The 56,743-nt window shown below is 66.0% G+C and carries 52 protein-coding genes and 2 pseudogenes (2 of these 54 cut by a window edge); 21 read left to right on the top strand and 33 right to left on the bottom strand.

What is annotated here, in order from left to right:
- The 5 genes from ACQP1G_RS33000 to ACQP1G_RS32980 form a co-directional block, all read right to left on the bottom strand.
- Positions 1-854: the 5' portion of an alpha/beta hydrolase gene (locus ACQP1G_RS33000; protein ID WP_433193573.1), read on the bottom strand. The gene continues 25 nt to the left of window position 1, outside the view; only the first 854 of its 879 coding nucleotides appear in the window; the start codon lies at positions 852-854; its stop codon lies off the left edge, out of view.
- Positions 851-2,422: a M20/M25/M40 family metallo-hydrolase gene (locus ACQP1G_RS32995; protein ID WP_433193572.1), complete on the bottom strand. Its 1,572-nt coding sequence runs from the start codon at positions 2,420-2,422 to the stop codon at positions 851-853. The genes ACQP1G_RS33000 and ACQP1G_RS32995 overlap by 4 nt, the downstream gene beginning before the upstream one ends.
- On the bottom strand, positions 2,419-4,080 hold the full coding sequence (locus tag ACQP1G_RS32990; protein ID WP_433193571.1) for a CocE/NonD family hydrolase: 1,662 nt from the start codon (positions 4,078-4,080) through the stop codon (positions 2,419-2,421). Before ACQP1G_RS32990 ends, ACQP1G_RS32995 begins: the two co-directional genes overlap by 4 nt.
- Before the next feature lie 64 nt (positions 4,081-4,144).
- Positions 4,145-4,564: a tRNA (N6-threonylcarbamoyladenosine(37)-N6)-methyltransferase TrmO gene (gene tsaA, locus ACQP1G_RS32985; protein WP_433193570.1), complete on the bottom strand. Its 420-nt coding sequence runs from the start codon at positions 4,562-4,564 to the stop codon at positions 4,145-4,147.
- A gap of 207 nt (positions 4,565-4,771) precedes the next feature.
- Positions 4,772-5,113, bottom strand: a complete 342-nt coding sequence (locus ACQP1G_RS32980; protein WP_433193569.1) for a VOC family protein — start codon at positions 5,111-5,113, stop codon at positions 4,772-4,774.
- Between the two features lie 87 nt (positions 5,114-5,200).
- Between ACQP1G_RS32980 and ACQP1G_RS32975 the strand changes: the two genes are divergently transcribed.
- From ACQP1G_RS32975 to ACQP1G_RS32960, 4 genes are all read left to right on the top strand, one after another.
- Complete coding sequence (locus tag ACQP1G_RS32975) at positions 5,201-6,049, top strand: sigma-70 family RNA polymerase sigma factor (RefSeq protein ID WP_433193568.1); 849 nt, start codon at positions 5,201-5,203, stop codon at positions 6,047-6,049.
- A 90-nt stretch (positions 6,050-6,139) separates the two neighbouring features.
- Complete coding sequence (locus tag ACQP1G_RS32970; protein WP_433193567.1) at positions 6,140-6,613, top strand: DoxX family protein; 474 nt, start codon at positions 6,140-6,142, stop codon at positions 6,611-6,613.
- Positions 6,614-6,745: 132 nt separating this feature from the next.
- Positions 6,746-7,216 carry a TY-Chap domain-containing protein gene (locus ACQP1G_RS32965; protein WP_433193566.1) on the top strand — a complete coding sequence of 157 codons (471 nt, stop codon included), beginning with the start codon at positions 6,746-6,748 and terminating at the stop codon, positions 7,214-7,216.
- Positions 7,217-7,259: 43 nt separating this feature from the next.
- Positions 7,260-8,003, top strand: coding sequence for a DUF4191 domain-containing protein (locus ACQP1G_RS32960; RefSeq protein ID WP_433193565.1), 744 nt, complete (start codon positions 7,260-7,262; stop codon positions 8,001-8,003).
- A gap of 131 nt (positions 8,004-8,134) precedes the next feature.
- Here the strand turns inward: ACQP1G_RS32960 and ACQP1G_RS32955 are convergent, their stop codons facing one another.
- The gene (locus ACQP1G_RS32955) at positions 8,135-8,515 is read right to left on the bottom strand and encodes a YrdB family protein (RefSeq protein ID WP_433193564.1); all 381 of its coding nucleotides are present in this window, start codon (positions 8,513-8,515) and stop codon (positions 8,135-8,137) included.
- A gap of 86 nt (positions 8,516-8,601) precedes the next feature.
- Entirely contained in the window at positions 8,602-9,132 is a 531-nt protein-coding gene (locus tag ACQP1G_RS32950; RefSeq protein ID WP_433193563.1) for an RDD family protein, read from the bottom strand.
- A gap of 253 nt (positions 9,133-9,385) precedes the next feature.
- Here ACQP1G_RS32950 and glnA point away from each other — a divergent pair, with 253 nt between their 5' ends.
- Entirely contained in the window at positions 9,386-10,822 is a 1,437-nt protein-coding gene (gene glnA, locus ACQP1G_RS32945; RefSeq protein ID WP_433193562.1) for a type I glutamate--ammonia ligase, read from the top strand.
- Positions 10,823-12,032: 1,210 nt separating this feature from the next.
- On the opposite strand, the gene ACQP1G_RS32940 is transcribed toward glnA, so the two are convergent.
- Positions 12,033-12,917 carry a helix-turn-helix domain-containing protein gene (locus tag ACQP1G_RS32940; RefSeq protein ID WP_433193561.1) on the bottom strand — a complete coding sequence of 295 codons (885 nt, stop codon included), beginning with the start codon at positions 12,915-12,917 and terminating at the stop codon, positions 12,033-12,035.
- A gap of 651 nt (positions 12,918-13,568) precedes the next feature.
- Entirely contained in the window at positions 13,569-16,364 is a 2,796-nt protein-coding gene (locus tag ACQP1G_RS32935; protein ID WP_433193559.1) for a LuxR C-terminal-related transcriptional regulator, read from the bottom strand.
- Between the two features lie 163 nt (positions 16,365-16,527).
- Between ACQP1G_RS32935 and ACQP1G_RS32930 the strand changes: the two genes are divergently transcribed.
- The 4 genes from ACQP1G_RS32930 to ACQP1G_RS32915 all read left to right on the top strand — a co-directional run bounded on the left by ACQP1G_RS32930 (position 16,528) and on the right by ACQP1G_RS32915 (position 18,872).
- The gene (locus ACQP1G_RS32930) at positions 16,528-16,884 is read left to right on the top strand and encodes a VOC family protein (RefSeq protein WP_433193558.1); all 357 of its coding nucleotides are present in this window, start codon (positions 16,528-16,530) and stop codon (positions 16,882-16,884) included.
- Between the two features lie 62 nt (positions 16,885-16,946).
- Positions 16,947-17,405, top strand: a complete 459-nt coding sequence (locus ACQP1G_RS32925) for an iron chaperone (protein WP_433193557.1) — start codon at positions 16,947-16,949, stop codon at positions 17,403-17,405.
- A 187-nt stretch (positions 17,406-17,592) separates the two neighbouring features.
- On the top strand, positions 17,593-17,874 hold the full coding sequence (locus ACQP1G_RS32920) for a hypothetical protein (protein ID WP_433193555.1): 282 nt from the start codon (positions 17,593-17,595) through the stop codon (positions 17,872-17,874).
- Positions 17,875-18,056: 182 nt separating this feature from the next.
- Positions 18,057-18,872: a tyrosine-protein phosphatase gene (locus tag ACQP1G_RS32915; RefSeq protein WP_433193554.1), complete on the top strand. Its 816-nt coding sequence runs from the start codon at positions 18,057-18,059 to the stop codon at positions 18,870-18,872.
- Positions 18,873-18,960: 88 nt separating this feature from the next.
- Here the strand turns inward: ACQP1G_RS32915 and ACQP1G_RS32910 are convergent, their stop codons facing one another.
- Positions 18,961-19,503, bottom strand: a complete 543-nt coding sequence (locus tag ACQP1G_RS32910; RefSeq protein WP_433193553.1) for a hypothetical protein — start codon at positions 19,501-19,503, stop codon at positions 18,961-18,963.
- A 43-nt stretch (positions 19,504-19,546) separates the two neighbouring features.
- Entirely contained in the window at positions 19,547-21,754 is a 2,208-nt protein-coding gene (locus ACQP1G_RS32905) for an elongation factor G-like protein EF-G2 (protein WP_433193552.1), read from the bottom strand.
- A gap of 1,106 nt (positions 21,755-22,860) precedes the next feature.
- Here ACQP1G_RS32905 and ACQP1G_RS32900 point away from each other — a divergent pair.
- Complete coding sequence (locus tag ACQP1G_RS32900) at positions 22,861-23,220, top strand: hypothetical protein (protein WP_433193550.1); 360 nt, start codon at positions 22,861-22,863, stop codon at positions 23,218-23,220.
- A 374-nt stretch (positions 23,221-23,594) separates the two neighbouring features.
- Here ACQP1G_RS32900 and ACQP1G_RS32895 read toward each other — a convergent pair.
- Positions 23,595-23,787 (bottom strand): annotated as a pseudogene (locus ACQP1G_RS32895) (integrase core domain-containing protein); the annotation flags it as partial.
- 33 nt (positions 23,788-23,820) lie between these two features.
- Here ACQP1G_RS32895 and ACQP1G_RS32890 point away from each other — a divergent pair.
- From ACQP1G_RS32890 to ACQP1G_RS32880, 3 genes are all read left to right on the top strand, one after another.
- On the top strand, positions 23,821-24,501 hold the full coding sequence (locus ACQP1G_RS32890) for a hypothetical protein (protein ID WP_433193549.1): 681 nt from the start codon (positions 23,821-23,823) through the stop codon (positions 24,499-24,501).
- A gap of 344 nt (positions 24,502-24,845) precedes the next feature.
- The gene (locus tag ACQP1G_RS32885; RefSeq protein WP_433193547.1) at positions 24,846-26,042 is read left to right on the top strand and encodes a lipase family protein; all 1,197 of its coding nucleotides are present in this window, start codon (positions 24,846-24,848) and stop codon (positions 26,040-26,042) included.
- 301 nt (positions 26,043-26,343) lie between these two features.
- Positions 26,344-28,260 carry a hypothetical protein gene (locus ACQP1G_RS32880; RefSeq protein WP_433193546.1) on the top strand — a complete coding sequence of 639 codons (1,917 nt, stop codon included), beginning with the start codon at positions 26,344-26,346 and terminating at the stop codon, positions 28,258-28,260.
- Between the two features lie 129 nt (positions 28,261-28,389).
- Here the strand turns inward: ACQP1G_RS32880 and lipA are convergent, their stop codons facing one another.
- The 5 genes from lipA to sucB form a co-directional block, all read right to left on the bottom strand.
- On the bottom strand, positions 28,390-29,406 hold the full coding sequence (lipA, locus tag ACQP1G_RS32875) for a lipoyl synthase (protein WP_433193545.1): 1,017 nt from the start codon (positions 29,404-29,406) through the stop codon (positions 28,390-28,392).
- 87 nt (positions 29,407-29,493) lie between these two features.
- Positions 29,494-30,228, bottom strand: a complete 735-nt coding sequence (gene lipB / locus ACQP1G_RS32870) for a lipoyl(octanoyl) transferase LipB (RefSeq protein ID WP_433193544.1) — start codon at positions 30,226-30,228, stop codon at positions 29,494-29,496.
- Positions 30,229-30,438: 210 nt separating this feature from the next.
- Complete coding sequence (locus tag ACQP1G_RS32865) at positions 30,439-30,987, bottom strand: N-acetyltransferase family protein (protein WP_433193543.1); 549 nt, start codon at positions 30,985-30,987, stop codon at positions 30,439-30,441.
- Entirely contained in the window at positions 30,984-31,892 is a 909-nt protein-coding gene (locus tag ACQP1G_RS32860) for a TIGR01777 family oxidoreductase (RefSeq protein ID WP_433193541.1), read from the bottom strand. Before ACQP1G_RS32860 ends, ACQP1G_RS32865 begins: the two co-directional genes overlap by 4 nt.
- Positions 31,893-31,913: 21 nt before the next feature.
- Positions 31,914-33,704, bottom strand: coding sequence for a 2-oxoglutarate dehydrogenase, E2 component, dihydrolipoamide succinyltransferase (gene sucB, locus ACQP1G_RS32855; protein WP_433193540.1), 1,791 nt, complete (start codon positions 33,702-33,704; stop codon positions 31,914-31,916).
- A gap of 259 nt (positions 33,705-33,963) precedes the next feature.
- Between sucB and ACQP1G_RS32850 the strand changes: the two genes are divergently transcribed.
- The gene (locus ACQP1G_RS32850) at positions 33,964-34,326 is read left to right on the top strand and encodes an oxidoreductase (RefSeq protein WP_433193538.1); all 363 of its coding nucleotides are present in this window, start codon (positions 33,964-33,966) and stop codon (positions 34,324-34,326) included.
- A 183-nt stretch (positions 34,327-34,509) separates the two neighbouring features.
- Here the strand turns inward: ACQP1G_RS32850 and ACQP1G_RS32845 are convergent, their stop codons facing one another.
- A complete protein-coding gene (locus ACQP1G_RS32845; RefSeq protein ID WP_433193537.1) occupies positions 34,510-36,051 on the bottom strand; it encodes a leucyl aminopeptidase in 1,542 nt (513 codons plus the stop codon).
- A 142-nt stretch (positions 36,052-36,193) separates the two neighbouring features.
- Between ACQP1G_RS32845 and ACQP1G_RS32840 the strand changes: the two genes are divergently transcribed.
- From ACQP1G_RS32840 to ACQP1G_RS32830, 3 genes are read left to right on the top strand one after another with little or no spacing between them, the layout of a single operon-like run.
- Entirely contained in the window at positions 36,194-36,805 is a 612-nt protein-coding gene (locus tag ACQP1G_RS32840; protein ID WP_433193536.1) for a GNAT family N-acetyltransferase, read from the top strand.
- A gap of 47 nt (positions 36,806-36,852) precedes the next feature.
- On the top strand, positions 36,853-37,953 hold the full coding sequence (gene gcvT, locus ACQP1G_RS32835; protein WP_433193535.1) for a glycine cleavage system aminomethyltransferase GcvT: 1,101 nt from the start codon (positions 36,853-36,855) through the stop codon (positions 37,951-37,953).
- Between the two features lie 57 nt (positions 37,954-38,010).
- The gene (locus tag ACQP1G_RS32830; RefSeq protein ID WP_433193533.1) at positions 38,011-39,111 is read left to right on the top strand and encodes a branched-chain amino acid aminotransferase; all 1,101 of its coding nucleotides are present in this window, start codon (positions 38,011-38,013) and stop codon (positions 39,109-39,111) included.
- Positions 39,112-39,125: 14 nt separating this feature from the next.
- On the opposite strand, the gene ACQP1G_RS32825 is transcribed toward ACQP1G_RS32830, so the two are convergent.
- The 7 genes and pseudogenes from ACQP1G_RS32825 to ACQP1G_RS32795 all read right to left on the bottom strand — a co-directional run bounded on the left by ACQP1G_RS32825 (position 39,126) and on the right by ACQP1G_RS32795 (position 45,027).
- A complete protein-coding gene (locus ACQP1G_RS32825) occupies positions 39,126-39,839 on the bottom strand; it encodes an MBL fold metallo-hydrolase (protein WP_433193532.1) in 714 nt (237 codons plus the stop codon).
- A 363-nt stretch (positions 39,840-40,202) separates the two neighbouring features.
- Complete coding sequence (locus tag ACQP1G_RS32820) at positions 40,203-40,952, bottom strand: adenosylcobinamide-GDP ribazoletransferase (RefSeq protein ID WP_433193530.1); 750 nt, start codon at positions 40,950-40,952, stop codon at positions 40,203-40,205.
- A 237-nt stretch (positions 40,953-41,189) separates the two neighbouring features.
- Positions 41,190-42,266: pseudogene (gene cobT / locus ACQP1G_RS32815) on the bottom strand (nicotinate-nucleotide--dimethylbenzimidazole phosphoribosyltransferase); the annotation flags it as partial.
- Positions 42,267-42,434: 168 nt separating this feature from the next.
- Positions 42,435-42,989 (bottom strand): bifunctional adenosylcobinamide kinase/adenosylcobinamide-phosphate guanylyltransferase, encoded by a 555-nt coding sequence (gene cobU / locus ACQP1G_RS32810; RefSeq protein WP_433193528.1) that lies wholly within the window; start codon positions 42,987-42,989, stop codon positions 42,435-42,437.
- A 73-nt stretch (positions 42,990-43,062) separates the two neighbouring features.
- Positions 43,063-44,046: a helix-turn-helix domain-containing protein gene (locus ACQP1G_RS32805; RefSeq protein WP_433193527.1), complete on the bottom strand. Its 984-nt coding sequence runs from the start codon at positions 44,044-44,046 to the stop codon at positions 43,063-43,065.
- Between the two features lie 2 nt (positions 44,047-44,048).
- Positions 44,049-44,276, bottom strand: a complete 228-nt coding sequence (locus ACQP1G_RS32800; protein WP_433193526.1) for a hypothetical protein — start codon at positions 44,274-44,276, stop codon at positions 44,049-44,051.
- A gap of 79 nt (positions 44,277-44,355) precedes the next feature.
- Positions 44,356-45,027 carry a DUF3043 domain-containing protein gene (locus ACQP1G_RS32795; RefSeq protein ID WP_433193524.1) on the bottom strand — a complete coding sequence of 224 codons (672 nt, stop codon included), beginning with the start codon at positions 45,025-45,027 and terminating at the stop codon, positions 44,356-44,358.
- Positions 45,028-45,200: 173 nt separating this feature from the next.
- Between ACQP1G_RS32795 and ACQP1G_RS32790 the strand changes: the two genes are divergently transcribed.
- Both ACQP1G_RS32790 and ACQP1G_RS32785 read left to right on the top strand, forming a co-directional pair.
- The gene (locus ACQP1G_RS32790) at positions 45,201-45,551 is read left to right on the top strand and encodes a HesB/IscA family protein (RefSeq protein ID WP_330253730.1); all 351 of its coding nucleotides are present in this window, start codon (positions 45,201-45,203) and stop codon (positions 45,549-45,551) included.
- Positions 45,552-45,757: 206 nt separating this feature from the next.
- Positions 45,758-46,726: a carbohydrate kinase family protein gene (locus tag ACQP1G_RS32785; protein ID WP_433193523.1), complete on the top strand. Its 969-nt coding sequence runs from the start codon at positions 45,758-45,760 to the stop codon at positions 46,724-46,726.
- 93 nt (positions 46,727-46,819) lie between these two features.
- Here the strand turns inward: ACQP1G_RS32785 and asnB are convergent, their stop codons facing one another.
- Positions 46,820-48,763, bottom strand: coding sequence for an asparagine synthase (glutamine-hydrolyzing) (gene asnB / locus ACQP1G_RS32780; RefSeq protein ID WP_433193522.1), 1,944 nt, complete (start codon positions 48,761-48,763; stop codon positions 46,820-46,822).
- A 638-nt stretch (positions 48,764-49,401) separates the two neighbouring features.
- On the opposite strand from asnB, the gene ctaC reads away from it, so the two are divergent.
- Complete coding sequence (gene ctaC / locus ACQP1G_RS32775; RefSeq protein ID WP_433209036.1) at positions 49,402-50,388, top strand: aa3-type cytochrome oxidase subunit II; 987 nt, start codon at positions 49,402-49,404, stop codon at positions 50,386-50,388.
- Between the two features lie 13 nt (positions 50,389-50,401).
- Positions 50,402-50,818 carry a cytochrome c oxidase subunit 4 gene (locus tag ACQP1G_RS32770; RefSeq protein WP_433193521.1) on the top strand — a complete coding sequence of 139 codons (417 nt, stop codon included), beginning with the start codon at positions 50,402-50,404 and terminating at the stop codon, positions 50,816-50,818.
- A gap of 69 nt (positions 50,819-50,887) precedes the next feature.
- Here the strand turns inward: ACQP1G_RS32770 and ACQP1G_RS32765 are convergent, their stop codons facing one another.
- The 7 genes from ACQP1G_RS32765 to qcrB form a co-directional block, all read right to left on the bottom strand.
- Entirely contained in the window at positions 50,888-51,613 is a 726-nt protein-coding gene (locus ACQP1G_RS32765; protein WP_433193520.1) for a hypothetical protein, read from the bottom strand.
- Between the two features lie 52 nt (positions 51,614-51,665).
- On the bottom strand, positions 51,666-52,490 hold the full coding sequence (locus ACQP1G_RS32760) for an SDR family NAD(P)-dependent oxidoreductase (protein WP_433193518.1): 825 nt from the start codon (positions 52,488-52,490) through the stop codon (positions 51,666-51,668).
- 146 nt (positions 52,491-52,636) lie between these two features.
- The gene (locus ACQP1G_RS32755) at positions 52,637-53,914 is read right to left on the bottom strand and encodes an FAD-binding oxidoreductase (RefSeq protein WP_433193517.1); all 1,278 of its coding nucleotides are present in this window, start codon (positions 53,912-53,914) and stop codon (positions 52,637-52,639) included.
- 52 nt (positions 53,915-53,966) lie between these two features.
- Positions 53,967-55,526 carry an alkaline phosphatase D family protein gene (locus ACQP1G_RS32750; protein ID WP_433193515.1) on the bottom strand — a complete coding sequence of 520 codons (1,560 nt, stop codon included), beginning with the start codon at positions 55,524-55,526 and terminating at the stop codon, positions 53,967-53,969.
- An 84-nt stretch (positions 55,527-55,610) separates the two neighbouring features.
- Positions 55,611-56,075: a nitroreductase/quinone reductase family protein gene (locus ACQP1G_RS32745; protein ID WP_433193514.1), complete on the bottom strand. Its 465-nt coding sequence runs from the start codon at positions 56,073-56,075 to the stop codon at positions 55,611-55,613.
- Positions 56,076-56,211: 136 nt separating this feature from the next.
- On the bottom strand, positions 56,212-56,451 hold the full coding sequence (locus tag ACQP1G_RS32740; RefSeq protein WP_433193513.1) for a hypothetical protein: 240 nt from the start codon (positions 56,449-56,451) through the stop codon (positions 56,212-56,214).
- Positions 56,448-56,743: the 3' portion of a cytochrome bc1 complex cytochrome b subunit gene (gene qcrB, locus ACQP1G_RS32735; RefSeq protein WP_433193512.1), read on the bottom strand. 1,333 nt of this gene lie beyond the right edge of the window; the window shows 296 of its 1,629 coding nt (coding positions 1,334-1,629); the start codon falls outside the window, past its right edge — the gene reads right to left on this strand; it ends in the stop codon at positions 56,448-56,450. The genes ACQP1G_RS32740 and qcrB overlap by 4 nt, the downstream gene beginning before the upstream one ends.

Genomic DNA, 56,743 nt, shown 5'->3' with positions numbered 1-56,743 from the left:
AGCCACTCGACCACATCGGAGAGCACCTTGTCCTGTTCGGGTTCGTTGAAGACCTCGTGGTAGAGGCCCTCGTAGCGGATCACCGTGAGGTCTTTGGAGCCCGCGGATCGCTCGATCTTGTCGGTGCTCGACGGTGCGGCGATGGCGTCGGCGGTGCCGTGCAGCACCAGCAGCGGCACGGTGAGCTTGTCCAGACGGCTCTTGACGAATTCGGTGGCGTTCAGCATTTCCATGCCGGTGCGGGCCGGGAGTTTGCCGCGGAAGACGAGCGGATCGTCGTCGTAGGCGCGGACCACCTCGGGATCGCGGCTGATCATCGACGAATCCAGTTTCAGCACACCGAGATTCGGGGCGAACCGGGACAGCAGCGGGCCCACCAGGCGCTGCAGCGGGTTGCCGACGGCGATATCCAGCGGCGGCGCCGAGACCACGATGCCGTCGACGTCGATCGGTGCGCGAGTGGCCAGATACAGCGTGATCAGGCTGCCCATCGAATGCGCGACCAGGAACCGCGGCACGTCCGGATGTTCGCGGCTGGCGATCTTCAGCATATCCGCGACATTGTCGGCGGAGCCCGCCATGGACCCGATATTCGCGTTATTGCCCGCGGACTTGCCGTGGCCGAGGTGATCGAGTGCGTAGACGGCGAAACCGCTGTCGGCCAGCCGCTTTCCGACATGGGCGTAGCGGCCCGAGTGTTCGGCGACGCCGTGCACGAGCACGATCACCGCACGTGCCTCGGTTTCAGGAAGCCAGGCGCGCCACGCGATCCGGCTGCCGGCGCCGTCGAATTCGCCGGTCTCGATACCCGGTACCGGCTCGGGGGACTCGCTGGCCTTCGGATCGGTTGTCATGCATCGGCTCCTGGGGTCGGTGGCGGCGCCGCGAGCTGATCGATCAGCCGCCGGTTGAACTCGATGAGCCGAGCGTAGTTCACCAGCGAGATGCGCTCGTCGGTTCCATGGATCGTTTCCAGATCGGCCTGGGTCAGCACGATGGGAGCGAAGTTGCAGCGCGTCGCGGCGAGGTCGTCGTAATGCCGGGAGTCGGTGGCCCCGGGGACGATTCCGGTGGTCACCGCGATACCGGGGACGACGGCCGCGGCGAGGTCGGCGATCAGGTCGAACGCCGGGCCGGGCGGTTTGCCGGGGGACGGCTCCGAGGTCATGCCGATGAGTTCGATCCGCACGCCCGCGTCGCGCACCACCTTGCGGCAGTGTGCGAGCACCGCCGCGACCGAATCGCCGGGCAGGATGCGGAAATTCACCAGGGCCTCGGCTTGCTGCGGCAGCACATTGGGTTTGACGCCGCCGCGGATGACCGTCGGCGCGGTCGTCGTGCGCACCAGCGCCTCAGTCTGCGGACGGGCCGCCATCACCCGGGTGATCACAGGTGCGGCCAATCCGGCGAATGCGAGCAGGCGACGGCGATACTCCGGCATGACGCTGCGCAGTCGCGCGAGCATATCGGCCACCACCGGCGTCATCCGCAGCGGCATCGGATGATCTTGGACTCGGCCCACGGCGCGCGCGATCCGGCCGACAGCGGTCTGCGCACCGGGCATGGACGAATGCCCGCCCACCGCCGATACCGAAAGCCGAACGGTCGCATAGCCTTTCTCGCCCACCATGATCGAGGCGACCGGCCGGTCGACGCCGTCCGCGACGCCGTCGAGGATTACTCCGCCCTCATCGAGCAGCAGATCCGCGCGCACACCGGATTCCCGCAGCCGACGCGCAATCCGGACCGCACCCTCATCCCCGAACACCTCCTCGTCGTGCCCGAACGCCAGATAGATGGTGTGCCGCGGTCGAATTCCCGCCGCGAGCGCGGATTCGACCGCCTCCAAGATGGCGATCAGCCGACTCTTGTCATCGATCGCCCCACGGCCCCAAATGAATTCGTCGTCCACCACGCCCGCGAACGGTGGGTGCGTCCACCGTCGTAGATCATCAACCGGCACCACGTCCTGATGCGCGAGCAGAATCGCCGACACCTTATCCGGCTCGACACCGGACCAGCGGTACAGCCTGCTGTGCCCGAACCGCTCCAACTCCAGTTCGGCGTGCACGAGTGGGAACGAGCGCTCGAGGTGCGCGCCCAGACGGACGAACTCGGCGTCGCTGTCGTACACGTCAGCGGCGTCTGCCTTCGGGGTGGGCTCGGTACCGGCCGCGGTGGATCTCGTGGCCGTCTGGTTGGTGGACGCCTCGGCTGATCGGTCGGTGGACCCGGCCTCCGACCGGTCAGTGGCACCTGTGCCCGTCTGCTCGGTGGGTACGGCACCCCGCGGCCCGCCGGGGGCGATATCCGGCGGCTCGTGCGAAATCGTCGCGCATCGCAGGGCGTAGGCGAGGCGTTCGGCGATATGGGCGTCGACCACCACAGCAGTCGGGTGGGTCTGCGCGGCGCTACTTGTCATCGAGAGCCGGAATCGTTCGGCAAGTTCATGGGCATCACTGCATTGTTCAACACATCGGGGCCGAGGGTGCGGACCTTCTGGTCACGCCATTTCGTCCAGGTGTCACTGGTGCCGCCGGTGAGGTCGGGGGTGCGCGGGGTGGTGAGCAGCGGGAGTTCCAGGCGGGCCGCGAGCACGGTGACCTGGCTGTTGGCGGCGGCATGTGACCAGACGTCGTCGACGACGTCGGTGATCCGCACACCGAGGCGGTCCCCGGCGCGCAGCGGCCAGTCCTGGGCCAGCAGTCTGATGTCGGCGGTGTCGGCGACGGGGGCGATGCCGCGGGTGATGACGGTGGCGCGGCCCTCGGGTGCGATATCGAACAGTTCGACCGCGACCGTCGCGGCGGGCGGACCGGACAGGTGCAGCGCGGCCGTCGGGATTCCGGAGATGTGCTGATCGGTGGTCAGTGGTTCGGAGACGGACCAGATTTCTCGATCGGGCCCGGGGAGCAGGCCGCGGTCGGTGTAGACGCCGGTCCGCAGGTCGATCGGGACGCGGCGGGCATCCGCGGGCGGCCAAGCGGTTTCCGAGCGCCAGCCCCCGTCGAACTGGCCGACGGTGATGCGTGGGCCGGGCACTTCGACATCGCGGCCGGCGACGTGCTTGTCGAAGAAGGCGAGCAGTTCGGTATCGAAATCCGGTCTGCCGCATTTGACGTCGCAGTCGCTGTGGCCCCATTCACCGAACCAGGCGCGGTGATCGCCGGGACCGAGCGCGTTCCAGACGTCGAATACGCGATAGGCGCGGGTGTTGTAGTCGAGGAAGCCCTGGCTGACGAACAGTGGAATCGTATTGCCGCGCAACTGTTCCACGAGATCGCGTGCGCGCCAGAACTCGGTGCCGCCATCGTGATTCGTGGTGTTCGCCGCGAATTGCGCATAGCACTCGGGGGATATTTGGACGGCGTTGGACTGGTACTCGGGGGAGTCGTCGGGGCGACCCGGTGTGGAGGCGATCAGCAGATGCTCGATACCGGTCGTATCCGACGGCCGAATGCCCTGCTCGGTCACCGGCTTACCGGAGAACTTCCAGGAAACGCCCTGCATGTACACATACGAATACGGGTCGACGACCGGGCCGAACGATGCGACGGCAGCCAGACCCGCGGGCTTGGTCGCCAAGCCCATCATCCCGGTCCAGCCCTCGTAAGAGGTGCCGACCATGCCCACCCGGCCGGTCGACCACGGTTGCGCTGCCGCCCACTGCACCGCGGTGGCCACATCCGAACGTTCGCCCGGCCCACCGAAATCCGGGCAGCCGGACGAGCCGCCGAAGCCGCGCAGATCGACGATGACGTAGGTGTAGCCCGCATTCAGGAACATCGCCACATGCAGGTCGTCGGTGGACGGACCGCCCTCCAGCCGCGGCACGGTCAGATAGGCGGAATGCGAGCGATACGGACTGACGGTGAGCACCACCGGCGTGCGGATGTCCTCGGCGATGCCCGCCGGCCGCAGAATATCGGCGTGCAGCCGGGTGCCGTCCGCGGCGGTGAGGTAGCTCTGCGACCACTGATACGGCACGCCAACCGGCTCCGCCGCGGTCACCGGCGCCAGCACGCCGAGCATCAGCAGAACCCCGGCCAACCCACGCCACAACACTGAACCCACAATCACTCGAGAACTATCGACCGCTGCTGGTCGTTAGTCCAGCCCCCGGAACGGGGGTATCACCCGACGCTCATCGCTCCGCCGCCGGACCGAGGACCGGCTTCAGATCCAGCACCGGGGTGCCATCGATCGCTTCCAGACCGTGCACGGTGAGGATGCGCCCGTCGCTTTCGGCGATCGTGACCCGATGCAGTCCAATGGGATTCGGCCGATCGGGTGAGCGCGTCGCGAACACTCCGGTCTCCGGCCGCGCCTGGTCCCCGCGCGGATGCACCGCGAGCACCGCCCGATCCGCTTGGTGCAGCCAGGTGAGCACGATGACCTCATCGCCGGGGCGCAGATCCTTTGCCGCCGTCGCCACCTCCGAATTCAGCACGATATCCGCTGGCGGAGCGCCTTCGTCACCTTGTCGGGGCGCATCCGCCCGATTGCTCAGCGGCGAGCGCACCCAGCCGACCGGCCGCACCTGATACTGCTCGAACGAACTCATATCTGCCCCTCGGCTCTGCGCGTCGGCACATGATTTCGCGCGCCCACGCGTCGATCCTCTCCTTCCTACCCTGCTGCGGCGGGGACTTTTCGCAGTCCGTTCGGCCGAACTGTCCGGAACGGCCGATCACCATGCGCTGAGGTCCGCACTCGACGGTTGCCGCCCTGCGTGCACAGTGATCAGCGGTCCAGTTCTGGACTGGGCGGATTACGGCTGGAGCAGGCCGATGACGTTGTTGTCGGTGTCGGTGAGGGTGGCGATCAATTTGCCGCCGCCGACGTCGCGGGGCTCGTCCTGCAGCGTGGCGCCCGCCTCGACCATGGCGGCGATCTGCTCGGTGATGTCTTCGACGTGCCAGTAGCCGACCGGGCCGGTCATGCCCTTCTTCGCGCCATTCGGGTCGAGGCCGATGTCCTGGCCCGCCACCCGGTAGCCGACGTAGTACGGGGTATCGGCGGTCGGCTCCGAGCCGAACAGTGTGCCGTACACGCTCTTCGCCTTGACCAGGTCGGTCACCGGGTACACGATGGTCTGCAGTCCAGCGGTCATGATTCGCTCCTTGTTCGCAGTGCTGGTCGTTCCGGTTCTGGCTTCCGGTTCGTGTACCTGACCAGCACCATCGGGAGAATGTGACAAATGGACGAGAATTTTCTTGCCGAGCGCTTCGAGGAGCACCGCACCCATCTGCTCGCGGTCGCGTATCGCATACTCGGCTCCGGCAGCGAGGCCGATGACGCCGTCCAAGAAGCTTGGCTGCGACTCAGTCGCTCCGATAGCGATGAGATCGAGAATCTGGGTGGCTGGCTGACCACCGTCGTCGCACGCCTCTGCCTGAATATGCTGCAGTCCCGCAAGACGCGGCGCGAGGAACCGCTCGACGATGTCGAACCGCTGCCGGAGGTCGACGGTCCGGAACAGGAAGCGGTGCTCGGCGATTCGATCGGTCTCGCATTGCTCGTCGTACTCGACACCCTGGCACCGCCGGAGCGGCTGTCGTTCGTCTTGCACGATATGTTCGCCGTGCCGTTCGACGAGATCGCCCCGATCGTCGGCAAAACCCCGGCGGCCGCGCGGCAATTGGCCAGCCGGGCGCGGCGGCGGGTGCAGGGTGCCAGGGCCGCCGTCGATCGCGATCGTCAGCGTGAGGTGGTCGACGCGTTCCTCGCCGCGGCACGCGGTGGCGAATTCGCGGCATTGCTGACCCTGCTCGATCCGGATGTGGTGCTGCGCGTCGATGCCGCGGCCCTCGCCACCGGCGCCACGGCAGCCCGCGGTGCGGACGCCGTCGCGCAGACGTTCTCCGGCCGGGCAAAGGGGGCGCAACTCGCGCTCGTCGACGGGCGTGCCGGCATGGTCTGGGCCGTCGGCGGTACACCGCGTGTGGTCTTCGATTTCACGGTCTCCGAGGGACGCATCGTCGCCATCGACTTGCTCGCCGACCCGGAGACCTTGGAGCTCATGGAACTCGAGCTGCGGGCGGGCTGAGCCTTGCCTGTCACATCTCGACCGCCGCACTGGTCAGGGGTGTGACGGCGCGCGGAAGCACGCCGATGGCACGAGGGCAGGAGAGCCGCGATGAGCAAGACACGAACGATCGGATATCGGGTCACCACCGGACTATTGATTTTCGTACTCGCGACGGGCGGTGTCGCCGACCTGACCCAACGCGGCGGCACTGCGGCGGGGATGACGGAATTAGGTTATCCAACCTATGTCATGACCATCCTCGGATTCTGGAAAGTGCTCGGCGCCATGGCCATTGCGGCGCCGCGTTTTCCGCTGGTGAAGGAATGGGCCTATGCCGGTGCGTTTTTCGATCTGACCGGTGGACTCGCATCGCATATCGGACACCATTCCGCTGCGAATCATCTGATCTACACGGGCTTTTTCGCGATATGTGTGGTGGTGTCGTGGGCACTGCGGCCCGCGAGCCGCAAGCTCGGTGTTCCGGTTTTCCGCGGGCTGGGCCGCGTCCCGGAACTGGAAACGCGCCACGACCGGCCGCAGCACCGGACGATGCCTTCGGGATCGGTCCACGCCGCCGCGTGACTCGTGGCCGTGAACGGCCCGTCGTTCGAGTGAACGGCGGGCCATTTGCTTTGGCTATCACCGATGTGAAGTTCGCATTCGGCCAACAAGATTCGACTGGTGTCTCAGGCGGCGCGGCGTAAGATCGGGCCCGTGCGAGTCCCCGGGGGAAATATGAGCGAGCCGGTGACCACGGATTGGGACAAATTCGTGCGGGCGCTGGCGCAATGCCTATCCGAACTACCTTCCCGGGCAACGCTGATCATCGCCGCGCCCGGCAATCGATACGTCCAATTCGTACAATACGACATCAAGTTATCCGTCGAACTGGCGGGCAATTCCTATCTCACCCAACCCATCTCGCCGACCGGTGAGCGCATGCTGCGCGATCTCGGCTGGCGCGAGCCCGTCGCGCGGCGCCAGATCGACAATTGGACCCGCACCCTGCTGTGGCCCCTTTCCCTGGACACCCTGGTCGGACTCGCGAGGTCGGTAGCCATCGGCCTGCGCGACGCGCTCGGTGTCGGCACCCCGGTGGAACTGCGCGCCATGGGCTGGACCGAGACCTCGGGTGATCTGGATCTCACCGTGTTGGGGCCGATCGCCCGCCGCGGCGTGAACTGACGCGGTGGGGAGACCCGCGCGACGTGGCACTATTCTGTGAACCATGGCAGTAGGCAAGGGCGGCACACCGTCGAAGGAAGCGAAGGCCGCGGCTAAGGCGGCGCGCAAGCAGCAGTCGAAAGAACGTCGCCAGCAGCTCTGGCAGGCGTTCCAGATGCAGCGCAAGGAAGACAAGCTGCTGCTGCCTTTGATGATCGGCGCCGTCGTCGGCATCACCGTCGTATTCCTGGTGATCGGCCTGATCTTCGGGCTGCAGTGGTTCCTGCTGCCGCTCGGTCTGCTGCTCGGTGTGCTGGTCGCCTTCATCATCTTCGGTCGGCGGGTGCAGAGGAACGTCTATGCCAAGGCCGAGGGCCAAGCGGGCGCGGCGGCGTGGGTGCTGGAGAATCTGCAGGGCAAATGGCGGGTCAGCAATGGCATCGCCGCGACCACCCAGCTGGATGCGGTGCATCGGGTGATCGGCCTGCCGGGTGTCATCCTGATCGGCGAGGGCTCCCCGCAGCGGCTGAAATCGCTACTGGCCCAGGAGAAGAAGCGCACCGCCCGGCTCATCGGCGACACCCCGATCTACGACATCATCATCGGCAACGACGAGGGCCAGATCCCGCTCAAGGAACTGCAGAAGCACCTCACCAAGCTGCCCCGCAATATCGACGCCAAGCGCATAGACCTCATCGAGGGCCGTCTCTCCGCACTGAGCTCGAAGGGCGGTCCCGCACTGCCCAAGGGCCCGATGCCCGCGGGCGCCAAGATGCGCGGCGTCCAGCGCACCATCCGTCGCCGCTGAGCGGTTTCGAGAGATCCGCGAAGGCCCGCATCCACGAGATGGATGCGGGCCTTCGCGTATCCGTGCCAACTCACGCCCGGGCTGCGCGGCCAGGGAAATGGAGTTGCGATGCGGACTGGTTCGAGGCCGCGCTACGCGGACGGCTGCGTCGTGAGCAGCCAAGTGATCCGGTCGTAGCCGATGGCGTGGTAGATGACCAGGATCACGGTGAGCACCAACGCCCACTTGGGCAGCTCGGCAAACCACAGTGCTACGACGGCGCCGAAGAGCACGGCGAACTCCACCACCAGCCGGACCGGCCCCGACACGGCGACCGGTGCCGCGCCACTTCGGCTCGGGTCGCCGGGAACCGCGAATGTTCCCCAGAGCGTGGCCGCGGCGATCGGCAGCACCACAACCAAGATGTAGCGCCACGGCGAATCGAACGCCCGCCACCCGCAGAGCGCGAAGGCGGAGATAGCGGTGAGTTCGAGGAACAGGCGTAGGGCCAGCATTGCTGGATTCAGAGACACCGCCGGAGCCTAATGGGCAGTGCCCCACCCCGTCGTTCCGATGAAAGTCGGGTCTTTACCGCTGGAAGGTCTGTGTGGCCCGCCTGCTATCGCGAGCGAACGACGGCGGTTCCGGTAGCGCGGTCGTGCATGCCGCGGCCGTCGGCGTCGGTGAACAGCGCGGGGACCACGAAAACCAGCAGCACCTGCCGGGCCAGTGCGCGGACGAAACCGACGGCCGCCGGGGCATCGACCCGGATCACCCGCAGGCGCAGGAAGTACTGGCCGGGGGTGAAACCGAACAATGACACCGCGACGACGCCGATCACGAACCAGACCAGCAGGTTGGGGGTGGTCAGCGCGCTCACGACCACTTCGAAGTTCGAGGGGCGCGGCTTCCCGGCGGGGAGATCGAGCCCGGCGATGATTTTGTCCGGATTGGGCCGGACGATGATCGCGGTGATGCCGAGCGCGATGAACCAATCCACCACCAGTGCCGCGATGCGCCGCGACAGGCCGACGAGCGAACCCGCGCCCGAGCGCGGCAGGCCGAGGTTCTGGCCGGGGAACTCGGGGGTTGCCGGATCGCCCGGATCCGCCGAAGGTCCGGAGAGCCAGGATCCGCTGATGCGTGCCATGACCCCCAGAATAGGCGCCTACGACCGGTCGTAGGACATCGCACTAACCAGAGTTGACCTCGGCGAGTGCTGCCATGGATAGCAGGACTACCATGCAGTTCGAGCCCGGGTGGCCTTCAACACCCGGCCAGCCGCACGTGTAACACTGGCGAAACACAGCCTTGACTACTGGGAAACACCGCGTCCATACCGTCTGGACGCGACGAACCCATGCAATCGACACTGGCTGGGAACCGATCCGTAAGGAGAACAAGTGACGTTCAGCACGGCCGACGAGGTCATCAAGTTCATCAAAGAAGAGGAAGTCGAATACGTCGACATTCGCTTCAGCGATCTTCCGGGTGTCCAGCAGCACTTCTCGATCCCCGCGAAGGCTTTCACCGCTGACCTCGCTGAGGAAGGGCTAGCGTTCGACGGCTCCTCCGTCCGTGGCTTCCAGTCCATCGACGAGTCGGACATGCTGCTGCTGCCCGACTTCAGCACCGCGCGTCTGGACCCGTTCCGCGCCGCCAAGACGCTGAACCTCAACTTCTTCGTGCACGACCCGTTCACCCGCGAGGCCTACAGCCGCGACCCGCGCAACATCGCGCGCAAGGCGGAGGAGTACCTGAAGAGCACCGGCATCGCCGACACCGCCTACTTCGGTGCCGAGGCCGAGTTCTACATCTTCGACTCCATCCGCTACGACTCGGGCATGAACGGCGCCTTCTACGAGATCGAGTCGATCTCCGGCTCCTGGAACACCGGCGCGGAGTTCAACCCGGACGGCACCCGCAACCGCGGCTACAAGGTCCGCAACAAGGGCGGCTACTTCCCCGTCGCCCCGTACGACCACTACGTCGACCTGCGCGACAAGATCTCGACCAACCTGCAGAACGCGGGCTTCGAGCTGGAGCGCGGCCACCACGAGGTCGGCACCGCCGGTCAGGCCGAGATCAACTACCGCTTCAACACTCTGCTGCACGCGGCCGACGACCTGCAGCTGTTCAAGTACATCGTCAAGAACACCGCGTGGGCCGAGGGCAAGACCGTCACCTTCATGCCGAAGCCGCTCTTCGGTGACAACGGCTCGGGCATGCACGTGCACCAGTCGCTGTGGAAGGACGGCAAGCCGCTGTTCCACGACGAGGCCGGTTACGCGGGCCTGTCGGATCTGGCGCGCCACTACATCGGCGGCATCCTGCACCACGCCCCGTCGCTGCTGGCGTTCACCAACCCGACCGTGAACTCCTACCACCGCCTGGTCCCGGGCTACGAGGCCCCGATCAACCTGGTGTACTCGCAGCGCAACCGCTCCGCCGCGGTCCGCATCCCGGTCACCGGCAACAACCCGAAGGCCAAGCGCATCGAGTTCCGCGCCCCCGACTCCTCGGGTAACCCGTACCTGGCCTTCGCCGCCATGATGATGGCCGGTCTGGACGGCATCAAGAAGAAGATCGAGCCGAAGGCCCCGGTCGACAAGGACCTCTACGAGCTCCCGCCGGAGGAGGCCAAGGGTATCCCGCAGGCCCCCACCAGCCTGGCCTCGGTCATCGACCGCCTCGAGCAGGACCACGACTACCTGACCGAAGGCAACGTCTTCACCTCGGACCTCATCGAGACCTGGATCAACCTGAAGCGCGACAACGAAATCGCCCCAGTGAACCTGCGTCCGCACCCGTACGAGTTCGAGCTGTACTTCGACGTGTAATCCTGACCTGCGTATTTACGCCTGATTCGGGCGTTCGGTACGCAGTAGGTACGCAGCAGTAGAACTAGAGTCCACCCGTTGGGCGATCACTCCGGCGATCGCCTGGCGGGTGGACTCGTCTGTATCCGGCCAGCGGTGGCCGTAGGTGTCCAAGATGGTTTTGGTGGTGTCGTGCCGGATCCGGTCCGAGTCCGGACGAGCATGATGATCGCCCCTGCGGGAAGAGCAGCGATGCCTGTTGGCGCCGGAGGTCATGAACCGGTGACGAATCGCCCGCGCGACTACGTCACGACCTCATATTGGCGGGCGATCTTGTCATCAAGGCACCGCCCGCCACCGCTACCGCGAAAGGTGTCGCTCCCGTAGTTCGCGTCGTCCGTCCACAGATCAAGTAGAGATGAAGCGAACAGATCGAGATGGTGCTCAGCTCGACCGCAGTTCTACAGGGGACGTGGACGCTGCCGCTAATGAAGCCCGCTTTACGGGTTCGAATAGTCGGAGACACGATGTGGCGAGCCAGTAACCTTCTGACGCGCCGCTTGCTGTCGATCAGGAGTTCAAACTGGTTGCTGCGATTCCCTCAGCTGTATGCGGTTGCTCCGGGATGCTTCATGCCCATAAGTCGATCCCGGTATGAACAAGAGCTAGTAATTCATCGGGAACAGCTGGACGGAATTTGGCTCGAAACACACATGCTGCCCCTCCTTTGGGGCTGGTGACAGATCACCCTGTTCTAACATCACACTTTCGGTAGCAAGGTCTAGTACGAAAACCCCATCGTCGTATGTCATCGAAACCCGACCGCAGACTGTAACTTTACCGTCCGACATGAATACGCCACCCCGGCGCCTCTGGTTGGACGCGCCACCGTCCCAGCAGCCGGTTTCGTCGATGTCGAGTTAGACGTCGTATTCTGTGCCATTCTCGGCAGGTTCTCTGCCGCGCCATATAGCGAACCATTCTCCGGATTGCGAGCGTATAGTTGTTTGCTCGCCCGGAGCAGCCTCCTTTGGAACGGTAATTCTCATCACCAGATTCCTTTCAGAGGTAGAACCCGAAAGATGCGATTGTCATCATGCCATGAATTCGATGCCGAGTCGAATGTCCAAGCCTGCTGGTGGTAGTGAAATTTTGCGGCTTGCTTCTCATCTCGTGGGGTCCGAAACGAATGCTTCCAGCTGGGCGGATGGCCCGCTGTTTATCTATATGGTCAATCTGTTGCATGTTCTCGAATCGAATCGATGTGCTTCGGCGGCAGATGTTTCGACAGATCGATCGGATCGGGTGCCAACCCCATCGCCCACGCCGCCGCGATAGACCTGAGCCGGTCCTGCGTGTCGGTATCTGCGACCCCGTCAATGAGTTTCAGTGTCTGCGACAGCTGATGCTCGGACAACTTCAGCGACTGCGCCATGTCGTGGTCTGCCTGGATGCTGGACTTCAGCGAGCTCACCTCGTGCGTCAGATGTACCCGCGCACGGTTCGCGTGGACGGCGAACGCACCCGCAGTCGTTGTGATCAGCACACCCGCGAGGGCTGTCACCACTGGAACGTAGCTCCAATCCGGATTCCCGGCATTGACGAGAGCGAGAACGCCCCCTGCCATGACGACCAGCGCACCGGCCAGTGCGACACCGATGCTGATTCGAAACGTCATCCCGTATTGCTTCAACGATTCCCGAAGGAAGTCGAAAAAGAACTCTTGCTGACGCTCTGCAAGATTGGGTGACGTGTTCACTACCTGCGGTTGACTGTGAACGATGACGCCGTAGTTATCGCCACTGATATTGACCTGCTGCGCGCCCCCGAAGGAGGCAGCGGCATGAAGAGCCATCAGGCGGTTGGTTAAATCCGCGTCGACCCCATACACAGCCAGAAGATCGCGCACTTGGAGCTGGTTTCTGGGGAGTCTCGTTCCGTGGATCCAATGGTGAAGAACGTCTCGCTTTATTCCAGTTCGTTCTTCGAGTTCCCGAAGACTCATACCTCGTTCTTGATGAATTCGGCCGAGAGCCGCGCCGAACTCTCGGCGAGCTGAGGCAGTATTGTTTGCGCGTCCGGGATCGTCGTCCCCTGCGACTTGTTCACCTGGCATTGTGCCCCCTTAATTGCCGGGATTTGGGGTGAGCGTACCTTCCGCGACAGGCACGAAACGACCCGACTGGCCGTGGCTTGGCGGGTCTTTCTCGGTGTGGAGGTTGAGGTCGAGACGTGGGACGGCGCCACTCCGGTCTCGACTGGCTCGCGCCCACCGAATTCGAGACCGCCAGCTCGGCACACACAATCGGTTTCTGACCCCCGCAACCAGGCGGCACCAACCACGCACACTCTAAAGCGGTCCAAAGCCGTGACGGAACAGAATCCCGATGCCCATCTGCCCGACCTCGCCGGGAGCCTGAGGCCGCCTCGCTCGTTTCCGCATTGACCGGGTGTCCCTTCAGTTCTCGGAGCGAGGAGGTACAGTCGCGGCCCGGCTGCCGAGCAATCGGTCGCGGCAGTGTACGAGCGACTTTCGAGCGGCTCAACGAACTCGGCTCAGGTGGAGGAGGATTCTGGATGCCAGCGTCCAATTCGATCGGTGTATCTGCTGTGGGTTGAGGTGCTGTCCGGTAGTCGGTTTCGAGTGTCCTGCGTTGGCAGGCGTCGATGGCTGACCGGGTGAGCCGTCTCATCGAACGCGTAGTAGTGCGGCGAGCGAGAGCTGTTGCGGTGCAAAGCTTCTGCTGTGTATGGGTGCACGCAACCGCTACCGCGTCGGCGGGGTGAGGCCGAGGTCCGTGAGGGCGGCGGCGGCGGAGTTGTCGCCCATGAGGCTCAGGGTTCGGGCTCGCTGGTAGGGGCAGTGGGCTGTTTCGAATGCAGTCGCGGTGGCGGGTAGGCGTTCGGGGGCATTGTCGAGCAGGGTGGTGGCTCGGTCGACCATGGCAGTGGCGATCGGGTTGCCGGACACTGCGGTTAGAGCCGTGGTCAGGTAGTTACGGGCATTCGGATGAGCGGCGCGGACGGCTGCTTCGGCACGGAGTGCGAGGTACCAGTGGCGCCAGATCCAGATGACCTGTACGTCCATCTCGTCGGGGTCGGCCGAGAGGCCCGCCAGGGCACAATCGGGTTGTCCGTGGTGGAGCAGGACGATGGCATCGAATACGGCGCTGTAGGCGGCCTTCTGGTCGGGCGCCACACCGAGGTCGTCGACGATGACCAGCCATTCGGCTCGCGCGTCGTCGTCACCGCGCAGGCCGTGGATCATGGCCACCGCGGCCGCCGCCATGCCGAGGTTGGGTGCGTGCAGGTGACCGGAGAGCTGCCACGCGTCGAGGAATCGCCTACTGCCGGTGAGTACGTTGTCGGCATTTCCAGCGAGCGCGTCCGCCACCAACAGCCGCGAGGTGGCGAAGTCACCCCGTTCGGCCAGCAAGGGGAGGTCGCGAAGTTGTTCGGCCCAACGGCGGGCCCCATCCAGGTCGCCAACGCCTATACAGGTATCGGACGCCTCGGCGAGCGCGTTGACCCGTTCGAGTGCGCTGGCCGGTGTCACCGGAATCGCCGCGAGCAACTCGACTCGCCGCTGAGTGGTCGCCGCGGTGGCGAAGGTATCGCCTGCCCAGCACTGGGCCGCGGCGAGTGCGTCGAGGGCCGCGCTCTTGGCCAGCGGATCGCCGGTTCGGTAGGCCAGGTCGACCGCCCGCTCGGCGAGCATAATCGGCTCGGGCACAAGAGATTCCGGCGCAGAATCGGCAGTCTCGGCGAGCACTCCGCACTCGGCCAGGGCGACCGCGGCCAGGGCGGCCGGGTCGTCGTCGGCCAACTCGCGGGCCTCGGCCAGCAGCGCCGCGGCCGCATTCGACGGCGGCGGTTCGGAGAAGGCCTCGGACATTCGATAGACGGTGATCGCGGCCGTGGCCAGGTCGCGGGCGGCCCTGGCGGTGTCCCCGGCGCTGCGTGCGGTGTCCGCGGCGCTGCGGTAGAGGCGGTACATGTCTGCACCGCGCATCCGACAACCGGCGACCTCGGCGGCGTGCCGCAGCGCCGATGCGGCGGCGAGCGGGTCATCGGCAAGCGCTGCCGCCTGCTCGTACCGCTGCTGGGACTCGCCGACCAGATTCCGGGTGAAGGTCAGTCGAGCCAGGGACGAGGCCAGATCGTGTGCGTGGGCACGAAATTCGGATTGTTCGGCCGCCCAGGCCAGGGCTGCCCGGATATCGTCGGCTGCCGCGTCGAATCGGGTGCGCCAGTCGGTGGCGGGCGGCAGGTCCCCGGTCAGCGCCGCGGCGGTCTTCGAGCACCAATGCAGGTGGCGCGCAAGCACTTCGGACAGCTCGCCGGTCTCGAGGAGTTGTTCCGTCTCGTACTGGCGGATCGTCTCCAAGGCCCGGTAGCGGGTGCCGCCCGCGGACCGCGCGGCGGTGAGCAGGCTCTGCTCGGTGAGCCGGGCCAGACCGTCGGCGACCGCGTTCGGTGCCAGCGGCGGATACCCGGCCACCTCGGCGGCGTCGGCGGCGGTGAACGGTGCGACGAAGACCGAGACGCGTCGGAGCAGGCACCGGTCCGAGGTGGTCAGCAGGGCCTGGCTCCAGTCGAGCATGGCCCGCACGGACCGGTGCCGGTCGTCGGCACGGCGTCCACCGACCAGGAGCCGCAGCGGATCGGCGAGACTCGCGGTGAGACCGTCGAGACCGAGGGTGGGCAGCCGGGCAGCCGCGAGCTCGATCGGCAGCGCCAGACCGTCGAGCCGCTGGCAGACCTCGGTGACCTGATCCAATTGCTCCGGCTCGACGGGCCAGCCCAGGGCGGCGGCTCGGTCCAGGAACAACGCGATGGCATCCGCGGTGGCGGCATCGTCGTCGAGAGACAGCGGTGGCACCGCAAAGACCTGCTCGAAGGGCACCATGAGCCGAGCCCGGCTGGTGGCCAGCACGGTCACGTGCGGGCAATGCGCGAGCAGGCGCTCGATGAACGGTGCCGCGCCCTCGCGCAGGTGCTCACAGTTGTCGAGGACGAGCAGGGTGTGGCGATCAGCGAGGGCGGTCAGCACCGAGTCGTCGAGGCTACGACCCTGTTGTTCGCCGAGGCCGAGCGCACGGGCCACCGCGGATCCGGTCATCGCCGGATCGGTCACCGGTACCAGGTCGACGAACCATGCGCCGTCGGCGAATTCACCGGCCAGATCCGCGGCAACGGCCAAGGCCAGCCGAGTTTTGCCGACACCGCCGGGGCCCAGTGCGGTCACGTGGCGCTGCGCTGCGACGGCCTGACGCAATGCGGCACGCTCCCGGGCCCGGCCGACGAACGATGTCAATGGCGAGGGGAGGACGGCCACCGCCTCGCTCCGCTCGGCCCGGGTGAGCTCGGCGGCGCGCTGGGCGAGCGCCCGCCGGTCGGGGACGCCGACCTTGCGCAGCAGCGAGGACACATGGGTCTCCACGGTGCGCACCGAGATGTACAGCTGCGCGCCGAACTCGGCATTGCTGCGATGTTGCCCGATCAGGGTCAGGACTTCGGCCTCGCGGTCAGAGATCCCGGCAGTCACCTTCTGCTTTGACACGTCCCCATTCTCACGTACCGGTCCCGTAGCTCGTGCGGGCATCGCCCCGTGCTCACTCAGTGGTGCTTTCCGTGTTCGGCACGGATGTCGCGCCCGCGAGCGCTGCCTACCGTAATTCTGGTCGCCGCAAGACGATCCGGACCACATCGCAGAAGGAGTGCTCATGACCACCGCCTCGGCCGGGGGAATCAAGACCGTACTGCATCCCGTCTCCGACCTGGCGGCGGCCAAGGAGGTCTACACCGCCCTGATCGGTGCACCACCGCAGATCGACGGAACCTTCTACGTCGGTTTCGACGTCGCGGGCCAGCACATCGGGCTGGTGCCGGGCGGTGGACCGCAGGGCATGACCGCGCCGGTGGCGTACTGGCACGTGTCCGATATCGAGGCGAAGCTGGCCGAGGTCACCGCCGCGGGCGCGACCGTGCAGGAGCCGGTGCGCGATGTCGGTGAAGGTCGCCTGGTCGCCACCGTCACCGATCCCGACGGCAATGTCCTGGGGCTGCTTCAGGACCGGTGAGCGCCCACCAACGCTGACAGCCGAACCGACATCACGATCAACACCACAACGGAGGAACCGCAATGACCACAACCCGCACCACGAAGAGCAAGTCCACGGTGGGATTCTCGGATGAAGAGCGCGCAGCGATGAAGGAGCACGCTCAGGAGCTGAAGACGGCCGCACGCCGCGGCGCTCGCAAAGCCAAGGCGGACGGCGAGTCCGATGTGCTCGCGAAGATCGCGGAAATGGCGGATTCGGATCGCGTCATGGCCGAGCGGATCCACGCCATTGTCAAGGCCAACGCGCCCGAGCTCACCCCGAAGCTCTGGTACGGCATGCCCTCCTACGCCAGGGACGGCAAGGTCGTCTGCTTCTTCCAGACGGCGGAGAAGTTCAAGGCGCGGTACGCCACCTTCGGCTTCAACGACTCGGCGAGCCTCGACGACGGCGCCATGTGGCCGACCGCCTTCGCGCTCACCACATTGACCGCCGCCGATGAGATCCGGATCGGGGAACTCGTCAAGAAAGCGGCGAGCTGAAAACCACCGCCTGCCACCGCATCTGGTGGTAGGCCGTCGGCTTTGCCCCGCGATGGATGGTTCGGCCGCCGAAGCACTGATGCGGTTGACTTCGCAATGGCGGCACCTATCCGTCGACATCGCCAACGCACGCTGAGGAGCACTGCATGGAATGCGAAGCCCGAGGTCGAAAGCCGCCATATTTCAAATGACCTGGTCCGAAGACGAGTACGTGCGAAACCTGCGGGATGCGCGGCGCGACTATGCGTGGTTGATGCGCCGGTATGGCGGGCGCACGCGGGAGGAGGCCGATGCGGACGCGTGGGAGGCGTATCCGTATGAGCCGAGTGATCGACCGTTTCGCGGAATCGAATTCCATGATGACGCTTGGCATTGGGCGATGTTGGCGATTCATGGCGCCATGTACTGGCGCGAGCATCCGGAGCTGTTGGAGCCGTCTGCCGAGTATCTGATGAGCCGAGGGGAGTAGCGGAAGTCTCGGTGGGTGGCATAGCGGTCTCGGTGAGTGGGGTAGTAGCGGCGGGATCGGTGGGAAAGTCAGCAGGGGGTGGGGAGACGGCTCTACTGTCCCGCGCCATGAAGATTTCAGCTGTTGCTCTAATTGGTTCTGTCCTAGCGACATTCGCGTTGACGGCTACCGGGGCGCCTCCGGTGGCGACGGCCGAGCCGACGGTGGAGAGTGTCACCGCACGGATCGAGTTGCAGGGGGCGGTCAATGTTCGGGATATCGGCGGGTATCGGACGTATGACGGGGCGAAGGTCAAGTCCGGGAAGGCTATTCGGGCGGATTCGCTGGAGAAGTTGACCGACTCCGATGTGCAGAAGCTCGGTGGATTGAACCTGAAGGCGGTCATTGATCTGCGGACGCCCGCGGAGGTGCAGTTCGCGGGCGCCGACAAGGTGCCCGCGGGGGTGCAGACGGTGGCGCGGCCGATCGATGACACCGGGTTGTTCCAGCAGATGATGGCGGCCATTCAGTCGCGGGATCCGCAGAAGCAGGAGGACCTGCTGGGGAACGGGAAGGCCGAGGAGATCATGGGTCGCGTTTATTCGAGCTTCCTCAGTGCGGATTCGCGGGCGAAGTTCGGGCAGACGATTCGGGATCTGGCGGCGACCGATCGGGCGACGCTGTATCACTGCACCTCGGGTAAGGATCGGACCGGTTGGCTGACGTATATCGTGTTGCGGGCGGTCGGAGTGCCGGAATCGACTGCGCGGCAGGACTATCTGCTGTCGAATCAGTATCGGGCCGCTGCGGATGCCAAGCTGCGCGAGCAGGTGAAGCAGGCGGGACTGATGCAGAATCCTGATCTGCTCATTCCGCTGCAAGAGGTTCGTGACCAGTATCTGGACACCGCGATCGATGCGATGGAGCAGGCCTACGGCGATTTCGGGAAGTTCCTGACCCAGGGCCTCGGCATTGATGGCGGCACCCTTGTGCAGCTTCGGAAGAACCTGGTCGGCTAGCGAGAACGGCTCGGGCCCATCCCATTTCGCGGGGTGGGCCCGAATCGCGTGTCGCTGAGCCGAAAGTTCCGAGTGCGGTAGCCGAAGTTCAGATCGGGAGCACCATGTGCACGAGCTCCCACAGCGAGACGCCACCGGTGCCGAACGCCGCCACCAAGGTGTAGGCGATCAGCGCATCGTCCAGGGTGGGCTGCCGCACGGGCGTCCGCCCGGTGAACGGCAGCGCCCACACCACATCGATCTGGTGCGTCCTCGTCAGCGTGAATTCGCCCAGCACCTGATCGCCCTGATCTTTTTGCCCGAGCAGCAACGTGCTGGAGTGCAGGTTTGTCGGCACAAGTCGCCAAATCTTGTGATCGACCTCGGCGACCGCTCGGTAAGTCCTGCGGTGGTAGAAATGCCCGCGCCCGACCGTCAATTTGATGGGCCGATCATTGATCGAAGCCCGCAGCCGCTTGGCGTTGCGCGTGCCGATGGGAACGCGCTCGCGAGTGCGCGGGCCGATGCGCTCGATGGTGACCACGGTGGCATCGTCGAATACCGGTGTGGTGACCACCCTTTCGTCGGCCCGCGTGATCACGATCTTGCCGAAATGCTCGGTGTCGACAACGAAACGCTCTGGACTGATCACCAGGCTCCTTCGACGGTAACGAAATATCCTGCGGCGCTGGGTATCAGCCCGTCTTCCCGGCCTGCTCGCGGACCGAACCCGCCAGCGCATGGGGCATCGCCTCGTGCCGGACGTACGAGCGCGTGAAATCGCCGGTGCCGTGCGAGAGCGAGCGCAGATCTATTGCGTAGCGGGTGAGTTCGAGCTCGGGCACCTCGGCGTGGATGCGGGTGCGGCCTATACCGTGCGGTTCGGTGCCCAGCACGCGTCCGCGGCGTCCGGACAGGTCGCTGAGCACCGGACCGACATAATCGTCGGTGACCACCACCCATACTTCGGCGATCGGCTCGAGCAGGTCGACACCCGCGGCGGTCGCGGCCTCGCGCAACGCGAGCGCACCCGCGGTCTGGAAGGCGGCATCGGAGGAGTCGACCGAATGCGCCTTGCCGTCGAAGAGCGTCACGCGCAGATCGACCAGCGGGTACCCGGCCGCCACCCCGCGCGCGGCCTGGGCGCGCACGCCCTTCTCTACCGACGGAATGAATTGCCGCGGTACGACTCCGCCCACCACGCGGTCGACGAATTCGATACCCGACCCGCCGGGCAGCGGTTCCACCTCGATCTCGCAGACCGCGTACTGTCCGTGTCCGCCGGACTGTTTGACGTGCCTGCCCTTGCCGGTTGCCTTGCCCGCGAACGTTTCCCGCAGCGCGACCTTGTGATCGATCACGTCGACCTGCACGCCGAACCTGGTGCGCAACCGCTCCAGCGCGACATCGCGGTGCGCCTCACCCAGGCACCACAGCACGATCTGGTGGGTATCGGGATTCTGTTCCAGCCGTATCGCGGGGTCCTCGGCTGCCAGCCGGGCCAAGCCGCTGGAGAGCTTGTCCTCATCCGCCTTGCTGCGCGCGCGAATGGCAATGGGCAGTAGGGGATCGGGCATCCGCCATGGCTCGATCAGCAGCGGTGTGGCGGTGCCGGACAGGGTGTCGCCGGTCTCCGCGTGACTCAGCTTGGTGACATACGCGATATCACCGGCAATGGCCTGGCCGAGCGGGCGCTGCAGTTTGCCGAACGGCGCGGTGATGGCGCCGATGCGTTCGTCCACGTCGTGGCTTTCATGGCCGCGGTCCTCCAGTCCGTGACCGCAGACATGCACCGTATCGTCGGGGTGCAGGGTGCCGGAGAAGACACGGACCAGCGAGACACGGCCGACGTAGGGATCCGACGCCGTGCGGATCACCTCGGCCGCCAGCGCGCCGTCCGGATCGCAGTGCAACGGGGTCGGTGCGGATCCGTTGGTGGTGGTGATCGCCGAAACCGCATGTTCGGAGGGTGTCGGGAATCCGCCGATGATCAGCTCCAGCAGTTCGACGGTGCCGAGCCCCTGTTTGGCGCCCTCCGGTGCGGGCGCGCCGAACAGCACGGGATGGAAGCTGCCCCGGGCGACGGCCCGTTCGAGATCCTCGACCAGCGCGGCCAGCTCGATTTCCTCGCCGCCGAGGTAGCGCTCCATCAGGGTTTCGTCTTCGCTCTCGGCGATGATGCCCTCGATCAGCCGGTTGCGTGCCTCCTCGAGCGGCGGCAGCTGATCCGAAGACGGCTCGCACTCGACCTCCTCCCCGGAGGAGTAGTCGGCCACGCAGTGCGGCAGCAGCTCGACCAGACCGGTGACCGGGCGGTGACCGTCCGGACTCTTCGGCCCGTACACCGGAAGATGCAGCGGGAGGATATTTTCCGAGGAACCACCGCCGAGTACGACCTGACAGGTCTCGGTCATCTCGTCGAAGTCGGCGCGCGCGGTATCGAGGTGGGTGATGACGATCGCGCGCGGCATCCCGACTGCGGCGCACTCCTCCCACAGTGCGCGCGTCGCACCGCTCACGCCCTCCGCACCCTCCGCCGCCGAGATGATGAACAGTGCCGCATCCGCCGCGCGCAGGCCCGCGCGCAGCTCACCGACGAAATCGGCGTATCCGGGGGTATCCAGCAGATTGACCTTGATCCCGCGCCACGCCATCGGCACCACCGAGAGCTGCACAGATCTGTGCTGGCGATGCTCGATCTCGTCGTAATCCGATAGCGACGTTCCGTCCTCGACCCGGCCCGCGCGATTGACCGCGCCCGCCGTGAGCGCCAACGCCTCCACCAACGTGGTCTTACCCGACCCGCTATGCCCGACCAGCACTACATTCCGGATGTCCTCCGGCCGCTGCGCCGTCACAGCCTTCCCGTTGGTCCCTGCGGACGCACTCGCTTTCTCGACCATGTGTCTCGCTTTCTCGGTCGACACTTACGGTCCTTCGAGCTTCCCACCAGCGGTCGCGTCGCGTGCACAGATCGGGCGATCCGGTGTGTTCAGGTGCGCGTCGAGTGGCGTGCATGTGCGGTTCAGGAGCCGGCCAGACGGGGCGCTGGGCGGTGTAAGTGGGCGCCGGGACGGTGCCGTTGGCTGTTGCGCAATCGAGGATGACGGCGCAGGGCGCGAGTCGTTCTGACCGACCAGTCTGCACAGGACTGGTGAGGTGATGCGCGCGGTGCTGCCGAGGTATGTCGTAAGCGTGCGCGATCACGTGATGCGCGCATGATCCTGGCACCGCTCATGAAAATGCGCAGTGCCACTGCGCACTAGCCGGAAATGTCGATCGGACGTCATCGCGCGTCGCCAGATGGCGAACTGATCTGCCAATTCGATTGAACATCAGACGTTCTCGGATGAAACTGGTCTGGTACCTCTGTCTATAATGACAACTGGCAGGATGGTGTTGAGGGTGTCACGGATCTAGCGTTCTTCGCAACGACCACGTCGGCATAGCAGCCCGCTACCGCGCCGAACGCCTCGCACAGCCCGACGACTGATCATGGCCGCCCCCGCAGCTCGCGGTGACCTCTGCCCGGTTCGGCGGATGTGCGGAATCAGGACCGGTCCCGACGCGATCCTGATTCAATTGATCCTGGAGATTCGCCTTGGAAGACGACTACGAGATCAGCGTGGCGTGACCGGTGATGGACATCCGGTGGCGCCCCGCTCATACAGTGAGGACGCACCCATGGCTGAATTCGATGGCACATATCAGATCGTCACCGCCCGGCGGCGGTTCCGCGCTCAAGCCCCGCAGCTCCAATCCGAACCGTTGTGTGGATGAGGCTGCCCGACGAGACGTGATTCCCCCCGAGAGGTGAATCACGTCTCCTGGGGCTGCTGCTCACACTCTGCACCGTGCGAACAGGAGCTTCTGTGGGCCGAGGCGCGGGTCGCTGCTCTCGGTGACCTGTCGTCCGGATTCCACTCGAACGGCGCGGGCTCCAAGCGGTCTGGCCGGGTCCGCGTCACCGATTCTGCGTGGCCAGCGCAATGAGCTACAGGAGGAGACAATGACCGTAACCGACACCCCGGTCAAACAAGTGACCGTGCCTTTGTCTGGGATTCAGAAGCCTGCCGAGCGAAGCTCGGTCGCCCCGTACACGGTGTACAACGACACCGATTACCACGTCTCGGTCTTCCTGCAAGAGGGGGATGCGGGCAACCCCGTAAGCATCATCACGCTGGCCCCCGGCGAAACCAGCAGCTCGTACGATCGCGGGACCTACGCAGCCGTTATGGACGTAGGGTCCGGCCAGCACCAGCAAATCCTGTGGTGGCCTGATGACCGGTCCGAATTCACCTACTGGTACAACTGGAGTGGAGGCGTGGCGGGGGGCCGGCGGAACAGGGTGAGTGACTTCATCGGTTGATCGGGATGCGGGATCGGCGAGAACCCGTATTCGAGTGTTCGGTATTGTCGTGCCGATCCCGACTCCCCGACCGTCCTGCTCGTCTGAACGGCACGCGAAGTCCGGTGCCGAAGAATCAGTCCCGGCCGCAGCAACGCCACCACCCACTGCCGATCAAGCCATTGTCGTTGTTTTGACACGATCGGCGGTCTACTGTGAGAATAGAAAAGCTCTTGTGAATCATGGGCCACTCTTCTCCGCGACCTGGCAGGCGAGGTTCTCCACCAAACGATGCGGTCATATGCGTTATTCGGCCGGGCTCGCGTCCTCGATTCTCTGTACGCCGAACGCCCCTGACGGGACCCGCGATTCGATCCATCGGGTGTGAGAACCGGTTATCGGTGGATGCAGGTTGCAGCGTATCCGGCCGGGGTCTGGTAGCCCAGCGCGGAATGTCCTCGTCGGTGGTTGTATTCGTTCTTCCAGTCGCTGATCACGACGCGAGCCTGGGTGAGTGACCCGAAGCTGCTGATGTTGAGGTATTTCGTCGCGCAGGCGGCCGTTGAACGATTCGATGGAGCCGTTACGCCAAGCGATCAAGGACCCGAGGAGGATGACAAAATGCACAAGCTCTGCATATCTGAGATGCCTTCCCGTGACGAGCTGCAAAACCCATCCGAGGCCATGAAGAAGTACATCCCAGCCTCTGACGGAGGCCGCGATGACACATCCGGTTTATTCGCATTAGCGGTAATCGGGGCTGCTGGTGAGGCGGAAGAAAAAGGCTCAGGAGACGCGGACAAATGTTACGATATATTCTGTGGCCAGTTACCGACCTACGTGAGTCGATTTGGCTTGAAATTGAATATACACAGCTGTTGTCTCTACTATAGCGGAGACCGTCCCTTGACTGTTGATCATGGAGATACATCTTCGATCTATTGGTCGATGGCGGGGTTCAGCGACAGGCCGCGTACCTACGACGCCATCGCCCTGCCGCCCGATGCGCCTAAGCCCACTAATTCGCGTATCGATCAATACTATCGCTGGACCCAGAATGCTAGTTCGACGGCAGAGCAGCAAACCGGTGACTCGACGCGTTTCTCCGCGTTCGTAAAAGCGATGTCCGACATTTTGAGTACGTCTGGTGAAACGCTTGGTGGAACCTCATTTGCTTACTACAACTCAAACGGCCCAATGATCTCCTCTGTGCAGGAGAAGTGCGAGATGTTGTGGAACATCGCGCCAAGGATTCCTGAAGACGGCCATTACTACGAATGCGTCACCGCGCTTCCGAAATGAGCGAGTCTCCCGGCACGGCTTCCACGAGATAGCAGACGGCTCGCGCCGACACGGATCAGGCAGGCGACGAAGGCTGTGACTGCCCAGGGCGGGCCCACCAGCCGAGCGAATCGGGCGGCCAGCGGTTCGACCGGATCCGGCCCATCAGATCCATCGTCAACCACCCAATTCGGCGAAGCTGAACGGCTGAGCCCGCATGTCTGGTGGACCGAGGTCTGGACTCGCCTGCGCGGCTACCGGTCCGGGATGATCTGTCTCCGCTGCGGACGCGGCCCGTGAATCCGCGTCACCGCTTCACCCCTGTCTCTGTTCGGATGAAACTTCTATTCGACAAGGAGCGGCACATGACTGCACGATCCACGACGAGCAGCGAGGCGACCCTGCAAGACAAGGTCACATTCCAGCTGTCGCTGTACGCGAACTTGATCAACGGCGAGGAAAACGACGGCAACCTGGAGAGCCTGCTCCAGCAGCGGATCCAGGACAATCTCGACATCAACCGGGGGGTCATCGGCGGGTGGGAGATTGTCTGGGGTCCGGGGATCGAGGTGTTCCCCACCGACCTGTACGCGCTCAACGTCCTGTACATGGTGCGAAGCACCGACGACCCCTCCCGGTACGTGATCGCCGTGGCCGGCAGCACAGACGGACCATTCGACTGGCTCGTCGAGAACTTCCTGATCGGCCAGATCCCGTGGCTCGCGCATCCCGCCGCCCGTTACACGACGGGCGCGGCCATCGGGGTGAACATCCTCACGAAGATCACCCCCTCCGGCGACCGCCCCGGTGCCGGTCGCACCCTGCACGCGTTTCTGGGCGCGCTCGATCACACCGATATCGACCTGACCGTCACCGGCCACAGCCTCGCTGGTGCCCTGTCACCCACACTGGCCCTATTGCTGCGCGACACCCAGCAGCTGTGGGACCCATCCGAGAAAGCCAGCGTCAGCGTGCTGTCCACCGCCGGACCGAGTTTCGGCAATCCCGAGTTCGTCGCCTACACCACCCAACGCCTACAGCGGGTGCGGCGCTACGCCAACAGCCTCGACCTCATCCCGAACGTCTGGAACCCGGACGACATCGATCGCGCCAAGACCTTCTACTCCGACAACAACCTGCCCGCTCCTTGGCCCGGACTGTTCGACCAGATCAAGCAGGCGTCCAGCTCGGGCCAGTATGCACACCTCGACTCCACCAACGGCGTATTCCAAGGCACGTTCAACCCCAAGGTGACGGACTACCTGAAACAGGTCGGATACCAGCACATAGGCGGCTACAGACAGTTCTTCGACATCCCAGGCGTGACCTGGCCGGTAGCCATCCCGGCGGACGTCGGCGACACCGGGATAAGTCGCATCGCGGCCTTGGCCGGTGTACCGCTCGGCGACGGTACTGGAAAGGCACCGGCGAATCGTCGGCCGCTAACCGCCCCGATCAACGGACAGTCCGTGCAGCTGCCCACCGACCCCGACAGCCGCGAGGCCGGGAAACTCGTGGACCTCGTCACCGCCGAGATCGACCCCACTGCCGACATGAACTGACGCCCCGGGCCCTGCCACGGTTAGAACCGCGGCTCGTCATCCTGCGGGCCGCTGCCAAAGAGGGAGTCACGGCTCCCTCTTTCTGGTCGGAGCGAGATGTACTCGCGGAGTTTGCCTTTGACGCTGGAGGGAAGTGCGACGATGCCGAGTGGAGGGCCCCTCCGTCGCAGCCCCGCTGGCTTTGTGACACCCTTTTGTCGCCAAAACCCTGCATTTGCGGTGCCTTTCGAATTCTCGCGAGGCGTCCGCGCTGAATACCGTTGGTGGGTCGACTGTGCGGACGAGATGAAGGGTGATCTCGATGCTGATTGTCAACGAACGGGCGGCGGCTACGCGATCCGAGCGGTGTGTGCTCGACTGGATGCGAACGTGGACCGGTCAATATGTCATTGTGGGGCTTGCTATTTCGGGATGTCAGCTGCCCGACCGTAACCCCGGGGAGCAGGCGCGCGAGGCGGGTCTGGTGGTGATCACACCACGCGCGGTGGTCGTGATCGAAGCCGAGGGGACCGCACCCGAGGTGGCTACCGGGGTGCTTTCGGTGCAGGCCGACGGGCGCTCGCGGCTGCTCGGGTTCGAGGGCGGTCCTGTTCATGTCCGCGACGGCGACAGCAGTTCGCTCGACCGGGTGACGAGCCATGTGCTCGATCTGGCGGAGTTGGTGCGCAAGCTGCACCCGGACGCCGCCGTCGACGGATTGGTCGTGGTGGTGCCACCCCGGGACGCGACCATCGCGCTGGATATCGAAGCGCCCGAGCACGCTAACTCGGTGGTCCTCGGGTCGTCGGCCGGGCTGCGGGCTTGGTTCCATCGGACGGCGAATCGGAAGCTGATCTGGACCGCGGAGCAGGCGCATGTGCTACTCGGTGAGCTTCGCCTGTCACATGTGGTCACCGTCGAAGATCTCGAGGCCGAGGGATTTCCGTCACATTCGGGACGACGTAGGCGTACGGGACCGAGGGCGCTGGTCGGCGCTGCCCATGCGTTGTCTCCGCTCGGTGCTATCTCCGATACACCGCCGGTCGGCAATTCGAATGTGGCTGCCGAACAGCCGGATTCGGATGGGCTCTCGGAACAACGGCTCGCGGAGCCGGTCCCGCCGCGGCCTTCCGATGTCAGCGAGCTTCCCGTCGACGATCACATGACATCGACGGCGGGCAACTCGCGGGCGCTCGTCGGAGCGATATCAATATCGAAGCACGATGGGCCGCAGTCTGTTTCGTCCGCGATAGCAGACCAGGGGATCGTGCCAAGCGGACCGCGGTCGCAGCCGTTGTCGGAACCTCCCACGGCTCCGTACCCGCCATGGCTCATGGCCGATATCGCCAGGGCGCAGGCGAGGGGTGCGCAACGCTCGCGGCGCGCGGCCGCCGCGCAGGCGCTACCGCATTCGCACATATCAACGGTGCAGGCAGATCCGCAACCGAGGGCTGCGGCCGACACCGAACAAGTCGACACCGAACAAGTCGACACCGAACAAGTCGGCACCGATCAGGTCGGCACCGATCAGGTCGGCACCGATCAGGTCGGCACCGATCAGGTCGGCACCGATCAGGTCGGCACCGATCAGGTCGGCACCGATCAGGTCGGCACCGATCAGGTCGGCACCGATCAGGTCGGCACCGATCAGGTCGGCACCGATCAGGTCGGCACCGATCAGGTCGGCACCGATCAGGTCGACACCGGACAAGTTGATGCCGAGCAGGCGCAGGCGGATCGGTCGGCACCGCCATTGCCGTCGTCTTTCACCGACCCCCCGCAGTCGTCGTGGGTTGACTCCGACGGACCGTCGGACGACGACAGGTCATTCCGCCAGCACCTGACACCGACTCCACCGCAGGCTGAGCCGGAACCTCTGCCGCTGTTGTGGCCGGCAACCCCGCCCGCCGCCGCCGCGCGGCCGAACCAGGTTTCGTTTTCCCAACGGGTATCCGCAGCACGCACACGTATTTCGACCGTGCAGGCAAAAGGACTTTCGACCGCGCGGGCGAAAGGCCCGGGTCTTATCCTCCACCTCCCGAAACACCTCCCGACAATATTGATCGTCGCGGTCGTCATCGGCACGATCTGGATCCTGGTTTCCTCGAGCAGGGACCCGTACCCTAGCGCCGTCCAGCCTCGCCCCGTGTCGAGCACCGAGACGGTCGCACCACCGGAATCACCGGCTCCGGCTCAGCCCGCTGACCGACAGTGCTTTCCGTTCCAGCCGGTGTGTTGATCGGCGCGTCGATATTCATCGGGCAGTCCCAACCAGAGGTGCCCGGCATCGGGCGCCCTGAAACGGCACGGTCCTCGTACGCCCGGTGGTCAGGGCATACGAGGACCGAGGTGATGCGTAACTTCTCGACTAGCTGCCGAAGCGGGCCAATACGGAGCTGGCTTCCTGGGACGCGGTGCCCTCCTGTGCGAGATGCGCCATGGCGGGGGAGATTTCGCGGCCGTGGTGGGCCATCGCCTGGGCGTAGAGGCGGCCGGCGCGGTAGGACGAGCGGACCAGCGGTCCGGCCATGACGCCAGCGAAGCCGATCTCTTCGGCCATCTTGGAGTGCTCCACGAACTCCTCCGGCTTGACCCAGCGGTCGACCGGGTGGTGGCGGGGGGAGGGGCGCAGGTACTGGGTGATGGTGAGGATGTCGCAGCCCGCTTCGTGTAGGTCGCGCATCGCCTGGGTGACCTCTTCGGGGGTTTCGCCCATGCCGAGGATCAGGTTGGACTTGGTGACCAGGCCGTCTTCGCGGGCTGCGGTGAGTACGGCGAGGGAGCGCTCGTAACGGAAGGCCGGGCGGATGCGCTTGAAAATGCGGGGGACGGTCTCGAGGTTGTGCGCGAGCACCTCGGGGCGTGTGGAGAAGACCTCGGCCAGCTGCTCGGGGATTGCGTTGAAGTCGGGGATGAGCAGTTCGACGCCGGTATTCGGATTCAAAGCCTTGATGGCGCGGACGGTTTCGGCGTAGAGCCAGGCGCCGCCGTCTTCGAGGTCGTCGCGGGCGACGCCGGTGATGGTGGAGTAGCGCAGGCCCATGGCCTGGACGCTCTCGGCGACGCGGCGCGGCTCGTCGCGATCGAGTGCGGCGGGTTTGCCGGTGTCGATCTGGCAGAAGTCGCAGCGTCGGGTGCACTGCTCGCCGCCGATGAGGAAGGTGGCCTCACGGTCCTCCCAGCATTCGAAGATGTTGGGACAGCCCGCCTCCTCGCACACCGTGTGCAGGCCTTCGCGTTTCACGAGGCCCTTGAGTTCGGTGTACTCGGGGCCCATCTTCGCTCGGGTCCGAATCCATTGAGGCTTGCGCTCGATCGGGGTCTCCGCGTTGCGCGCCTCGATGCGTAGCAGTTTGCGTCCTGCCGGTGCTGAAGCTGAGGTCACTCGATCGACCTTACGCCTGCCGTTCGCCGCCGTCGGATGCAGTCCGTCACTGTCCTACACCGGGTGGGCTACGCGCCGGCAGTCGTCTTATTCGGCCGCGGCGGACTCGACGACCGGTGCGGTACGGACGATGTCGTGCGCGGTCACCGGGAGTTCGCCATTGAGCGCGCGGGCGATCGCATCGGCCACGAGCGGCTTCACCTCGGCGACGGTCACCTCGCGGCCGAGCTCGCGGGTCAGCGTGGTGACACCGGCGTCGCGGATACCGCACGGGACGATGGCCTGGAAGCCGTCGAGGGCGGAGTTGCAGTTGAGCGAGATGCCGTGCAGCGCGACGCCCTGCTGTACCCGTACGCCGATTTGGGCGACCTTGCGTTCGGAGTAGAGCTCGGTGGCGGCCAGCCAGACACCGGAACGACCCTCGACCCGGCCGCAGTGCAGCCCGAGATCCGTACACACGGTGATCAGAGCTTCTTCGAGCCTGCGCACGTACTGGACGACATCCACCGGCTCGGCCAGCCGCACGATCGGATAGCCGACGAGCTGGCCCGGCCCGTGCCAGGTGATCTTGCCGCCGCGGTCGACGTGCACCACCGGGCTGCCATCGATCGGCAGATCCTCGGTCTCGGTGCGGCGGCCTGCGGTGTAGACCGACGGATGCTCGAGCAGGAGCAGATGGTCGGCCCCTTCGCCCTGGGCCCGCTGTGCGGCGATCGACCGCTGTAAGTCCCAGGCGCTGTGGTAATCGATGAGTCCGAGATCCTCGACGACGATCGGTGTCGTGTCGAATCTGGCGGACCAGGTGGTGCGCGTGTCGTTCACATCGTTGACGGTACGCCGAGCGCGTCTATTCGATAAACCAACCCGGTGTGGGCGATGCCACAGGGTTGCCCGGTTTGGCATCGGATGCAAGTGTGTGCGCTGGTCCACGAGGTGCGGCCCATGTATAGAGCTGCGGCTCCAGTGGCAGGCCGCAGCCCCGTAGACCGCGTGCAAACTTTCGGCAGGGCGGGTAACCAGGTCCAGGTGCGGCTACCGTCGGTCGGCTCGATCTGCCTCGATCGGCAGGGTCAACTGCATCAGGGTCAGGTCCATCCAGCGATCGAACTTCCGGCCGACCTCCGGCAGTTCTCCGACGGTGTGGAAGTCGAAACGCTTGTGCAGCGCGATCGAACCGGTGTTGCTGGATTCGATGGCGGCGACCATAGCGTGTACGGTGCCCGCCCGGCGTGCCCGCTCGATCAGCTCGGTGAGCAGGGCGGAGGCGACGCCGCGGCGCTGGAAAAGATCGGCGACGTAGACCGAATTCTCCACGGTGAAGCGATAACCCGATCGGGTCCGCCACGGGCCGTAGCTGGCGTACCCGGCGACCTCACCCTCGATATCGGCGACCAGGACGGGCAGATGGGCGGCGGTGCGATCGCGGAACCAGGCCAGACGATCGTCGAGATCGACCTGCTCGTGGTCCCAAATGGCCGTGGAGGTGGCGATATTCGCGTTGTGGATATCGAGGATTTCGGGCAGGTCGCGTTCCTGCGCGTCACGGATGACGGTGGCAGGTCGGGCGTCCAGCTCGGTCATCGGTAACTACCTTCGCGGTTGAGCGTGGCCGACAGCGCGGCACCGATCGTCTGGTGCTGGAACGGGTACCCGGTCTGCTCCAGCACGGTCGGGATCGCACGCGGCCCGCGCAGGATCGCCTCCTCGGCGAATTCGCCGATCAGTGCGCGTAATGCGAACGCGGGCACGACAAATGGGGTCGGCCGGTGCAGGATGCGGCCGAGTGCGCGATTGAATTCGGCATTGGTGACCGGTGCGGGGCCGACCGCGTTGATCGGCCCGGTGATGCTGTCGTTGGTGAGCGCGAAGACGATCGCGCCGATCTCGTCGGCCATCGAGATCCACGGCGTGTACTGCCGGCCGTTGCCCAATCGGCCGCCGAGGCCGAGCGAATACAGCGGCTGCAGCATGCCGAGCAGGCCCCCGCCGTGGGATAGCACCACGGCACTGCGCAGCAGTACCGTGCGCACGCCCGCGTCGGCGGCAGGTTTGGTGGCGGCCTCCCAATCCCGGCAGAGGGTGGCGAGGAAACCCGTTCCCGCCGGGGCGGTTTCGTCGACCACCCGGTTGCCGGTGTCGCCGCCGTAGTAGTGCACGCCGCTGGCATTCACCAGCACCGGCACGCCCGCGGCGGCGACCGCATTGGACAGCACATCGGTCGGGGTGAGTCGGCTGTCGCGCAGCTCCTGTTTGAAGCTGCCGTTCCAGCGGCGTCGCCCGAGGCTCGCGCCGCAGAGGTTCACTACCGCATCGGCGCCCCGCAGGGCCCGCTCGTCCAGATCGGCACGAGCGGGCTCCCAACGGTATTCGTCCGGCGCGTTGGGGGAGCGGCGTACCAATCGGACGACGTCGTGCCCGTCGCGGCGCAGTGCCGCGACGAGTGCCGTTCCGATCAGCCCGGACGAACCGGCGATCACCACCTTCATACGTGACAGCTGACCTTCCGACTACAGGCCGAGATCAGCCTCGAACGCCGCTTCCTCGAGCCGGTGCCGGATCGTGGTCAGGAAGCGACCGGCGTCCGCACCATCGATGAGGCGGTGATCGTAGGTGAGCGGCAGGTAGCACATCGACCGCACGCCGATGGACTCGTTGCCGGTCTCGTCGGTGACCACCACCGGACGCTTGACGATCGCACCCGTGCCGAGCATGCCCGCCTGCGGCGGAACCAGGATCGGGGTGTCGAACAGCGCACCCTGGCTGCCGATATTGGTGATGGTGAAGGTGCCACCGGCCAACTCGTCCGGCTTGAGGCCGCCGTTGCGTGCGCGGTTGGCGATATCGGCGATGGCGCGGGCCAGTCCGGCCAGCGACAGATCGCTGGCGTTGTGGATCACCGGGGAGAGCAGTCCCTGCTCGGTGTCGACGGCGATGCCGAGGTGCACCGAGGCGTGGTAGGTGATCTCCTTGGTGGCCTCGTCGTAGCTGGCGTTCACATTCGGATGCACGCCGAGCGCCTCGACGACCGCCTTGGCGAAGAACGGCAGGAACGTCAGGTTGACGCCCTCGCGATCCTTGAACGCGGCCTTGGTCTGGCTGCGCAGCGCCGCGATCTTGGTGACATCCGCTTCGTGCACCTGGGTGAGCTGCGCGGTGGTCTGCAGCGATTCCCTGGTCTTGGTCGCGGTGATCTGACGGATGCGGCTCGCCTTCTGCACGGTGCCGCGCAGATGCGCGAGCTGCGAGGGGACCGCGGCCGCGGGTGCCTTCGCGACCGGTGCGGCAGCCGCGGCAGGGGCCGGTGCGGCGGCGGGGGCCTGCTTGGCCTCCACGGCGGCGAGTACGTCCTGCTTGCGGATGCGCCCACCGACACCGGATCCGGTGATGGTGGCGAGGTTGACGCCGTTCTCCTCGGCCAGCTTGCGGACCAACGGAGTGACGTACGGGGTCGCGCCGTTACCGGAGGTGTCCGGAGTCGGAGCCGGAGCAGTCGCAACCGGAGCCGGAGCGGGCTTGGGCGCCGGGGCCGGAGCGGCGGGCGCCGGAGCCGGTGCCGCGGCTGCGGGGGCAGGTGCGGCGGGGGCCGGAGCTGGCGCGGGAGCCGGTGCCGGGGCCGGTGCTGCCGGAGCCGGAGCCGCGGGGGCGGGCGCCGGTGCGGCGGCCGCGGGGGCGCCGCTGCCGATCACGCCGAGCTGTCCGCCGACGGCGATCACATCGTCTTCCTGCGCGGAGATCTCCAGCAAGGTGCCCGCGACGGGCGACGGGATCTCGGTGTCGACCTTGTCGGTGGAGACCTCGAGTAGCGGCTCGTCGACGGCGACCTGGTCACCGACCTGCTTGAGCCAGCGGGTGACGGTGCCCTCGGTGACCGACTCACCGAGTTCCGGCATCTTGACCGGGGTGCCCGATGCGGCGGCAGGGGCGGGTGCGGCAGGAGCCGCGGGTGCGGGGGCCGGGGCTGCGGCGGCGACCGGCGCTGGGGCCGGAGCGGGCGCTGGGGCCGGGGCGGGGGCAGGCGCGGCTGCAGGTGCGGGTGCGGCGGCGGGCGCGGGGGCTTCACCGGCTTCGCTGATCACACCGAGCTCACCGCCGACCTCGACGACGTCATCCTCGGCGGCGACGATCTTCGACAACACACCCGCCGCCGGCGACGGGATCTCGGTGTCGACCTTGTCGGTGGAGACCTCGAGCAGTGGCTCGTCGACCTCGACCGTGTCTCCTTCCTGCTTCAGCCACCTGGTCACCGTTCCCTCGGTGACGCTCTCACCAAGAGCCGGCATCTGGACGGAGAAGGCCATGTCCGTTGACTCCTCTGACTGCTCGACGGGTTCTACAACAGTTGATCTCACTGCGGACGCTCACCGCGGGTCGCGGCGAAAGCCCGAAAGCCACCGATCATTGTGCGTGGCACCGGAGATCTGTGTGGTTCTTGTACCGCGATCCATCCTTGCACCCGCCGGCGAGACGTGTAGCACAGGGCAGCGAACTGCACGGGGCTGGCAAGATGGACTGACGGGTGCCGAGCACCCGGTGGTATGTGAAAGGAGGTCGGCGTCGTTGGGTTTGCTGGATCGTTTCCGGAGCGGCGCGGCCCGGGGTGGCAGCGCTTTGCGTGGGGGTATGGCCAGCGGTGAGGATGCCCGCTATCTCGCCGAGTGGGTACGCACCCATATTGGGGTCGAAGGCTATATAGAACCGAAAACGACCGTGACCGATGTCACGGTCGTGCTGATCGCCGCCGACGGCGAATGGACACGTCGCATCGTCGGCGAGCGCGGCGCGCAGCGACTAGCCGGTGATTTGCGGATCCCCGTTTACGACGTCCGCAAGACCGGATATCCACAACGGATGCGCGACTACGACGCCCGCAGGCGGGCCGAGCGCAAACGAGCCCTCGACCGCGATCTGGGCGACCCATAGCACTGTTCGTTTCGTTCAATATGTTCGCGGCACTTCCCCGGTCCGAGGCGCGGTAGCCGTCGACGGTAGTGAAAAGGCGGTTCGAAACGCCCTCGCGAACCACCATTCGACTACCGTCGACAACTCCGCGAATGGCACGGCGCCCGAAGGGCTTCGGGCGCCGTGCACGGTGCAGGTGGCCGGTTACTCGGCGGTGGGGGCGTCGTCGGCGGCGATGTCCTCGAGCACCGAGACGAGCGTGCGAACCGGAACTCCGGTACCGCCCTTGCCGATGTAGCCGAAGGGGCCGCCGGTGTTGTAGGCCGGGCCCGCGACGTCCAGATGCGCCCACTGCACGCCTTCCGGGACGAACTCCTCGAGGAAGATCGCCGCGGAGAGCATGCCGCCCCAACGGTGCGGTGCGACATTCGCGAGGTCGGCGACCTTGGAGTTCAGATCGGCCCGCAGTTCGGTGGGAAGCGGCATGGCCCAACCGTTTTCGCCCGCGAGTCGGGACAGGCGGGCGACGCGGTCGCGGAAATCGTCGGTGCCCATGACGCCGGGGGTGCGGGTACCGAGCGCGACCATCTGGGCGCCGGTCAGGGTGGCGACGTCGATGAGGTAGTCCGGCTCGTCCTCGCTCGCGCGCACGATGGCGTCGGCCAGGATGAGGCGGCCCTCGGCATCGGTGTTCAACACCTCGACGGTTTTACCGCCGTACTGGGTGAGCACATCGCCGGGGCGCTGCGCGGTGGCCGACGGCATATTCTCCGCCATCGGGACGGTCGCGATCACCGTGACCGGCAGCTCCAGCTTGGCCGCGGCGACGGTCGCGGCGATGACCGCGGCGGCGCCCGCCATATCCGAGGTCATATTCTCCATATTCGCGGCGGGCTTGATGGAGATGCCGCCGGTGTCGAAGGTGATGCCCTTGCCGATCAACGCGACCTTCTTATCCCCGCCGCGGTAGGTCAGGCGCACCAGCCGGGGCTGACGTGAGGAGCCCTTGCCGACCCCGAGCACACCGCCGTAGCCGCCGTCGGCGAGCGCCTGTTCGTCGAGCACCTCCACCTTCAGACCGGCGGCTTCGCCGAGAGCCTTTGCGCGGGTGGCGAATTCGGCCGGGTACAGGTGGCTGGGCGGGGTGTTGACGAAATCGCGTGCGGTGGCGATCGATTCGGCGACCACCCAGTCGTGCGCGAAACCCTTGCGATAGGACGCGCTGGGATCGCCGACCAGGAGTTCGACCTTGCGCACCGGTTGTTCATCCGGCTTGCCTTCGGCGCTGTCGGATTTGAACGCGTTGAACGTGTAGGCGCCGAGGAAGAACCCTTCGGCGGTCGGGCCGATACCGCCCTCCAGACCCGACAGTGTCGTCACGGCCACGCCGACACCGGTCAGCGAGCGGGCGGCCACACCGGCCGAGCGGCGGATCTGCTCGGCATCGATCTTGTCCGCGGCGCCGAGTCCGACGGCGAGCACACTCTTCGCGCCGAGACCGGCGGGCGCCGGAATCCGCGTCAGTTCCTCGGCCTTGCCCTTCGCGCCGACGGCGCGCAGCTGTTCCTGAAGCGCGGCGCGGACCTCTGCGCCGAGGATGGTGTCGACGAAGTCGTCCTCCAGAGTGGCGATCGTCGGGCCGTCGTCGCCGGACACCAATCCGATCACCAGTACGTCGGTATCGGGGCCGATAATGTCGACCAGGTCCAGTTCCGGTCCGAGCGAGCGATCTGTAACAGCGGTCATGAGCACAGGCTATTAGGTCGGAGGTAGGCGGCGCACTGCGACATCGTCGCGTCGCGGTCCGGATCTGTGGTTGTGGCGGTATCGGAAGCCCCCATAATATTGCCGAGCGGTAGATCATTTCGCCAACGGAAGGGTTGACCCGATGCAGACAGCGCTCACGGTTCGGCGGGCCGATAACGACCTTCGCGATGGGGTGCTGGCGGCATATGCCGCGGCCAGCGTGGACGAGGCCGTGACGGCGTGGATTCTGGAGGGTTTTCCCGCCGACATGTACGTCGAGGGGTTCGCGCCCGCGATCATCGACCGCGCGCTGAGCGATGACGAGGTGTGGATCGCGGGCACCGATGACGAGATCTGGGCGGTATCGCTGTGGCAGCACGTCACCTCGGCCGCGCGGTTCGAAGCGGAGGCCGAGGTGATGGCCGAACGCGCGGCGGCCATGCCGGAGGTGAGTCCGCTGCGTCGCGCGGCCGCGGCGATGTCCCTGCTGGCCCGCGAGCATCCGCGGGAGTTCCCGCACCGCTACCTCCAGGTGATCGTCACCATGCCAGAGCATCGTGGCAAGGGCGCTGGTGCGGCGCTGATCGGCGATCGCTTGAAAGCCGCTTCGGACGAGGGGGTTCCGGCGTTCCTGGAAGCGAGCACCGCACGCTCCGCGCGGCTGTACACGCGCATGGGCTTCGTATCCGACAGCACAGCCCACACCCTGCCCGAGGACGGTCCGACACTGCTGCCGATGTGGTTCGAGGGCTGACTCACGGCTCGGCTCGGGCGGCGGGGACGCGGCGTTAAGCTCGCCGGGTGACCGATACGAATCTGCTGCAAGGCCCGATCCATGACGTCCACGTCGAGCTGGGGGCGAAGTTCGCGCCGTTCGGCGGTTGGGAGATGCCGGTTTCGTATGCGGGGACGGTCGGTGAGCATCAGGCGGTTCGCACGACCGTCGGGTTGTTCGATGTGAGTCACCTCGGCAAGGCGACCGTGCGTGGACCGGGTGCCGCCGAGTTCGTGAATTCGGCGTTCACCAATGATCTCGGCCGGATCCGGCCGGGCAAGGCCCAGTACACGCTGTGCTGCGCGCCCGACGGCGGCGTGATCGACGATCTGATCGCCTACTACGTCAGCGATGACGAGATCTTCCTGGTACCCAATGCCGCCAACACCGCGGCGGTCGTCGCCGAGCTGCAGAAGGTCGCACCCGAGGGCATCACGGTGACCGATGAGCACCGCGATTACGGGGTGTTCGCCGTGCAGGGACCGCGTTCGACGGAGGTTCTCACCGCACTCGGGCTGCCGACCGATATGGAGTACATGGCCAACACCGATGCCGATTGGGGCGGCCGTCAGGTCCGGGTCTGCCGAACCGGATACACCGGCGAACACGGCTATGAACTGCTGCCGCGTTGGGCCGATGCCGAGCCGTTGTTCCGCGCGCTCGTCGAGCAGGTCCGCGCGCACGATGGCCAGCCAGCTGGTCTCGGTGCACGCGATACCCTGCGCACCGAGATGGGTTACCCGCTGCACGGGCACGAACTGTCCCTGGAGATTTCGCCGGTGCAGGCGCGGTGCGGGTGGGCGGTCGGCTGGAAGAAGCCCGAGTTCTGGGGCAAAGACGCATTGGAACAAGAGAGGTCGGCGGGCCCGCGTCGAATCCTGTTGGGGCTGAAGGCACTCGATCGGGGCGTGCTGCGCCAGGGCCAGTCCGTATTGCGCGAGGGCGAACCCGTCGGCGAAACGACCTCTGGCACCTTCTCGCCCACCTTGCAGATCGGCATCGCCCTCGCCCTGCTCGATACCGAGGCGGGCATCGAACCGGGTGCGGAGGTCGAGGTCGACGTCCGCGGTCGCCGGCTGCGCTGCGAGGTCATCCGCCCGCCGTTCGTCCAGGTCCGCACTTCCTGATCCGGGCTTGTCGAACACGCGCACCGCGGCGGATGGGCGCCGGATAGGATCAGGCGCATGACGGTTGCCGCACAGTTCACCCATGTTCCGCATCCCGCGCCCACGCCGGCGCAGCGGGTACAGGAGATTCTGACGGCGCCGGGTTTCGGGCGCTTCTTCACCGACCACATGGTCTCCATCGACTACACCGAGGGTGCGGGGTGGGGCAATGCCCGTGTCGAGCCGTACGGGCCGTTGCCGCTGGATCCGGCGACAATGGTGTTCCACTACGGCCAGGCCATCTTCGAGGGTCTGAAGGCCTACCGTCAGAACGACGGCAGCGTCTCCTGTTTCCGCATCGACGCGAACGCAACGCGCTTCCGCAAGTCCGCGCGCCGGATGGCGATGGCGGAACTGCCCGAGGAACTATTCGTCGAATCCGTGCGTCAGTTGCTCGAGATCGACAGCGGCTGGGTGCCCGCCGCCGGTGGTGAGGAGTCGCTGTACCTGCGGCCGTTCATGTTCGCCACCGAGGCCGGACTCGGCGTGAAGCCCGCCTCGGCTTACAAGTACCTGCTGCTGGGTTCGCCTGCGGGCGCGTACTTCCCGCGCGGTGTGAAGCCGGTGCGGGTGTGGCTGTCCACCGAATACGTGCGTGCGGCACCGGGCGGCACCGGCGAGGCGAAGGTCGCCGGTAACTACGCGGCCTCGTTGCTCGCCCAGGCGCAGGCCTCCGAGAAGGGCTGCGATCAGGTTGTCTGGCTCGATGCCTGTGAGCGCCGCTACGTCGAGGAGATGGGCACCAACAACCTGTTCTTCGTCTTCGGTTCCGGTTCCGAGGCGCGCCTGGTCACCCCTGAACTGTCCGGCTCGCTGCTGCCCGGCATCACCCGCGACTCGCTGCTCACCCTCGCCGCGGATGCGGGGTATGTGGTCGAGGAGCGCAAGGTTTCGGTCGAGGAGTGGCGCAAGGGTGCCGAATCCGGTGAGATCACCGAGGTTTTCGCGTGCGGGACCGCCGCGGTGATCACTCCCGTCGGCTGGGTTCGTTCCGCCGACGGCGAATTCGCTGTCGGCGGTGGTGAACCCGGCGAGGTCACCATGGCGCTGCGCGACACGTTGACCGGTATCCAGCGCGGCACCTTCGCCGATATCCACGGGTGGATGCGCGGCATGTAGGTCGCCGCGGCCGTTCAGCTGGGCATGAACATGCGCCATTCCTCCAGGGTTTGGGGCCGCATGACGTAGTTGCTGTCCTTGACCGAGGACAAGGTCGCGGAGGGTTCCTGGGAGTACCAGTGGCCCGGGTAGACGACCGGGTCGCTGGATAGGTTCGCGAGATAGCGCAGGCTGCGGAACATTTCGTCGGAGTCGCCGCCGGGAAAGTCGGTGCGGCCGCAGCCGTCGACGAAGAGTGTGTCGCCCGCGATCAGACGATTGTCGAACAGGAAGCACTGGCTGCCCGGCGTGTGGCCGGGGGTGTGCAGCAGTTCGATATCGAATGCGCCGACGCCGACCTTGTCGCCGTGCTCGTGTCCGGTGAGTTCGCTCGGCGCGATACCGGTGACATTGGCGACCCAGGACAGCTCCTGGGCATTGACGTGCACCGGAACGCTGGTCTTCTCGAGCAGTTCCCGTACTCCGCGCAAGGTGAATCCGAGCATGGTGCCGCCGACGTGATCCGGATGGTGATGGGTGGCGAGCACACCGACCAGCCGCAGCCCGTCGCCCTCGGCGATATCGACCAGGTCTCCCGCCGCATACGCCGGATCCACCACCACACACTCGCCGGTGTCGCGGTCGCCGATCAGATACGCGAAGTTCCGCATCTGTGTCGCGATCGGATCGCCCACGGCGAAGTCCCGACCGGATAACAGCTGACGGAAGTACAGGCGCTCGGAAGACATACCGCACACCTTATTGCCCGACCCAGACAATGCGCGCACTACGTCAGCTATCTTCCTGTTCGGAGTGCCGCGCGGGTGCTGAGCGTGCTCGGATGCGCGATCAGTGGACGAACGAAGCTGCCGTTTCTGCGGCCGTCGGACCCAAGCCGTTGTGTTCGTAGCCGCTGGGCCGGAGCTGTCGTCTTTGCGAGCGCGGGACCGAAGCGAGTGATTATCACCGCCGCCCGTCCAGAGGGGGCCATCGCGCAGCCCGATCCGCATACACAGCTTCGCGCTCGAGCGCGAAGCGTGGGATCACCAGGGCCGAAATGTTCAGGGCGGCACGTAACGGGTGGCGGGGCGGCGTCGGTCTGAGTGGGTTGGTCAGGTGCCCAGGGATAGTCCGGCCGCGGTGATGGCGACGGATATCTCGAGTGTCGCGCCGAGGACGTCACCGGAGAGGCCGCCGAAGCGGCGAGTCGAGTGTCTGACCAGTTGGGCCGAAATGCCCAGGGCGACAAGGACAACGAGCGGACCGAGCCAGCGGTGCTCCGGGACGGTGAAGGCACTGGCGACAAGGGCGATTGCCGCCCATAGCGCGATGGTGAACGGGCGCTGGGTTCCGGCGACCAGTGCGCCGAAGCCGGTGTCGGGGGCGGCATCGATGCCGCGGCGACAGACGAGCACCACCGCTACCCGGCCGACGGCCACCGCGACCACCACCGCGGACCAGCGGTCGGCCTGCGCCAGTCCGGCGAACGAAAACGCTTGGATCCCAACGGCGAATACGATCGCGGCCACACCGAACGGACCAGCGCCGCCGCTCTTCATGATCTGCCTGGCCCGCTCGGGCGAACCATAGGACCCCAACCCGTCCATCGTGTCGGCCAGCCCGTCCACATGCATTCCCCGAGTGATCAGCGCCAACCCGGCAACCACCACCAGCCCTGCGAGCGGCGCACTCGCCCCAGCACACACCAGCACCCACAGCACTCCGGCCGCTGCCGCCCCCAACCCGGCCCCCACCAACGGCGCCAACGCAATCGCCCGCCCCGCCACTCCGCGATCGACACTGTCCGGCCCCCGCATCGGCAGTACCGTCAGCCAGGACACCGCAAGCCGCAAACCATTCATGGTCGCCGACCGACCCGAGTGGGCTCGGCCGATTCGGTGATCGCCATTATGGAGCCGCGGGTTCGGGTCATCGCCCGGTGATGACGGTCGTCCGGACCGCAGAAGGCATGCGCGGCCACCTGCCTATTTCCGCAGATCCGGTTGCACCGTTGTGTCAGGGGCGATGCTGGTCCCGGCTTCGGCTTCGGCTTCGGCTTCGGCTTCGGCTTCGGCTTCGGCTTCGGCTTCGGCTTCGGCTTCGGCTTCGGCTTCGGCGTCGGCGTCGGCGTCCGTGTCGGCTGTGCTCACACCGGCCTCCGCGAAGGTCGCCATTTCGGCGAGGGTGGCGACGGCGGCGCGGAGGATGGGGAGGGCGGTGAGGGCGCCGGAGCCTTCGCCGAGGCGCATGTCCAGGTCGAGGAGGGGGTCGAGGCGTAGGTGGCGTAGCGCGAGGGTGTGGGCGGGTTCGGTGGAGCGGTGGCCCGCGAGCCACCAGGCGCTGGCGCCCGCGGCCAGATCCTCGGCGACGAGGGCAGCCGCGGTGACGACCACACCGTCGAGGATGACGGGGGTGCGACGAGTCGCGGCCTGGGCAAGGAAGCCCGCCATGGCGGCGAAGTCGGCGCCAGCGGCCACGCGCAGCAGCTCGACCGGGTCCTTGGCGACCGGGCGGGCACGGCGCATGGCGTCGCGGATCGCGGCTACCTTGCGGACCCAGCCCGCATCGTCGACACCGGTGCCGCGGCCCACTGCGGCGATCGGTTCGGTATCGGTGAGGGTCGCGATGAGTACGGTCGCGGGGGTGGTGTTGCCGATGCCCATATCGCCTGCGATCAGCAGGTCGGCGCCCGCGTCGATCTCCTCGTCGGCGATCGCCGTGCCCGCGGCGAGTGCCGCCTGGATCTCCTCGTCGCTGAGCGCGTCCTCGCGGTCGATCGCCCCGCTGGACCGGCGCACCTTGTGCGCGGCGACCTGCGCGTCGGTATCGGCGTCGACGGAGATATCGACGACGCGGACGGTCGCGCCCGCCACCCCGGCCAGCGTATTCACCGCGGCCCCGCCGCCAAGGAAATTGGCGACCATCTGTGCGGTCACCTCAGTCGGGTACGCCGAAACACCATGGCGCGCAACGCCGTGATCCCCCGCGAACACCACCACCCGCGCCCGCTCGAACTGCTGCGGCGGACATACCCCTTGGCACGCCGACACCCAATTCCCGAGCGCTTCGAGCCGCCCGAGCGCACCACCGGGTTTGGTCAGCTGCGCCTGCCGCTGCTCCGCTGCCGCCCGAATCGCCGCGTCGGGTGGCGCAACCGGTCCGAATCTGTCTGTCACTATCGAGCCTTTCCGGGTCGGGGCAGTTCATTCCTACACCGCGCAGTCCTTATCCGGCCCAATCTTGCCGCCACCCCCGCCGACTCGCTCAACCAACCCCGCCACCCGCGCCGGCGAATGGCCGCGCCAGGATCCGCACTCCCCGTGTGGTGTGGCTATCTCGCGCGGTTACTTCAGGCGCAGCGGCAGGCCCGCGACGATGAGGAAGGCTTCGTCGCAGGTTTGCGCGAGGCGCTGGTTGATGGTGCCGATTTCGTCGCGGAACAGGCGGCCGGACCGGGTAGCCGGGATGACGCCCATACCGACCTCGGGGGTCACGATCACCAGACGGCCCGGATAGCCGGCGACCGCGGTGACCAGGGCGTCGGCATCGGGTGCGATGGTGCCACGCGGGGCGTCCCAGGCGGCGCGGGCATCGATGCGGGCGGTGAGCCAGGTGCCGATATCGTCGATCAGTGTGGTTCCGGTCGGGGCGGCGGCGGTGAGAACCGCTGCCGGATCGGCGCTTTCGAGTACCGTCCAGTCCGCGGGTCTGCGGCTGCGATGGCGGGCAATGCGTTCGGCGAAGTCGAGATCGGCCGGATCGGGAATCGCGGTAGCGAGATAACGCACCGGGCCGTCCTCGGCCGCCAGCACTTCGGCGAATGCGGACTTGCCGGATCGCGCGCCACCGAGCACCAGAATGCGGTGCGCGCGGTTGATAGCAGGTGAGCTGTCCGACATCGCAGCACCGTATCAATCCGGCGGTGACGCGGCCGCGAGCACACCGAAGTTCCGCAACGAGCGGTGGGTGCGCTCAGGCGCGTTGCTCGAACGCCTCGGCGGCACCGAAGCGGCGGCGATACTCGGTCGGCGCAATGCCGACAACCTTCTGGAAGTGGTGCCGCAACAGCGCGCCGGAACCGAAACCGGCTTGTGCGGCAATCTGTTCCAGGCCCTCGTCGGTGTCCTCCAGCAGGTGTTTGGCGTAGAGCACGCGCTGGTTGGTCAGCCATTTCACCGGGGTGGTTCCGGTTTCGGCGGCGAAGCGGCGGGCGAACGTACGGGTGGACATCATCGACCGGGCGGCGAGATCGTCGATGGTGTGCGGCAGGTCGAGGTTTTCGCTCATCCACTGCAGCGTGGCGCTGAGGCTGTCGGAGGTGCATTCGGGGACCGGGCGCTCGATGAACTGGCGCTGTCCGCCGTCGCGCTGCGGCGGCACCACCATGCGCCGGGCGATCGCGTTCGCGACCGAGCTGCCGATCTCTCGGCGCACCAGATGCAGGCAGGCGTCGATGCCCGCCGCCGTGCCGGCGGAGGTGATCAGATTGCCTTCGTCGACGAAGAGCACGTCGGGATCGACGGTCGCCTGCGGAAACTGTGCCGCCAACTGGTCCACATAACGCCAGTGCGTCGTGCATTTGCGGCCGTCGAGCAGTCCGGCCGCCCCGGCCAGGAACGCCCCGGAACATACGGTGAGCACGATCGCCCCGGCATCCGATGCCGCCCGGATCGCGTCCAGTACTCGCGGGTCGAACCCCTTCTCCGAGGCGGAGGCGGGAAAGGCCGGAATCGCCACGAGATCGGCCTTCGCCAACTCCGCCAGCCCGTACTCCGGCGTGACAGTGATACCCGGCGTGGTGGACGGTAGCGGCTTACCTGGCTCGGCTCCGCACACTTTGAAATCGAATCCGGGCAGTCCGTCCGCGGTGCGATCGAGCCCGAAGACCTCGCAGACCACACCGAATTCGAACATGGCCAGGCGCTCGGACAGCACAACGGCGACCTTGGACAGCATGGCTACAGAGTACCTGGCTGGATCTTTACGAACAATGTCAGTACAGCCACTTTCGGCGGTAAATCATCGAGCGCAAAATTACTGCCATGATTACTTTTCTCGTATGCATGGCGGTCGTGGTGGGCTTCGCGGTCCTCGTCGCGCGAGGCGGCGCCCACGCCGGAACATCGAATGTCATCGATCGCGACGCCCAGCGTCTGCAGTCCGATCTGTCCGCGATCCTCGCCCACTCGCACCACCACTGACCCGGAAACGCCGACAGCCGCACACCTCGACGAGAAGGTGTGCGGCTGTCGGGTCGAGAGAGACCTAGACCGCGTCGCCGGGCCCGACCCGCGGCTTCGGGGCTCGCATCTTGCGAATCTGCGAGGCGCGGACGAAGGCATACCAACCCAGCTTGTAGCCGGTATCGGTGCTGTCCGGGTAGCGCTCGCGCACCCGTCCGTTGACGATTCGGCCGAGCAGGAACCCCTCGGCGATCATGAAGACCATCATCACCAGCATGGCCAGCGTCACAATGGTCTGCAGTGCGGGCGCAACGAACATCGACAGGATCAACACCAGCGCCATCGGCATGAAAAGTCCGACCAGGTTGCGCCGGGCGTCGACGATGTCACGCACATACCCCCGCACCGGACCCTGATCGCGGGGCAGCAGGTACTTGTCCTCGCCGGCGAGCATCCTGGCGCGCCGATCCTGGGCGGCCAGACGGCGCTCGGCCGAGGCCGCTTTGCGCTCCTCGCGGTTGCCTCGGGTGGCCTTGCGCCGGGCGCGCGCCTCCTTCGCGGTGAGCGGGGCCGGGGCGACCGGGCCACGCCGCTTGCCTTGGGCGTCACGACGTTTCGGGGTGGGGCGGCCCTTACCTTCGGTGGCGGTGGCCGCTTTCGAGATCGAGACTGCGGTCGAGCCGCCGTCCGAGCTCGCCGTCTGGTCGGCGCTCTCGTCGGTGGTGCTGGACTCGCCGCGACGGAACAATTTCACGCGACCAGGCTATTCGATGCGTTACCCAGCAGGAAATGTGGTCGGTGGGAGGTTGTGTCCACCGTCGAGTCCGGTGGTGGCAAGATGGGGGAATAACAGCCGGCTGAGTGGTGTTGACAGCCACGAGCCGTGCGCTGTTCACGGGTTGAACACAGCTGTCCTGAGGAGAGTTCATGACTGTGCAAGACGAGACGACCACCCACGGTGTGACTCTGACCGACGCCGCCGCCGGCAAGGCGAAGGCGCTGCTCGACCAGGAGGGTCGCGACGACCTCGCCCTGCGTATCGCTGTACAGCCGGGCGGCTGTGCTGGCCTGCGCTACCAGCTCTTCTTCGACGACCGGTCGCTCGACGGTGACCTGACCGTCGATTTCGGCGGCGTCAAGCTGGCCGTCGACCGGATGAGCGCGCCGTACGTGCAGGGCGCCTCGATCGACTTCGTCGACACCATCGAGAAGCAGGGCTTCACGATCGACAACCCGAACGCCACGGGTTCCTGCGCCTGCGGCGACTCGTTCAACTGATCTCCGAAAGTCTGTCGCCGGGTCCATCCGAGACCCGGCGATTTGCTGACCGCGCGTCCACGATGAGAATTGTGCGACACACGCTGATCGGCTGAATATTGGCAGAGGCGGGCAGGCGTATCCGAAGACACGGGAAGGTACGGTTGAGGCGGGACCTGGTTTCCCTAGTCTTCACCGTCTAGCCGCCTACCGAAGGGCTCAGCTTCGTGTCAATCGCCGTGTCCGCGTCCATTGCGACCGACCACCTCATGCGTTTTCCCGGACGGTTTTCCGACGCGCTGCTCGCCGATCAGCTCGATCATGTGTCGGTGAGCTTTCTCGTCGACGATCTGCAGATCCGCAAGGGCGGCGTCGCTGGCAATATCGCCTATGCCATGGGCGTTTTGAACCGCACACCGTTGCTCGTCGGCGCGGTCGGTGCCGATTTCGCCGAGTACCGCGCTTGGCTGGAGAAGCACGGCGTCGACTGCTCCACCGTCAAGATCTCCGATAGTGCGCATACCGCGCGGTTCGTCTGCACGACCGATGACGATATGGCCCAGATCGCCTCGTTCTACCCGGGTGCGATGAGCGAGGCCCGCGATATCTCGATCGGCGAACTCGCCGAGAACCACACCCTCGACCTGGTGCTCGTCGGCGCCAACGATCCCGAGGCGATGCTGCGGCACACCGCCGAATGCCGCGAACTCGGCATCCCGTTCGCCGCCGACCCGTCCCAGCAGTTGGCCCGCCTCGACGGTGATCAGTCCGTGCAGCTGATCGATGGCGCCGCATACCTTTTCACCAATAAGTACGAGTGGGCGCTGCTGCTGCAGAAGACCGGCCTGAGCGAGGAAGAGATCGCGCGCAAGGTCGGCATCCGCGTCACCACTCTCGGCAAGGACGGCGTGCAGATCGTCGACCGCGACGGCACCGAGGTGACCGTCGACGTGGTCCCCGAGGTGAACAAGGTCGAGCCCACCGGCGTCGGCGACGCATTCCGTGCGGGCTTCCTCACCGGCCACACCGCCGGACTCTCCCTGGAGCGCTCCGCCCAATTGGGTTCTCTCATTGCGGTTCTCGTACTCGAGACGATGGGCACTCAGGAGTGGACGCTCAACAAGGACGACGCCCTGGAACGCCTGGTCGCCGCCTACGGCCCCGAAGCCGCCGCCGATATCAAGCCCCTCCTCTGACCTTCCTGGACCCCACGCTCACAAAAACGGCCGCACCTACCAAGTAGGTGCGGCCGTTGACGTTGCGCCGTGCCGATTCGCGCGCGGCAGTGACTACAGCGAAACGGGGTAGACCGGCTCCTGGATGTCGGGGGTGATGCGCTTCTCGACGAAAATGCCGTGCCAGACCATGAAGACCAGCAGGGTCCAGAGGCGGCGGCTGTGGTCGCCGCGGCCCGCGCGATGGTCTTCGAGCATGCCCTTGATCGCGCCCTTGTCGAGCAGGTGATCGGTCTGCGATTCGGCGATCTGCAGGTGCGCCCAGTCGTACAGCTCGGTGCCGCGCAACCAATGCCGTAGCGGGACCGGGAAGCCCAGCTTCGCGCGGTGCAGCACATGCGGTGGGACGATGCCCTCCAGCGCTTGGCGCAGTGCGTATTTCGTGGTCTCCTTGGTGATCTTCTGCTCGTAGGGCAGCTGTTCGGCGACCTTCAGCACCTCGGAATCCAGGAACGGCACCCGCAGCTCGAGCGAGTTCGCCATCGTCATCTTGTCGGCCTTGACCAGGATGTCGCCACGCAGCCAGGTGTAGAGATCCAGATGCTGCATCCGCGCCACCGGATCCCAGCCGCGCGACTGCGCGTAGATCGGCGCGGTGACGTCCTGATGGGTCCACTCCGGTCGGAATTCCCGCAGCACCGCACGCAACTGCGCGTCGCTGAAGCTGCGCGCGTTGCCGTAGTAGCGCTGCTCGAGGGGCAGTGAGCCGCGGTGTAGCAGACTTTTACCGCGCGTGCCGTCGGGAATCCGCTCCGACAGCCTGCCCGCCAGCTTGCGGACCCCGCGCGGCAGATATTCGAAGGGCTTGAGCGACAACGGTTCCCGGTAGATCGTGTACCCACCGAACAGCTCGTCCGCGCCCTCGCCCGACAGCACCACCTTGACGTGCTTGCGCGCCTCCTTGGCCACGAAGTACAGCGGCACCAGTGCCGGGTCGGCCACGGGATCGTCGAGGTACCAGACGATTTCGGGGATCGCGGCGGCGAATTCGGCGGGGGAGACCACCTTCACGATATGCCGTGCGCCGATCGCCTCCGCGCTCTCGGCCGCCACGTCGATCTCGGAGTAGCCCTCGCGCTCGAAGCCGGTGGTGAAGGTGATCAGCTTGGGGTTGTGCCGCATGGCCAGCGCCGCGACCGCGGTGGAGTCGATACCGCCGGACAGGAATGAACCGACGGTCACATCCGCGCGCATATGTTTGGCGACCGAGTCCTCCAGCGCCGCGGCGATCTCGCGGTAGCGGGCGGCCTCCGAGCCGGGCGCGAAGGCGCGCACCTTGAACTGCGGGTTGAAGTAGCGAGTGATCTGCGGCGCCTCGCCCGCCCGCACGGTGGCATAGTGCCCGGATTCGAGGCGGCGGATGTCCTTGTGCAGCGTCTCCGGTTCCGGCACATACTGCAGCACGGTGTAGTGCTCCAGCGCCCGCGGGTCCAGCGCATCGGAGAGCCCGAGCGCGGGTAGCAGCTCGAGCAGGCTCTTCTTCTCGCTGCCGAATGCGGTCCCACCGGGGCCGGTCGCCAGGAACAGGGGCTTGATGCCGAAGGGATCGCGCGCCAGGAACAGCTCCTGGGTCTCGGTATCCCAGATCGCGAACGCGAACATGCCGCGCAGCTTGCGCACCGCCTCGGGGCCCCAGTAGTGGAACGCCGCGACGATCGCCTCGGAATCGCCCTCGGTCTCGAAGATCCTGCCGTCCGGGAACTCCTCGGCATGCGCCTTCGCGAGTTCCTCGCGGATCTCGATGTAGTTGTAGATCTCACCGTTGAACGTCAGTGCGTAGCGTTCCCGGTTCTCCGCCGGACCCCAGCGCAGCGGCTGGTGCGAATGCTCGATATCGATGATCGACAGGCGGTTGAAGCCGTAGATCACATGATCGTCGTGCCAGGTGCCGCGCTCGTCCGGGCCGCGATGGCGCACGCAGTGCAGGGCGTTGTACACCTGCTCCACGACGTCGTCGGTTGCCGCATCAGATGTCAGAAATCCGAGCAGTCCACACACGGCGTCGGCAACCTCGTTTCCTACTTGGTACGGGCGCTGGCCCGATTCAATGGGTGGCTGCGCCCGATAGGTGGGCGCACAGGGCGAAATCTCGTGTCCGAGTATGCCGCACCGGGCGGATTCGTGTGTCGCGCCACCGGATCGTGCGCCATCGCCGGTCCAGGAGTCGTCGTCCCACCCGGCATCCGAAATGTTGTGTCCGCGTACGTCGCACGTGCCGAATCCGGTCGCGGTGCACGCCCTGTACTGGGACGATGTCCAAGTGACCGGACCCACCCCCGCAGACGGTGGAGTGTCGAATACGACCCGACGTCAAACGGGGCGCCGGTTTGGTCTACGCTGCGTAGTACTCAGGACATTCTTAGGTGGATCGTGCGCCGAAGCGAGCGGGCCGACCGGAATGCCCTGAAACGTGCTTAAGACGTACCGTCGGGCGATCGCAACCCGGGCGGTGCACTGTCGGAATGTGTGGCGACCAGGAAGGCGTGAGCGTGGCGCACAAGGCGAGCGAAGAGATCGGGGCACGACCCGTCAGGGGTCGGCGGAGCTCACCCACCCCGCCGACTTCGTCGGCTTACCGTCCCCAAGGCCGCCTCCTTCGGCGGGCCGGCTTGGCGGTGTCCTTGGGGATCACCGCGATGCTCGTCTCGGGCTGCTCGATCGACAATGTTTGGCTGCGATTCGGCTGGCCCTCGGGCATCACGCCGCAGGCAACCCGGATGCGGGAACTGTGGACGTGGTCGGTCATCGCGGCATTGGCGATGGGCGTGCTGGTGTGGGGTCTGACGTTCTGGACCGTCGCCTTCCACCGCAAGAAGAAGGACTCCCCGGAGTTCCCGCGCCAGACCGGTTACAACGTGCCGCTGGAGCTGACCTACACCGCCGTGCCGTTCGTCATCATCGCGGTGCTGTTCTACTTCACCGTGGTCGTGCAGAACTATGTGCACGAGAAGGTCGACAACCCGGACGTGACCGTCGATGTGACCGCCTTCCAGTGGAACTGGAAGTTCGGTTACCGCAATGTCGACTTCAAGGACGGCTTCCGCTTCGACGGCATCGACAAGGCCCGCGAGGACGCCAACCAGGAGCAGCTCGAGGAGTACAAGGAGCGGACCAAGGACGGTCACCCGCAGCCGGGCCCGGTGCACGGCAAGCCGGAGAACGACATCCTGTCCTACCTGCACTACGACAAGGTCGAGACCGTCGGTTCCTCGACCGAGATTCCGGTCCTGGTGCTGCCGACCAACAAGATCATCGAGTTCCAGCTGGCCGCCGCCGATGTGGTGCACGCCTTCTGGGTGCCGGAGTTCCTGTTCAAGCGGGACGTGATGCCGAACCCGAAGGAAAACCATTCCGATAACGTCTTCCAGATCACCAAGATCGAGAAGGAAGGCGCGTTCGTCGGCCGCTGCGCCGAGATGTGCGGCACCTTCCACTCGATGATGAACTTCGAGGTCCGTGCGGTGTCACCGGAGAAGTTCACCAAGTACATCGAGTCGCGCAAGGCGGGTAAGACCAACGCCGAGGCGCTCGAGTCCATCGGTGAATCCCCGGTCGCCACCTCCACCCAGCCGTTCAACACCAAGCGCGACACCAAGAGCGCCGCCGCGGCAGAGAGCAAGTGAGGACTGATCTGATATGAAGATCGAAGCGCGGATTTTCGAACTGCTCACGGTGTTCTTCATCATCGTGGCGATCGTGTACGGCTACTTCACCGGCCAGTCGCGGACCGGTGTCGAGTGGGCGGGCACCACCGCGACGGTGCTGACTGCCGGTCTGTCGCTGATCATCGGCACCTACTTCCGCTTCGTCGCACGTCGCCTCGACCTGCGTCCGGAAGATTACGAGGACGCCGAGATCGTGGACGGCGCAGGCGATCTGGGCTTCTTCTCGCCCGGCAGCTTCTGGCCCATCACCCTGGCCGCGTCGGGCTCCATCACCGCGCTCGGCTTGGCCTTCTTCCAGTTCTGGCTGATCGGCATCGGTGTGGTCTGCATCCTCGGTGCGGCCGCGGGTCTGGTCTTCGAGTACTACCTCGGCCCGGAGAAGCACTGACCGAGTAGCTCTTTCCGATGCGCCCTGCCGATTCCGGTGGGGCGCTTCGGCGTTCCTGGGCGCGGGCGGTCAGCCGGGGAAGTTGTTGATCAGCTCCACCCAGCATGATTCGCGGCCATCAGGTCCGGTCATGCTGTCGATATCCGCCATCGCGGCCAGCACTGCCGCAATATCGACCTCGGTGCGTTCCCACACTTGCTCGCATTGCTCGAGGTACGCCGAGTGGATGGCATCGGCATCCTCGCCTCGTTCGGCCAGTGCGGTGCGGGTTCCCGGGAACGGAGGTTCGGCCTCGACCAACTCGCACATGATCCGGCTGGCGGCTCGCCACCGCCAGGCGACCTCGAGGAATCGGGCGACCGAAGAGTTGAGATAGGTGACGGCGGGGTTGTCGAGGTCCGGGTATTCGGCCTGCATCACCTGTGGCAGATCGGCGGTCGTCAACGGTGCGTCACTCAGCCCGAACACCATCCCGTCACCGGCGAGCGCCCCGATCGCAGGGGCAAGCCGGTGCCGCCCCCACCGACCCAGCCGATAGAGCCGCCGATCCGCGGAGAGCAAACGGCGTTCGTATCGGCTCGTGATGGTCGGGGTCAATTCCGGCTCGACCCCGAGCTGCGGATCGGGCGCCATGGCCATATCGCTGGGCATCCCCCATCCCCGCAGCGCGGCCCGATCGCTCTGCGGCAGGTCCCACATGCTGACGCTGTCCGGCATCCGCACGCGATCGTCGGTAACCAGTGAGTCGACCGGCGCCCGCAGCGCGAGCCCCAATCGCTTCTCGACAGTGTCCACTACACATGTCTACCCCTTGCGATTGTCACTGCTTCCGCGCGGCAGCGATGGGCTACAGGGAGGCGAGGCGGGAGAGGAGGCGGTTGGTGGAGCGGGGCGCGACCCCGGCCAGCCCGCGCAGTGTGCGGGCGAAGCGGGGTTCGAGGCGGGCCGGGCGGGTGCGGATAGCCGTTTCGATGAGTCGAGCGGCGTCGCTGGGATCCAGGGCGGGTTCGGCGATGTAGTGCGCGATGGTGCCGGATTCCGGTTGCACGGCGGGGTAACGCACAGCGGTCACCTGGATGCCGAGGTGCGACAGTTCGGCGTCCGCGCACTGCCCGAAGGTGCTCCAAGCGGCCTGGGAACTGGCGTAGGAGGCGAAATTCGGTGTGGCGCCGCTATTCGGACTCCACGGGCCGACATTGACCACATGGCCCGAACCTGATTCCAGCATCGCGGGCAGCAGGCCGAGGGTCAGCCGCAGGGGGCCGAAGTAGTTGGTGGCCATCATGCGCTGGTAATCGCGGAAACGGTCCAGCGATTGCGATACGGGTCGGCGCAGCGGGCGGCCCGCATTGTTGATCAGCACGTCGACGGTGCCGAATTCGGTCAGCACCCAGTCCACCAGTTGATCGACGTCGCCGAGTGCGGAGATATCGCAGCGGAACCATCCGGCATGGCCGCCCGCATCGACGATCTCATTGCAGGCGGCGACGAGTTGATCTCCGCGTCGAGCGACCAGCAGCAGTTGAGCGCCCTGGTCGGCCAGTAGGTCGGCGGTGGCGCGGCCGATATCGGAACATGCATCGGTCACGAGCACCCGCAGGCCCTCGATGGATTCGGGACGCTGCCGCCTACGGTCGGGCAGCCGGGTCGGGGCGGGGCGGAATTCGAGCATCAGAGCAACCTTCATTCAGATGGGCTGAACCAACGCATCGACACCCCGCCGACAGTGTCGAAGTCGACCGCTGCCGCCAGCAGATAGCTGTGCCGTTGATGGGCGGCGAAGCTATCTGCCGGCGACTATATGCGGCGCGACACAGTCTAATCCGCGGAGTCGTATCGCAGGGCGTGTTCGGAAGCGCAGATCTCATCGATGCCGGTGACGATGTCGCGCAACAGTTCTGAGGGCAACGCCGATGGCCGCAACCGACAGGTGAAGGTGATCAGCCCGTGGTCCTCGATCGACAGCCCGCGCGTTTGTGCCTCCTCACGCAGGTAATTCGAGCGCACGCCGTAGGTCATCGCGGAGATGACGGTGAAGCAGCCGGTCCGTTCCCGGTGTCCGGCAAACAGGTCGTGCAGTTGGTAGAAGACCGAGGTGTAGGTCGACAGCGGCGCGAATATCGCGACCCGGTAGGCCGGGCCGCGTTCCGAGGAGCTGATCACGGTATCGGCGAGGTACTCCGCATCGCGCAGCGTCAGCACTTTCGGGGCGAACATGAGTGCGCCCGCGGCGGCATTGCGCACGGGTGCGCCCGCGCGCCCGCCCGCGGCGGAGGCGATGGCGCCCAGCGACTTCCTGGTCTTGGTGCCGACCTCGCGGCGAGCGCGCAGCGAACGGGTCGGTGTGGTGGGGTACAGGCTCGACCACTGACCGAAGCGCACGGTCCCCAACTGCACATGTCCGGTGCCGACCGGTCGCGACACCTTCAGCGGTGCGGTATCGACCCAGCGACCGACCTGCAGTGCGACATTGCCCGGCCGGGCGATTTCGGCGTAGGCGTGTTCGACGAAGGAGTCGAAGTCCAGGAACCGGTCGGCGTCGGTGGTGAGCCAGGTGTGGTCCTTGTCGATATCGACCACATCCAGCGTGAGCGCGGTGATGATGCCCGCGCGCCCGCCCGCACCGAGGATCCGGTGGAACCGCTCGGTGTGGTGGTTGCGTCCACAGGTGCCGATGCGTCCGTCCGGATCGACGTACTCGAGATCCACGATCTGATCGATGAACATGCCGTACTTGTGCGATGCCGTGCTCACCCCGCCGACAGAGGCGAATCCGCCCGCGGTGATATCGCGGTGGTCGCCGACGATCGGCAGACCGAGCCCATGTGCGCCGAGGCGACGATCGATATCGGACAATTTGGCACCGGCCTGCACGCGCACCGTGCGCCTGCCGAGGTTGATATCGAGTACCGCGTTCATCTTTCGCAGCGACACCACCGTGCGCGGATCGGGTAACGAAAGACCATCGTCGATCGGTTCGCCGCCACGCACCGTGAGGTTTTCCGCTCGACCGCGTGAATTCCGCACAGTACGAACGACATCCGCGGTGTCACGAGGTAGATATTCTTCGGCGGCGACAATGTGCGGCGTGCTCATGGATCGAAAGCTAACCACAGCGCGGGCTCCGATGCTCGTTCGATGTCGACGGTTAGCGAACCGGCGGCGCGAGCCGCTGGCTGAACAGGACAGATCCGGTCGCATCGCAGAGATTGACCGTCAGTTCCCTTGACTTGCCGTCGATCAACACCTCACCGAAATGTTGGAAGCTGTCCAGCGGCGAGGCGTTCTGGACATCGGGGGCGTGCACGAATACCGCCGCCGGACCAAAGGTACCGTCCAGCGGATTCGGGCCGAACGCACCGGCATTCAGCGGTCCGGAGACGAACTCCCAGAATTCGTCGAAGTCGGTGAACGCGGCGCGCTCCGGCGCGTAGTGGTGGGCCGCGGTGTAGTGCACATCGGCGGTCAGCCACACCACGCCGCCGACCTTGTTCGCCTTGTTCGCCGAAAGCACTTGGGCGATCTCGGTTTCCCGGCCGGACGGTGCGCCGTTGTCGCCGTTGGCGGGGCCCTCATAGGCTGTCGCCTTTTGTTCACCGTCCTTGACGACCAGGCCGAGCGGCAGGTCATTGGCGACGATCTTCCAGGTGGCCCTGGAATCGCGCAGACCCTCGATCAGCCATTTCGTCTGTTCCGGACCGAAAATGCGACCGCTCGGTCCGTTGTCGATATCGTTGGTGTCCTTATAGGTCCGCATATCCAGGACGAAGATGTCCAGCAGCGGACCGTAGGAGATCTTGCGGTAGAGACGTCCGTCCACCGCCTCCTTGGGCTCCAACGGCATCCACTCGTGGAAGGCCTGCCAGGAGCGGATCGCCAAGGTGTCCATACTGCGCTCGCTGTAGCCCTTGGTCTCGGCGACCGAGCCGCCGTGATACCAGTTGTTGACGGTTTCATGGTCGTCCCACTGGACCACCTGGGCGACGGCGGAGTTGAAGCGGCGGTAGTTCTGGTCGGTCAGGTTGTAGGCGTAGTTGCCGCGGAACTGCTCGAGAGTCTGGGCGACCGCGCTCTTCGCCTCGGAGACGGTATTGCGCCAGATCCGCCCGTCGGGCAGCGTGACCGAATCCTTCAACGGGACGTCGGCGTAGATCGAATCACCGGAGTGGATGAACAGGTGCGGATCGCGCGCGGCCATGGCGGAGAAGATCTTCATGCCACCGAGTTCGGGATTGATGCCGTAGCCCTGGCCGACCACGTCACCGGACCACTGCAGCTTGATATCGGACGGGCCCGTCGGCACCGTGCGGAATGCGCCCGTGATCGGTTCGGAGGTGGCGCCGTCCTCGCCTTCGAGGGTCACCCGGTAGTGCACCTGCTGGCCCGCGGGCAGGCCGTTGACGCGCACCCGTCCGGTGCCGTCGGCATCCGGGGCCAGCAGCGGGCCGGTGAATCGTTTGGCGTCGGTGAAGGATTCGGTGGCCGCGGTCTCCACGATCAGCGTCGCCGGCTGATCCGAGCGCGCCCAGATCAGCGCGCCGTCGGTGCGCGGGTCGCCGACCGCGACGCCGTGCGTGAGATTCGGGCGCGAACGGACCAGTGCGGGCCCGTCGTTCGAGCAGGCGGCCAGCGCCGGGGCCGCGACGAGACCGAGGGCGGAGGCGCGCAGCAGCGTGCGTCGGGAGATGCCGAAGTCCGAACCAGTCATTCGCCCACCCTGGCGCAGACAGTCCAACACCATGTGAACTCCCATCGTCTGCTCGGCCAACAGGCAATGCGGTCGGTTGCGTTTTCAGCCGCGCGGTCGAAGTTCGATGATCGGGATCAGTCGATCGGTCTTCTTCTGGTAGCCGAGGTAGCGCGGCTGCCCGGCGGTGATCCGCTGCCAGGCCTGCTCGCGCTGCTCGCTGTCCAACTGTTCCGCCGTTACGTGGTACTTCGTACCGGCGACCTCGGCCCACACTTGATCGGGGTGCGCAGCGATGTTGTGGTACCAGCCCGGATGTTGGATCGCCCCACCCATGGAGGCGACGATGAGCCAGCCACCGTCGTCTGCCGGAAATCGGCTGACCGTGACCCGACGTTCCTGACCGCTCTTCGCGCCGACGGTGGTCAGATACACCAGGTCCATGCCGAGGAATCGGTCGTGGCGGAACCGGTGGTATCGCTCCATACCCCGGATGAGGAATCGGAACACCGGATTCGGTGACGGCGGCTTGGACCCTCGGGTCCCCGCCGGAATCTTGTGAAAGCTCATGATCCGCTCCCATGCGGCTCGGAACTGTGTGCACCTACCAGCATGGCACTGCGGTGATCATTCCGAGGCCGACCTCGTCCGATTGCGGCGAAGGCCCCGAACCCGGATGGTTCGAGGCCTTCGGGCCGCGAGCCCCTCAGACGGTGTTGTCGCAGAGGATTTCGTAGGCGCGGACCGCGTCCTCAGGGAAGACGAGCACGCGCTGGTGGCCGGGGCGGCGGATGGCGTGTGCCGCGCCGATGGTGGCCCGGATTCCGTTGTATCGCAACAGGTCACGGACCGCGTGTGCGGTGGCCGCATTGGCCACCGTCGCGGCCGCCACGAGCAGGCCGTAGTCCTCGGTATCCGGCTCATGCGAGCGCTCGAGCCACATCATGGTGCGTGATGCCTTTCACCGTCGGTGGAGATTCGGTCCTGGTACTTCTGTAGCACGGCGAGTTGTTTGCGTTCCTCCGCGTGCTCGACCTCGAAGTGCCGCTCGGATTCCACTGCCGGATCGGGTCGCAGGAAGCTGCCGGTGCCCGGTTTGCCCGCTGACCCGAGTTTATTCATCTTCTTCGGGATCGCCGCACCCTGGTAGGCCAGGGGGACCGGATGGCCGTGCTCGTCGACCGGTCCGAGTGCCTGGTGCACCTCGACGTACGCACCGTGCGGCAGTCGTTTGATGA

It is taken from the genome of Nocardia sp. CA-107356, from assembly GCF_050946365.1.
In the GTDB taxonomy this organism is placed as follows: Bacteria; Actinomycetota; Actinomycetes; order Mycobacteriales; family Mycobacteriaceae; genus Nocardia.
This window is presented reverse-complemented; position numbering and strand designations above follow the sequence as displayed.

Bases quoted from the DNA above. Each gene is read 5' to 3' on its own strand.
- ACQP1G_RS32845 (WP_433193537.1), bottom strand. From the start codon at position 36,051: ATGACCGCTGTTACAGATCGCTCGCTCGGACCGGAACTGGACCTGGTC.
- ACQP1G_RS32920 (WP_433193555.1), top strand. From the start codon at position 17,593: ATGACCTGGTCCGAAGACGAGTACGTGCGAAACCTGCGGGATGCGCGG.
- ACQP1G_RS32905 (WP_433193552.1), bottom strand. From the start codon at position 21,754: ATGGTCGAGAAAGCGAGTGCGTCCGCAGGGACCAACGGGAAGGCTGTG.
- ACQP1G_RS32790 (WP_330253730.1), top strand. From the start codon at position 45,201: ATGACTGTGCAAGACGAGACGACCACCCACGGTGTGACTCTGACCGAC.
- ACQP1G_RS32820 (WP_433193530.1), bottom strand. From the start codon at position 40,952: ATGAATGGTTTGCGGCTTGCGGTGTCCTGGCTGACGGTACTGCCGATG.
- ACQP1G_RS32885 (WP_433193547.1), top strand. From the start codon at position 24,846: ATGACTGCACGATCCACGACGAGCAGCGAGGCGACCCTGCAAGACAAG.
- ACQP1G_RS32960 (WP_433193565.1), top strand. From the start codon at position 7,260: ATGGCAGTAGGCAAGGGCGGCACACCGTCGAAGGAAGCGAAGGCCGCG.
- ACQP1G_RS32880 (WP_433193546.1), top strand. From the start codon at position 26,344: ATGCTGATTGTCAACGAACGGGCGGCGGCTACGCGATCCGAGCGGTGT.
- ACQP1G_RS32825 (WP_433193532.1), bottom strand. From the start codon at position 39,839: ATGTCTTCCGAGCGCCTGTACTTCCGTCAGCTGTTATCCGGTCGGGAC.
- ACQP1G_RS32865 (WP_433193543.1), bottom strand. From the start codon at position 30,987: ATGACCGAGCTGGACGCCCGACCTGCCACCGTCATCCGTGACGCGCAG.
- ACQP1G_RS32930 (WP_433193558.1), top strand. From the start codon at position 16,528: ATGACCACCGCCTCGGCCGGGGGAATCAAGACCGTACTGCATCCCGTC.
- ACQP1G_RS32950 (WP_433193563.1), bottom strand. From the start codon at position 9,132: ATGGCACGCATCAGCGGATCCTGGCTCTCCGGACCTTCGGCGGATCCG.
- ACQP1G_RS32940 (WP_433193561.1), bottom strand. From the start codon at position 12,917: ATGCCAGGTGAACAAGTCGCAGGGGACGACGATCCCGGACGCGCAAAC.
- ACQP1G_RS32760 (WP_433193518.1), bottom strand. From the start codon at position 52,490: ATGCTCGAATTCCGCCCCGCCCCGACCCGGCTGCCCGACCGTAGGCGG.
- ACQP1G_RS32860 (WP_433193541.1), bottom strand. From the start codon at position 31,892: ATGAAGGTGGTGATCGCCGGTTCGTCCGGGCTGATCGGAACGGCACTC.
- cobU (WP_433193528.1), bottom strand. From the start codon at position 42,989: ATGTCGGACAGCTCACCTGCTATCAACCGCGCGCACCGCATTCTGGTG.
- ACQP1G_RS32755 (WP_433193517.1), bottom strand. From the start codon at position 53,914: ATGAGCACGCCGCACATTGTCGCCGCCGAAGAATATCTACCTCGTGAC.
- ACQP1G_RS32890 (WP_433193549.1), top strand. From the start codon at position 23,821: ATGCACAAGCTCTGCATATCTGAGATGCCTTCCCGTGACGAGCTGCAA.
- ACQP1G_RS32995 (WP_433193572.1), bottom strand. From the start codon at position 2,422: ATGACAAGTAGCGCCGCGCAGACCCACCCGACTGCTGTGGTGGTCGAC.
- ACQP1G_RS32750 (WP_433193515.1), bottom strand. From the start codon at position 55,526: ATGACTGGTTCGGACTTCGGCATCTCCCGACGCACGCTGCTGCGCGCC.
- tsaA (WP_433193570.1), bottom strand. From the start codon at position 4,564: ATGAGTTCGTTCGAGCAGTATCAGGTGCGGCCGGTCGGCTGGGTGCGC.
- ACQP1G_RS32900 (WP_433193550.1), top strand. From the start codon at position 22,861: ATGACCGTAACCGACACCCCGGTCAAACAAGTGACCGTGCCTTTGTCT.
- ACQP1G_RS32975 (WP_433193568.1), top strand. From the start codon at position 5,201: ATGGACGAGAATTTTCTTGCCGAGCGCTTCGAGGAGCACCGCACCCAT.
- ACQP1G_RS32980 (WP_433193569.1), bottom strand. From the start codon at position 5,113: ATGACCGCTGGACTGCAGACCATCGTGTACCCGGTGACCGACCTGGTC.
- ACQP1G_RS32745 (WP_433193514.1), bottom strand. From the start codon at position 56,075: ATGAGCTTTCACAAGATTCCGGCGGGGACCCGAGGGTCCAAGCCGCCG.
- ACQP1G_RS32970 (WP_433193567.1), top strand. From the start codon at position 6,140: ATGAGCAAGACACGAACGATCGGATATCGGGTCACCACCGGACTATTG.
- ACQP1G_RS32830 (WP_433193533.1), top strand. From the start codon at position 38,011: ATGACGGTTGCCGCACAGTTCACCCATGTTCCGCATCCCGCGCCCACG.
- ACQP1G_RS32840 (WP_433193536.1), top strand. From the start codon at position 36,194: ATGCAGACAGCGCTCACGGTTCGGCGGGCCGATAACGACCTTCGCGAT.
- ACQP1G_RS32770 (WP_433193521.1), top strand. From the start codon at position 50,402: ATGAAGATCGAAGCGCGGATTTTCGAACTGCTCACGGTGTTCTTCATC.
- ACQP1G_RS32740 (WP_433193513.1), bottom strand. From the start codon at position 56,451: ATGATGTGGCTCGAGCGCTCGCATGAGCCGGATACCGAGGACTACGGC.
- sucB (WP_433193540.1), bottom strand. From the start codon at position 33,704: ATGGCCTTCTCCGTCCAGATGCCGGCTCTTGGTGAGAGCGTCACCGAG.
- ACQP1G_RS32805 (WP_433193527.1), bottom strand. From the start codon at position 44,046: ATGCTGTCCAAGGTCGCCGTTGTGCTGTCCGAGCGCCTGGCCATGTTC.
- ctaC (WP_433209036.1), top strand. From the start codon at position 49,402: ATGCTCGTCTCGGGCTGCTCGATCGACAATGTTTGGCTGCGATTCGGC.
- ACQP1G_RS32925 (WP_433193557.1), top strand. From the start codon at position 16,947: ATGACCACAACCCGCACCACGAAGAGCAAGTCCACGGTGGGATTCTCG.